Annotated in this window: 53 protein-coding genes and 3 pseudogenes (1 of these 56 running past the window's edge); 28 read left to right on the forward strand and 28 right to left on the reverse strand. The window is 55.7% G+C overall.

The window, feature by feature from the left end:
• The 3 genes from DD606_RS02705 to DD606_RS02715 all read left to right on the forward strand — a co-directional run.
• Positions 1–639 (forward strand): GlxA family transcriptional regulator (locus DD606_RS02705; protein ID WP_129258151.1); only part of this gene is annotated, 639 nt, incomplete at its 5' end.
• 78 nt (positions 640–717) lie between these two features.
• Positions 718–1,728: a type I glyceraldehyde-3-phosphate dehydrogenase gene (gene gap / locus DD606_RS02710; RefSeq protein WP_023314315.1), complete on the forward strand. Its 1,011-nt coding sequence runs from the start codon at positions 718–720 to the stop codon at positions 1,726–1,728.
• A 213-nt stretch (positions 1,729–1,941) separates the two neighbouring features.
• The gene (locus DD606_RS02715) at positions 1,942–3,624 is read left to right on the forward strand and encodes an alpha,alpha-trehalase (RefSeq protein WP_063401630.1); all 1,683 of its coding nucleotides are present in this window, start codon (positions 1,942–1,944) and stop codon (positions 3,622–3,624) included.
• Between the two features lie 85 nt (positions 3,625–3,709).
• Here the strand turns inward: DD606_RS02715 and DD606_RS02720 are convergent, their stop codons facing one another.
• Positions 3,710–5,812 carry a TonB-dependent siderophore receptor gene (locus DD606_RS02720; RefSeq protein ID WP_058675132.1) on the reverse strand — a complete coding sequence of 701 codons (2,103 nt, stop codon included), beginning with the start codon at positions 5,810–5,812 and terminating at the stop codon, positions 3,710–3,712.
• Between the two features lie 160 nt (positions 5,813–5,972).
• Here DD606_RS02720 and DD606_RS02725 point away from each other — a divergent pair, with 160 nt between their 5' ends.
• Complete coding sequence (locus tag DD606_RS02725) at positions 5,973–6,704, forward strand: flagellar brake protein (protein ID WP_022651421.1); 732 nt, start codon at positions 5,973–5,975, stop codon at positions 6,702–6,704.
• A gap of 37 nt (positions 6,705–6,741) precedes the next feature.
• On the opposite strand, the gene emtA is transcribed toward DD606_RS02725, so the two are convergent.
• A complete protein-coding gene (emtA, locus tag DD606_RS02730) occupies positions 6,742–7,353 on the reverse strand; it encodes a membrane-bound lytic murein transglycosylase EmtA (RefSeq protein WP_017384310.1) in 612 nt (203 codons plus the stop codon).
• 107 nt (positions 7,354–7,460) lie between these two features.
• Between emtA and ldcA the strand changes: the two genes are divergently transcribed.
• Positions 7,461–8,375, forward strand: coding sequence for a muramoyltetrapeptide carboxypeptidase (gene ldcA / locus DD606_RS02735; protein WP_023324854.1), 915 nt, complete (start codon positions 7,461–7,463; stop codon positions 8,373–8,375).
• A 97-nt stretch (positions 8,376–8,472) separates the two neighbouring features.
• A pseudogene (locus DD606_RS02740) lies at positions 8,473–10,140 on the forward strand (potassium/proton antiporter); the annotation flags it as partial.
• Here DD606_RS02740 and DD606_RS26340 read toward each other — a convergent pair.
• The 3 genes and pseudogenes from DD606_RS26340 to DD606_RS02750 form a co-directional block, all read right to left on the reverse strand.
• Positions 10,093–10,197 (reverse strand): annotated as a pseudogene (locus DD606_RS26340) (hypothetical protein); the annotation flags it as partial. The pseudogenes DD606_RS02740 and DD606_RS26340 overlap by 48 nt on opposite strands.
• Positions 10,198–10,302: 105 nt before the next feature.
• Entirely contained in the window at positions 10,303–11,373 is a 1,071-nt protein-coding gene (gene dadX / locus DD606_RS02745; protein ID WP_003859954.1) for a catabolic alanine racemase DadX, read from the reverse strand.
• A 9-nt stretch (positions 11,374–11,382) separates the two neighbouring features.
• Complete coding sequence (locus DD606_RS02750; RefSeq protein ID WP_015570317.1) at positions 11,383–12,681, reverse strand: D-amino acid dehydrogenase; 1,299 nt, start codon at positions 12,679–12,681, stop codon at positions 11,383–11,385.
• A gap of 321 nt (positions 12,682–13,002) precedes the next feature.
• Between DD606_RS02750 and DD606_RS02755 the strand changes: the two genes are divergently transcribed.
• Positions 13,003–14,535 (forward strand): SpoVR family protein, encoded by a 1,533-nt coding sequence (locus tag DD606_RS02755; RefSeq protein ID WP_022651425.1) that lies wholly within the window; start codon positions 13,003–13,005, stop codon positions 14,533–14,535.
• Positions 14,536–14,649: 114 nt separating this feature from the next.
• Here DD606_RS02755 and fadR read toward each other — a convergent pair whose 3' ends face one another.
• The gene (gene fadR, locus DD606_RS02765; RefSeq protein WP_003859951.1) at positions 14,650–15,369 is read right to left on the reverse strand and encodes a fatty acid metabolism transcriptional regulator FadR; all 720 of its coding nucleotides are present in this window, start codon (positions 15,367–15,369) and stop codon (positions 14,650–14,652) included.
• Positions 15,370–15,570: 201 nt separating this feature from the next.
• On the opposite strand from fadR, the gene nhaB reads away from it, so the two are divergent.
• Together nhaB and dsbB are read left to right on the forward strand one after the other, a co-directional pair.
• Positions 15,571–17,109 carry a Na(+)/H(+) antiporter NhaB gene (gene nhaB, locus DD606_RS02770; RefSeq protein ID WP_129258153.1) on the forward strand — a complete coding sequence of 513 codons (1,539 nt, stop codon included), beginning with the start codon at positions 15,571–15,573 and terminating at the stop codon, positions 17,107–17,109.
• 46 nt (positions 17,110–17,155) lie between these two features.
• Positions 17,156–17,686, forward strand: coding sequence for a disulfide bond formation protein DsbB (dsbB, locus tag DD606_RS02775; RefSeq protein ID WP_017693268.1), 531 nt, complete (start codon positions 17,156–17,158; stop codon positions 17,684–17,686).
• A 99-nt stretch (positions 17,687–17,785) separates the two neighbouring features.
• Here dsbB and DD606_RS02780 read toward each other — a convergent pair whose 3' ends face one another.
• From DD606_RS02780 to DD606_RS02790, 3 genes are all read right to left on the reverse strand, one after another.
• Positions 17,786–18,226 (reverse strand): YcgN family cysteine cluster protein, encoded by a 441-nt coding sequence (locus tag DD606_RS02780; RefSeq protein WP_015570314.1) that lies wholly within the window; start codon positions 18,224–18,226, stop codon positions 17,786–17,788.
• Positions 18,227–18,319: 93 nt separating this feature from the next.
• Positions 18,320–18,979 (reverse strand): fumarylacetoacetate hydrolase family protein, encoded by a 660-nt coding sequence (locus tag DD606_RS02785; protein WP_003859945.1) that lies wholly within the window; start codon positions 18,977–18,979, stop codon positions 18,320–18,322.
• Between the two features lie 47 nt (positions 18,980–19,026).
• Positions 19,027–19,302 carry a YcgL domain-containing protein gene (locus DD606_RS02790; RefSeq protein ID WP_006810982.1) on the reverse strand — a complete coding sequence of 92 codons (276 nt, stop codon included), beginning with the start codon at positions 19,300–19,302 and terminating at the stop codon, positions 19,027–19,029.
• Positions 19,303–19,425: 123 nt separating this feature from the next.
• Between DD606_RS02790 and minC the strand changes: the two genes are divergently transcribed.
• Genes minC through minE form a run of 3 tightly spaced genes read left to right on the forward strand, consistent with a single transcriptional unit; the run spans position 19,426 to position 21,238 of the window.
• Entirely contained in the window at positions 19,426–20,133 is a 708-nt protein-coding gene (gene minC / locus DD606_RS02795) for a septum site-determining protein MinC (protein ID WP_022651428.1), read from the forward strand.
• A 22-nt stretch (positions 20,134–20,155) separates the two neighbouring features.
• The gene (minD, locus tag DD606_RS02800; RefSeq protein ID WP_003859938.1) at positions 20,156–20,968 is read left to right on the forward strand and encodes a septum site-determining protein MinD; all 813 of its coding nucleotides are present in this window, start codon (positions 20,156–20,158) and stop codon (positions 20,966–20,968) included.
• 3 nt (positions 20,969–20,971) lie between these two features.
• On the forward strand, positions 20,972–21,238 hold the full coding sequence (gene minE, locus DD606_RS02805) for a cell division topological specificity factor MinE (protein ID WP_003859937.1): 267 nt from the start codon (positions 20,972–20,974) through the stop codon (positions 21,236–21,238).
• A gap of 86 nt (positions 21,239–21,324) precedes the next feature.
• Here minE and rnd read toward each other — a convergent pair whose 3' ends face one another.
• The 5 genes from rnd to DD606_RS02830 form a co-directional block, all read right to left on the reverse strand.
• A complete protein-coding gene (gene rnd / locus DD606_RS02810; RefSeq protein ID WP_122959317.1) occupies positions 21,325–22,440 on the reverse strand; it encodes a ribonuclease D in 1,116 nt (371 codons plus the stop codon).
• Between the two features lie 83 nt (positions 22,441–22,523).
• Entirely contained in the window at positions 22,524–24,209 is a 1,686-nt protein-coding gene (gene fadD / locus DD606_RS02815) for a long-chain-fatty-acid--CoA ligase FadD (RefSeq protein WP_003859933.1), read from the reverse strand.
• A gap of 203 nt (positions 24,210–24,412) precedes the next feature.
• Complete coding sequence (locus DD606_RS02820) at positions 24,413–24,994, reverse strand: Slp family lipoprotein (protein WP_015570309.1); 582 nt, start codon at positions 24,992–24,994, stop codon at positions 24,413–24,415.
• 37 nt (positions 24,995–25,031) lie between these two features.
• Positions 25,032–25,727: a tRNA (adenosine(37)-N6)-threonylcarbamoyltransferase complex dimerization subunit type 1 TsaB gene (tsaB, locus tag DD606_RS02825; protein WP_045332149.1), complete on the reverse strand. Its 696-nt coding sequence runs from the start codon at positions 25,725–25,727 to the stop codon at positions 25,032–25,034.
• A gap of 66 nt (positions 25,728–25,793) precedes the next feature.
• Positions 25,794–27,704 carry an ATP-dependent DNA helicase gene (locus DD606_RS02830; RefSeq protein ID WP_126296986.1) on the reverse strand — a complete coding sequence of 637 codons (1,911 nt, stop codon included), beginning with the start codon at positions 27,702–27,704 and terminating at the stop codon, positions 25,794–25,796.
• A gap of 133 nt (positions 27,705–27,837) precedes the next feature.
• Between DD606_RS02830 and DD606_RS02835 the strand changes: the two genes are divergently transcribed.
• A complete protein-coding gene (locus DD606_RS02835; RefSeq protein ID WP_003859927.1) occupies positions 27,838–28,182 on the forward strand; it encodes a RidA family protein in 345 nt (114 codons plus the stop codon).
• Between the two features lie 5 nt (positions 28,183–28,187).
• On the opposite strand, the gene DD606_RS02840 is transcribed toward DD606_RS02835, so the two are convergent.
• A complete protein-coding gene (locus DD606_RS02840; RefSeq protein ID WP_003859925.1) occupies positions 28,188–28,370 on the reverse strand; it encodes a YoaH family protein in 183 nt (60 codons plus the stop codon).
• Positions 28,371–28,431: 61 nt separating this feature from the next.
• Between DD606_RS02840 and pabB the strand changes: the two genes are divergently transcribed.
• From pabB to DD606_RS02860, 4 genes are all read left to right on the forward strand, one after another.
• Positions 28,432–29,766: an aminodeoxychorismate synthase component 1 gene (pabB, locus tag DD606_RS02845; RefSeq protein ID WP_129258155.1), complete on the forward strand. Its 1,335-nt coding sequence runs from the start codon at positions 28,432–28,434 to the stop codon at positions 29,764–29,766.
• The gene (locus tag DD606_RS02850) at positions 29,763–30,341 is read left to right on the forward strand and encodes a CoA pyrophosphatase (RefSeq protein ID WP_003859921.1); all 579 of its coding nucleotides are present in this window, start codon (positions 29,763–29,765) and stop codon (positions 30,339–30,341) included. Before pabB ends, DD606_RS02850 begins: the two co-directional genes overlap by 4 nt.
• Before the next feature lie 184 nt (positions 30,342–30,525).
• Positions 30,526–31,890: an L-serine ammonia-lyase gene (gene sdaA, locus DD606_RS02855; protein ID WP_129258157.1), complete on the forward strand. Its 1,365-nt coding sequence runs from the start codon at positions 30,526–30,528 to the stop codon at positions 31,888–31,890.
• A 129-nt stretch (positions 31,891–32,019) separates the two neighbouring features.
• Positions 32,020–33,618, forward strand: coding sequence for an EAL domain-containing protein (locus tag DD606_RS02860; protein WP_045329810.1), 1,599 nt, complete (start codon positions 32,020–32,022; stop codon positions 33,616–33,618).
• Between the two features lie 6 nt (positions 33,619–33,624).
• Here DD606_RS02860 and yoaE read toward each other — a convergent pair whose 3' ends face one another.
• The gene (gene yoaE / locus DD606_RS02865) at positions 33,625–35,184 is read right to left on the reverse strand and encodes a CNNM family cation transport protein YoaE (RefSeq protein WP_003859916.1); all 1,560 of its coding nucleotides are present in this window, start codon (positions 35,182–35,184) and stop codon (positions 33,625–33,627) included.
• A gap of 463 nt (positions 35,185–35,647) precedes the next feature.
• Here yoaE and manX point away from each other — a divergent pair, with 463 nt between their 5' ends.
• From manX to mntP, 5 genes are all read left to right on the forward strand, one after another.
• Complete coding sequence (gene manX, locus DD606_RS02870; protein WP_022651434.1) at positions 35,648–36,610, forward strand: PTS mannose transporter subunit IIAB; 963 nt, start codon at positions 35,648–35,650, stop codon at positions 36,608–36,610.
• A gap of 47 nt (positions 36,611–36,657) precedes the next feature.
• Positions 36,658–37,458: a PTS mannose transporter subunit IIC gene (gene manY, locus DD606_RS02875; protein ID WP_003859914.1), complete on the forward strand. Its 801-nt coding sequence runs from the start codon at positions 36,658–36,660 to the stop codon at positions 37,456–37,458.
• Positions 37,459–37,470: 12 nt separating this feature from the next.
• Positions 37,471–38,322 (forward strand): PTS mannose transporter subunit IID, encoded by an 852-nt coding sequence (locus tag DD606_RS02880; protein ID WP_006810994.1) that lies wholly within the window; start codon positions 37,471–37,473, stop codon positions 38,320–38,322.
• Between the two features lie 54 nt (positions 38,323–38,376).
• Positions 38,377–38,835, forward strand: a complete 459-nt coding sequence (locus tag DD606_RS02885; protein WP_003859912.1) for a DUF986 family protein — start codon at positions 38,377–38,379, stop codon at positions 38,833–38,835.
• Positions 38,836–39,236: 401 nt separating this feature from the next.
• Positions 39,237–39,803, forward strand: coding sequence for a manganese efflux pump MntP (gene mntP, locus DD606_RS02890; protein WP_003859911.1), 567 nt, complete (start codon positions 39,237–39,239; stop codon positions 39,801–39,803).
• On the opposite strand, the gene rlmA is transcribed toward mntP, so the two are convergent.
• The 6 genes and pseudogenes from rlmA to mgrB form a co-directional block, all read right to left on the reverse strand.
• Entirely contained in the window at positions 39,800–40,615 is an 816-nt protein-coding gene (rlmA, locus tag DD606_RS02895; protein WP_023314329.1) for a 23S rRNA (guanine(745)-N(1))-methyltransferase, read from the reverse strand. The genes mntP and rlmA overlap by 4 nt on opposite strands.
• 39 nt (positions 40,616–40,654) lie before the next feature.
• Complete coding sequence (ftsI, locus tag DD606_RS02900; RefSeq protein WP_003859909.1) at positions 40,655–42,400, reverse strand: peptidoglycan glycosyltransferase FtsI; 1,746 nt, start codon at positions 42,398–42,400, stop codon at positions 40,655–40,657.
• A gap of 216 nt (positions 42,401–42,616) precedes the next feature.
• The gene (cspE, locus tag DD606_RS02905; RefSeq protein WP_001062678.1) at positions 42,617–42,826 is read right to left on the reverse strand and encodes a transcription antiterminator/RNA stability regulator CspE; all 210 of its coding nucleotides are present in this window, start codon (positions 42,824–42,826) and stop codon (positions 42,617–42,619) included.
• A 12-nt stretch (positions 42,827–42,838) separates the two neighbouring features.
• Positions 42,839–42,983: pseudogene (locus tag DD606_RS02910) on the reverse strand (DUF2627 domain-containing protein).
• A gap of 668 nt (positions 42,984–43,651) precedes the next feature.
• Positions 43,652–43,939, reverse strand: a complete 288-nt coding sequence (locus tag DD606_RS02915) for a YebO family protein (RefSeq protein WP_003859907.1) — start codon at positions 43,937–43,939, stop codon at positions 43,652–43,654.
• A gap of 74 nt (positions 43,940–44,013) precedes the next feature.
• Positions 44,014–44,157, reverse strand: a complete 144-nt coding sequence (gene mgrB, locus DD606_RS02920; protein WP_003859906.1) for a PhoP/PhoQ regulator MgrB — start codon at positions 44,155–44,157, stop codon at positions 44,014–44,016.
• A 160-nt stretch (positions 44,158–44,317) separates the two neighbouring features.
• Here mgrB and DD606_RS02925 point away from each other — a divergent pair, with 160 nt between their 5' ends.
• Positions 44,318–44,557, forward strand: a complete 240-nt coding sequence (locus DD606_RS02925) for a YobH family protein (protein ID WP_003859905.1) — start codon at positions 44,318–44,320, stop codon at positions 44,555–44,557.
• A gap of 63 nt (positions 44,558–44,620) precedes the next feature.
• Here DD606_RS02925 and kdgR read toward each other — a convergent pair whose 3' ends face one another.
• Positions 44,621–45,412: a DNA-binding transcriptional regulator KdgR gene (gene kdgR / locus DD606_RS02930; protein ID WP_003859903.1), complete on the reverse strand. Its 792-nt coding sequence runs from the start codon at positions 45,410–45,412 to the stop codon at positions 44,621–44,623.
• Between the two features lie 178 nt (positions 45,413–45,590).
• Between kdgR and DD606_RS02935 the strand changes: the two genes are divergently transcribed.
• Positions 45,591–46,964, forward strand: a complete 1,374-nt coding sequence (locus DD606_RS02935) for an MFS transporter (protein WP_045896051.1) — start codon at positions 45,591–45,593, stop codon at positions 46,962–46,964.
• Between the two features lie 51 nt (positions 46,965–47,015).
• Here DD606_RS02935 and htpX read toward each other — a convergent pair whose 3' ends face one another.
• The 4 genes from htpX to DD606_RS02955 all read right to left on the reverse strand — a co-directional run bounded on the left by htpX (position 47,016) and on the right by DD606_RS02955 (position 51,439).
• Complete coding sequence (gene htpX / locus DD606_RS02940) at positions 47,016–47,897, reverse strand: protease HtpX (protein ID WP_003859899.1); 882 nt, start codon at positions 47,895–47,897, stop codon at positions 47,016–47,018.
• A 193-nt stretch (positions 47,898–48,090) separates the two neighbouring features.
• Positions 48,091–50,139 (reverse strand): carboxy terminal-processing peptidase, encoded by a 2,049-nt coding sequence (gene prc, locus DD606_RS02945; RefSeq protein ID WP_045896052.1) that lies wholly within the window; start codon positions 50,137–50,139, stop codon positions 48,091–48,093.
• Between the two features lie 19 nt (positions 50,140–50,158).
• Positions 50,159–50,845 (reverse strand): RNA chaperone ProQ, encoded by a 687-nt coding sequence (gene proQ, locus DD606_RS02950; protein WP_003859895.1) that lies wholly within the window; start codon positions 50,843–50,845, stop codon positions 50,159–50,161.
• Between the two features lie 96 nt (positions 50,846–50,941).
• On the reverse strand, positions 50,942–51,439 hold the full coding sequence (locus tag DD606_RS02955; RefSeq protein ID WP_006811006.1) for a GAF domain-containing protein: 498 nt from the start codon (positions 51,437–51,439) through the stop codon (positions 50,942–50,944).
• 132 nt (positions 51,440–51,571) lie between these two features.
• On the opposite strand from DD606_RS02955, the gene yebS reads away from it, so the two are divergent.
• The 4 genes from yebS to DD606_RS02975 all read left to right on the forward strand — a co-directional run bounded on the left by yebS (position 51,572) and on the right by DD606_RS02975 (position 57,323).
• The gene (gene yebS / locus DD606_RS02960; protein ID WP_003859890.1) at positions 51,572–52,855 is read left to right on the forward strand and encodes a membrane integrity lipid transport subunit YebS; all 1,284 of its coding nucleotides are present in this window, start codon (positions 51,572–51,574) and stop codon (positions 52,853–52,855) included.
• The gene (locus DD606_RS02965; protein WP_003859888.1) at positions 52,824–55,457 is read left to right on the forward strand and encodes a PqiB family protein; all 2,634 of its coding nucleotides are present in this window, start codon (positions 52,824–52,826) and stop codon (positions 55,455–55,457) included. The genes yebS and DD606_RS02965 overlap by 32 nt, the downstream gene beginning before the upstream one ends.
• 71 nt (positions 55,458–55,528) lie before the next feature.
• Entirely contained in the window at positions 55,529–56,977 is a 1,449-nt protein-coding gene (gene rsmF, locus DD606_RS02970; protein ID WP_202815718.1) for a 16S rRNA (cytosine(1407)-C(5))-methyltransferase RsmF, read from the forward strand.
• Positions 56,978–57,083: 106 nt separating this feature from the next.
• Complete coding sequence (locus tag DD606_RS02975; protein WP_003859885.1) at positions 57,084–57,323, forward strand: YebV family protein; 240 nt, start codon at positions 57,084–57,086, stop codon at positions 57,321–57,323.
• 34 nt (positions 57,324–57,357) lie between these two features.
• Here DD606_RS02975 and pphA read toward each other — a convergent pair whose 3' ends face one another.
• A protein-coding gene (pphA, locus tag DD606_RS02980) for a protein-serine/threonine phosphatase (protein ID WP_003859884.1) crosses the window boundary here: on the reverse strand, positions 57,358–57,671 show its 3' portion. Its footprint extends 331 nt past the window's final position; 314 of the gene's 645 nt are visible here — the last part of the coding sequence; its start codon lies beyond the right edge, outside the window; it ends in the stop codon at positions 57,358–57,360.

The raw sequence follows: 57,671 nt of genomic DNA on the forward strand, positions 1-57,671 counted from the left end.
GCCCTGCTGCTGGCACAGGCCGGACTGCTCGATGGGCGCCGGGCGACGACCCACTGGCGGCTGCTGGAAACCCTGAAAACCCGCTATCCTGCGGTCAACGTTGAGGGCGGCCCGCTCTATGTTCAGGATGGCCCCGTCTGGACGTCCGGTGGCGTCAGTTCCGGGTTTGATCTGACGCTGGCGCTGGTGGAGGATGATTACGGCTTCACCCTCGCCCGCAACGTGGCGCAGGATATGGTGATGTACCTGCGTCGGCCTGGCGGCCAGCTACAGTTCAGCCGCTATAAACTGGAGCAGTCCGGCGCGACCGGACCGGTTAGCGAACTGCAAAGCTGGATCCTGCAAAACCTCACCGCAGATTTGTGCGTCGAAAGGCTGGCCGAACGGGTCGCCATGAGTCCGCGCAATTTCACCCGCGTGTTCACGCGTGACGTCGGTGTACCTCCGGCCCGTTATGTCACCGAAGCGCGCCTGGCCGCCGCACGACAGCTTCTGGAGCAGACCTCGTATCCGCTTGAGGTCATTGCCGAAAAAAGCGGGTTTGGGACCAGCATCAACCTGCGCCGCGTTTTTGAAAAGCAGCTTCATCTCACGCCGGGCGAATATCGCCAGCGCTTCCACTGCCGCAGAATGGCGTAATCTGATCCTTTTTTGTCATTTACGCCATCCGACCTGACGCCTAAAGTCACTCCAGACAACACAGATAAGGAGTGCATCATGGTTAAGGTCGGTATTAACGGTTTCGGCCGTATCGGACGTAATGTTCTTCGCGCGGCGCTGGGCAACCCGGATCTCCAGATTGTGGCCATTAACGATCTGACGGACAGTAGAACCCTCGCCCATCTGCTGAAATATGACTCTCTGCTCGGCACGCTGCCGGTGCCCGTTGAAGCGGCGGACGGCGCGCTACAGGTTGACGGGCAACGCATCACCGTATTCAGTGAACGCGACCCGGCAAACATTGCGTGGAAAGACGCTGGCGTTGAGGTGGTAATCGAAGCCACCGGCTTCTTCACCGAACGTGAAAAAGCAGCGGTGCATATCACGAGCGGCGGCGCAAAACGCGTCATTATTTCCGCCCCGGCTAAAAATGATGATCTGACGGTGGTAATGGGCGTGAACCACACGCTGTACGATCCGGCCCAGCATTTTGTGGTCAGCAACGGGAGTTGCACCACTAATGGTCTGGCGCCAGCGGCGCAGGTGCTGCACCAGCAGTTTGGCATTGAACACGGGCTGATGAACACCACGCATGCCTACACCAACAGCCAGGCGCTGCATGACCAGCCGGAAAAAGATCTGCGCGGCGCGCGCGCGGCAGCATTATCGATTGTGCCTTATTCCAGCGGCGCGGCAAAAGCGCTCGGGAAAGTGATCCCCGAACTTGACGGTAAACTCACCGGATATTCCCTGCGCGTACCGGTTCCGGTGGTGTCGATTGTCGATCTGACGGTGACGCTGAGCCGCAACGTGACCGCCGAAGAGGTGAATGACGCGTTCCGTCAGGCCGCCGTCAGCGGGCCGCTGAAAGGCATCCTGGGCTACAGCGATGAACCGCTGGTCTCCCGTGATTATCAGGGCGACCCGCGCTCATCCATCATCGACGGGCTTTCAACGCTGGTGATTGGCGGGAATATGGTGAAGATCCTGTCGTGGTATGACAACGAATGGGGCTTCTCGAACCGTCTGGTGGATCTGGCGGTGCTTATGGATAAAAAAGGGTTGTAGGGCTTAAGCCGGGTGGCTTGAAGCTTACCCGGCCTTTCTGTGATGTGGTTAAAAATTAAGTAAACCACCCCCGGTGTTGTGAAAGCGCACCCGAATTATCTGGTTATGTGAAAAATGGGATATTCAACACGCGAAGTTAACGATATTCGTCTAAGGTTTTCAGGTAATTGACAACAGCGGTCACGCTGCTCAGTGAAGACAGGAGACGAACCGATGATAAGACCTCGCGCACGACGCCCCGCTTTTTTACCCCTTGCGTTGGCAGGCGCACTACTCGGTGTTACCGCATTTGGTTATGCTGAAGACCAGCCAACGAGCCAGCAAAGCTCACCTGATATTCTTCTTGGCCCCCTCTTTAATGACGTACAGAGCGCCAAACTGTTCCCGGATCAGAAAACCTTCGCGGATGCCGTTCCCAAAAGCGACCCGCTAATGATCCTGGCGGATTACCGGATGCAGCATACCCAGTCCGGTTTTGACCTGCGCCACTTCGTGGAGATGAACTTTATCCTGCCGAAGGAGGGTGAGAAATATGTTCCCCCTGAGGGCCAGAGCCTGCGCGAACACATAGACGATCTGTGGCCTGTTCTGACCCGCACCACCGACAAAGCGAACAAATGGGACTCCCTCCTGCCTCTGCCAAAACCCTATGTCGTGCCGGGAGGACGCTTCCGCGAAGTCTATTACTGGGACAGCTATTTCACCATGCTGGGGCTGGCCGAGAGCGGCCACTGGGATAAGATCGGCGACATGGTGGACAACTTCGCTTACGAGCTTGATACCTGGGGCCATATCCCTAACGGTAACCGCACCTACTACCTGAGCCGCTCTCAGCCGCCGTTCTTCTCGCTGATGGTGGAATTGCTGGCCACGCATGACAGCGACGCGTTAAAGAAATACCGTCCGCAGATGGAAAAAGAGTATGCCTACTGGATGGAGGGGGCTGATGGGCTCCAGCCTGGTCAGGCGAACAAACGCGTGGTGAAGCTGGATGACGGCTCGATCCTCAACCGCTACTGGGACGATCGGGACACGCCGCGCCCTGAGTCGTGGCTGGATGACGTCACCACCGCCAAAAATAACCCTAACCGTCCGGCCACCGAGATCTATCGCGATCTGCGCTCTGCCGCGGCCTCGGGCTGGGATTTCAGCTCCCGCTGGATGGACGATCCTCAGAAGCTGGATACCATCCGCACCACCAGCATCGTGCCGGTGGATCTGAATGCGCTGATGTTTAAGATGGAAAAACTGCTGGCCCGTGCCAGCCAGGAAGACGGGGATACCGCCAGCGCAAGTAAATATGACGCGCTGGCCTCCGCGCGTCAGAAAGCCATAGAGAGCCACCTGTGGAACGATAAAGAGGGCTGGTATGCGGATTACGATCTGAAAACCAGGAAGGTGCGTAATCAGCTGACTGCCGCGGCCCTCTTCCCGCTGTATGTGAAGGCCGCATCACAGGATCGCGCCGATAAAGTGGCCGCAGCCGCATCGTCGCGCCTGCTGAAACCGGGCGGTATTTCTACCACCACCATCAACAGCGGGCAGCAGTGGGATGCGCCGAACGGCTGGGCGCCGTTGCAGTGGGTAGCGGTGGAAGGGTTGCAGAACTATGGTCAGCAGAAAGTGGCGATGGACGTGACCTGGCGTTTCCTGAAAAACGTTCAGCATACCTACGATCGCGAGAAGAAACTGGTTGAGAAGTACGATGTCTCTTCGACCGGTACCGGCGGTGGCGGCGGTGAGTATCCGTTGCAGGACGGTTTCGGCTGGAGTAACGGCGTGACGCTCAGGATGCTGGACATGGTCTGCCCGAAAGAGAAGCCATGCGACACCGTACCGGAGAATCAGCCTGCGGCAAACGATGATGTTGCACCTGCGAAACAGGCGGCGCAGTAGCGCCCCTCACCCTGACCCTCTCCCCAAAGGGGCGAGGGTCAGGTTCCGTGCAATAAAGTGACCCGCTAGCGCCACCGGGCTTTTTTCAGAAGCTGTAACTCGCCCCGACCTGGAAGGTGCGGTCGCGGCCTATCCAGCAGTTGGTCGCGTCATAGCAGGTGAGCGTCTCTTTGTTGGTGACGTTCTGCGCGCTCGCTTTCAGCGTCAGCCCCTCCAGCGATGGCGCCAGTTCACCCATGCGGTAAGATGCCGCCAGATCGTACTGCGTCGTACCGCCCAGCTTGCCTGCGTCGTTGGCTGGCGAGATCTCCATCGGCCCGGTGTAGCGTGCGCCTCCCCCCAGCGTTACCCCTCTCAGCGGCGTGCTGTCGAAGGTGTAATCGCCCCACAGATTAAAGGCGTTCTCAGGGACCTGCGTCGGTCGTTTGCCCTGGTACTTGTCATCTTCGGTATTGATGGCGTGGGTGTAGGCATAGTTGGCAATCAGCGTCAGGTTATCCGTTGGACGACTCATAGCGGAAAGCTCCGCGCCTTTCGATTCCACTTCCCCGGTCTGGCGATAGTTGAGGAAGCCCGGATCGCTGGTCACCACATTTTTCTGACGAATGTTAAACACCGAGGCGGTGAAGGTGGTTGCGTATTCCGCCAGCAGGTATTTCACCCCACCCTCCACCTGCTTGCTGGTGGTGGGCTTAACGTCTTTCGCGGTCAGCGTGCCCTGCGGCGATACTGGGGCGAACCCTTCTGAATAGCTGATAAACGGCGAGAGTCCATTGTCGAAGGCATAAAGCGCGCCCAGTCGTTTGGTGAGGCGATCCTGCGATACCCAGGCTTTGTCACCGTTTTGCAGATAGTTAGTGGTGACGGAACGGTAGTCGTCATAGCGCAGGCTGGCCAGCACGTTCAGCCCGCCAAACGCAATCTGATCCTGGAGGTAATAGCCATTCTGCTGATAGCTGAGTCGGTTTTTCTGCGCGGTTTCAAGCCCCAGCGCATCGTTATCGATCTGCGAGTGATCCGGATGACGCATATCGATACCCGGGGTGGATGAGGCGTAACGATAATGGAAGTGAGAGTTCAGCTTCTGGTAGTCAAAGCCCGCCAGCAGATGATGTTTCCAGTCCCCCAGCGCGACGGTTCGGGTGACCTGGTTATCAATATTGAAGCTCTGCAAATCTTCATCCGTGGTATAGGCGAAGCGGTTAAGCTGGTAGACCTCGCTGCCCGTCCCGGTGGAATAGGCGCTGCGCTGGTGGGTGTCCACGTCAAAGTAGCGCGCTTTCTGGTTAAAGCCCCAGCCACTGTCAAACTCATGCTCAAAGCTGTATCCCAGCATCCACTGGCGCTGCTTAAAGCCGCTCCACTCATCCCCGGCATAGTCACGACGATCGGCGTATTTAGACCGCAGATAGCTTAGCGGCATCGGATCAGACGGCGTCAGGCTCGGCGTATTTTGCGCCAGCGCGTCAATGGTCAGGCGCGTTTTGTCATCAGGCTGCCAGGTCACGGAGGGGGCCACCAGATAGTTTTCATAGCGCGTGGTGTGCGCCTGTTCGTCACTTTCCGTCGCTTTGCCCAGCAGGCGATAGTTCCAGTCGCTGTTCGCGATCTGCCCCGTGGAGTCCAGGTATCCCTCTTTCAGATTGCGGTTTCCGGTATTAAAGCCCAGTTCCGTTTTCGCCTCTTTCTGCGGCTTTTTACTCTGAATATTGACCAGCCCGCCCGGTGAGCCGCCGCCATACAGCACGGATGACGGCCCCTTCAGGATATCGACGCTCTCAATCAGCAGCGGATCGATTCGCGCTTTGGTGTTCCCGGTGACGTTATAGGGAAGTTGCAGGCCGTTGTAGAACTCCTGATCGACGTTGAACCCGCGGATTTTGTACTCGCTCATGTAAGAGGTGCTCCCGCGCACCTCCGTGGAAACGCCCGGCGCATAGCGCAGGATCTCGTTTACCGAACTGGCGTGCCGCTGCTCAATCTCTTTAGCGGCGATGGTGTTGATTACCTGCGGCGTTTTACTTTCCGCGACGGCTGATTTCGTGGCGCTATTGGTCCAGGCAGGGAGCGCGCTGCCCTGCTCTGTACCGGTTACCACGATGGTGGGCTCTTCTGCGAAAGCCTGTGTCTGCAATGCCAGCGTGACGGCGCCTGCCAACGCGCATAACGCAAAACGTGAAGTGCTCATAGTGTCGTCTTGTTATTAGATGGTATTGGGAACGGCAATTATTATCATTTCCATTAGCAAATCAATATCGGCGGAGAAAAACAGATCGTTTGTATTAAGTTTCATGCCCGCGTGCCGATAACCCAGAGACAGTCTGTCATCTATCGAGGAGCCATCTGGCGTGAGTAGCTACAGTGAGCAGTTCCTGAAACAAAATCCGCTGGCTGTATTAGGGGTGTTACGCGACCTGAAAAAAGGCGAGGTGCCGCTGCGCATCAACTGGTCAACCAGCCAGTTTATCAGCAAGATCCTGGACGTGACGGCAGAGCACCTGATCGTCGATCTGGGTAGCCAGAGCGATGAAAACCGTGCCGCGCTACAGGCAGAGAATCTCTCGGTGATGGCCGAAACGCAGGGGGCGAAAGTCGAGTTTGTGCTGCCTCGTCTGACCACGATCGCGTACCAGGGTTTGCCTGCGTTTATCGCTCCCCTGCCCGCTAACCTCTGGTTCGTGCAACGCCGGGAGTTTTTTCGCATCAGCGCTCCGCTTCACCCGGCCTATTTCTGTAAGGCAAAAATGCCGGACAAAAAAGAGATCCGCTTTCGTCTCTTCGACCTGTCACTGGGCGGGATGGGCGCGTTAATGGATACGCCGAAGCCGGAAGGGCTGGTGGAAGGTATGCGTTTTAGTCAGATTGAGCTGGATATGGGCGGATGGGGACGCTTCTGGTTTGACGCCCAGCTGATTGCCATCAGCGAGCGCAAGGTGGTGGACAGCAAAAACGAAACCATTACCACGCCGCGACTGAGCTTTCGCTTTCTGAATGTCGGGCCAGGCGCCGAACGCGAACTACAGCGCATCATCTTCTCACTGGAGCGTGAAGCGCGGGAACGCGCGAATAAAGTGCGCTGATAGGCGTCGGGCAGCGTGCTGCCGCCCGACAAAGGCGTTACATGGCGTCCATCGCTTTCTGGACTTTCCAGATATAACGTGGAGCCTGTGCTGACGGATGATTCTTCACAACGTGCTCGAAGAATTCATCTTTATCCATATCGTTAATCTCTTCTATCGCCTCTTTGCGATCGGATGAGAAGGTTCGGAGCAGCGCGCCGGCTCCGTTAACGTACGACACCACCAGTGCATATTGCATCACTTCCGGATCGTCAATCCCCTTCAGAATGCCATGCTCGAGAATGCTCAGGTAAGCGGTTCCCATAGAGATATTACGCTCCGGGTTTTTCAGCTCGCTGGTGGATGGCTGTCCCTTCCAGCCCATGTAGCGATAGACCTCTCTTCCCGCCGTCGAGGCTTTTAACTGCATCAGCCCCACCGCATTCGATTTACTCACCAGCGTCGGGTTGCCGCCGGACTCCACGGCAATGATCGCCGTGATCAGACGCGGGCTCACGCCCCAGGCCTTCCCGGCTTGTTCGCTGATCGGCATCCACTGCATGGCCCGCTTTACCGGCACTTCAGGGTTCCAGGGGGGATTTTGATAATCATGTTTTGAACTACAGCCAGCGAGCAGCACAATCAAAAAAGCAAACCATCTCAATTTCACGTCATCTATCCTTATAGCCGGTCATCGCGGTACGTCGCCCCTTGAAGCAGGCGGCGTATAAGCGGCATGATATAGACAATTAGATTCTCATTCAGCAAGGAATTGCCATGCCTCAGTTTCATCTCATCGCACCGTCAGGCTACTGCATCAATCAGGAGGCGGCACAGCGGGGCGTTCAACGCCTGCTGGAAATGGGCCATCAGGTAGAAAATCAGACAATTATCCCCCGCCGCATGCAGCGTTTTGCCGGTACGGAGGCGCAGAGACTGAGCGATATCAACAGCCTGGCGACGCTGGAAGGTGAAAACACCATTGTGCTGGCCGTGCGCGGCGGCTATGGCGCAAGCCGGCTGCTGGAGAGCATCGACTGGGCCGGGCTGGCCGCGCGCCAGCAGCAGGATCCGCTGTTAATCTGCGGACACAGCGATTTCACGGCGATCCAGCTCGGCCTGCTGGCGTTGCATAACGTCATTACCTTTAGCGGCCCGATGCTGGCCGGTAACTTTGGCGCGCCGGAGCTGGATGCGTTTACGCAGGACCATTTCTGGCGCGCCCTGCAAAACCCGACGTTCACCATCGAGTGGCAAGGCAATGGACCGCACTGGGAATGTGAAGGACAGCTGTGGGGCGGCAACCTCGCGATGCTGGTGTCGCTAATTGGTACGCCGTGGCTGCCGCAGATCACGGATGGCATACTGGTGCTGGAAGATATCAATGAACACCCGTTCCGTGTCGAACGCATGCTGTTGCAGCTGTATCACGCCGGGATCCTGGATCGGCAGTCGGCCATTGTGCTGGGCAGTTTTAGCGGTTCAGCCCCCAACGATTACGATGCAGGCTATTCCCTGGAAACGATGATTGATTTCATTCGTTCCCGCCTGGATATCCCGGTGATCGCCGGCCTGGATTTCGGCCATGAGCAGCAAACCGTTACGCTGCCGCTGGGTGCCCGGGCGCACCTTGTACACGATAATTCAGGCAGTCGGTTAACAATCAGCGGTCATCCGGTCTTAAAGGCATAAAAAAGCCGTTATTCCCCCTCAATAAAACGCTGTTACCGTTGTTAATATGTTAGGGTTTTAATAACAGCGTTCACATTGAGGTGGGAGTAAGACGACATTGGGTGCCACAGCGATAATCAGTCTTTTCATTCTGGGTTCCATCCTGGTAACCTTCAGCATTTTATTAAGTTCATTTTCATCGCGCCTTGGCATACCTATTCTTGTCATTTTCCTGGCTATCGGCATGCTGGCGGGAGTCGACGGAATCGGCGGTATCCCCTTCGATAATTACCCTTTCGCCTATATGGTGAGTAACCTCGCGCTGGCGGTCATCCTGCTGGACGGCGGTATGCGCACCCAGGCAAGTTCGTTCCGCGTGGCCTTAGGCCCGGCGCTGTCTCTGGCGACCGTCGGGGTGCTGATCACCTCCGGCCTGACCGGTATGATGGCGGCCTGGCTGTTTAACCTCGATATTATGGAAGGCCTGCTGATTGGCGCGATTGTCGGCTCGACCGATGCGGCAGCGGTTTTCTCGCTGCTCGGCGGCAAGGGGCTGAACGAACGCGTTGGCTCCACGCTGGAGATTGAATCCGGCAGTAACGATCCGATGGCGGTGTTCCTGACCATCACTCTGATTGAGATGATCCAGCAGCACGAAACCGGCCTGAGCTGGATGTTCGCCTGGCACATCCTCCAGCAGTTTGGCCTGGGGATTATCATTGGTCTCGGCGGCGGTTACCTGTTACAGCAGACGATCAACCGTATTACGCTGCCTTCCGGCCTTTACCCGCTGCTGGCCCTGAGCGGCGGGATCCTGATCTTTGCCGTCACCACCGCGCTGGACGGCAGCGGTATTCTGGCGGTTTACCTTTGCGGTTTCCTGTTGGGCAACCGACCGATTCGCAACCGTCACGCCATTTTGCAGAACTTCGACGGTCTGGCCTGGCTGGCGCAGATTGCCATGTTCCTGGTGCTGGGCCTGCTGGTGACGCCGTCGGACCTGCTGCCTATCGCCGTACCGGCGCTGCTTTTGTCGGCCTGGATGATCTTCTTCGCCCGTCCGCTGTCGGTGTTTGCCGGGCTGCTACCGTTCCGCGGGTTTAACCTGCGTGAGCGGATATTTATCAGTTGGGTGGGTCTGCGCGGCGCGGTGCCGATTATTCTGGCAGTGTTCCCGATGATGGCCGGGCTGGACAACGCCCGCCTGTTCTTTAACGTCGCCTTCTTCGTGGTGCTGGTGTCGCTGCTGTTCCAGGGGACGTCGCTGGGCTGGGCGGCGAAAAAAGCCAAAGTGGTGGTACCGCCCATTGGCTGGCCGGTCTCCCGCGTGGGGCTGGATATTCACCCTGAGAATCCCTGGGAACAGTTTGTCTACCAGCTAAGCGCCGATAAGTGGTGCGTGGGCGCGTCCCTGCGCGATCTGCATATGCCCGCTGAAACGCGCATTGCCGCCCTGTTCCGGGATAACGCCCTGCTTCACCCGACCGGCAGCACGCGGCTGCGTGAGAACGATATTCTCTGCGTGATTGGCCGCGAGCGCGACCTGCCTGCCCTCGGCAAGCTGTTCAGCCAGTCGCCCCCGGTGGCGCTGGATCAGCGTTTCTTCGGCGATTTTATCCTCGAAGCCAGCGCCCGCTTTGCGGATGTGGCGCTGATTTATGGCCTGGAAGGTGGACTGGAGAATCGCGATAACCAGCAAACACTGGGTGAAATTATTCAGCAATTATTAGGGGCTGCGCCGGTCGTCGGTGACCAGGTGGAGTTTGCCGGGATGATCTGGACGGTAGCCGAGAAAGAAGATAATGCGGTGCGCAAAGTCGGCGTAAGGCCGATGGAGGAAGAGGCGGAGTAGCTGCTTTTTTGCCGGGTGGCGCTAACGCTTACCCGACCTACTTTCGGGCTTTTGTAGGCCGGGTAAGGCGAAGCCGCCACCCGGCACATACACAAGTTACACCGTCACAACAGGCACTCTGGGTGCCAGCGCGCACATCAGCTCATACCCAACGGTGCCCGCCGCAGCGGCCACATCATCAATTTTAACTTCGTTGCCCCACAGCTCAACCGGTGACCCGATCCCCGCCTGGGGACACGGCGTTAAATCAATGGCCAGCATGTCCATTGAGACGGTGCCTACCGTGCCGGTGCGCACGCCATCGACCCACACCGGCGTGCCGCTCGGGGCGATGCGCGGATAACCATCTGCATAGCCCCCCGCCACGATACCGATACGCTGTTCGCCCGCTGCCCGATAACGGCTGCCATAGCCCACCGTATCGCCCGCTTTTAACGTCTGCACGCCGATAATCTCGCTTCGTAACGTCATCACCGGCTTCAGGCCGCTGTTGGCGATATCCTGCCACTGACCTGAGGGTGACGCGCCGTACAGAACGATCCCCGGACGCACCCAGTTGTAGTGCGCTTCAGGATGCCAGAGCGTTGCCGCTGAGTTCGACAGCGAGCGCGGACAGTCCAGCCCTTCTGCCGCCTGCTCAATGCGGACCATGGCATCGGCAATTCCGTCCGGCTTTTCCGCATCGGCGAAATGCGCCATCAGCGTCATCTCACCGACGTTTTTCAGCGCACGAAGCTGCTGCCAGACCGTGTGCACCCGTTCAGGCTGAAAGCCCAGACGGTTCATCCCGCTGTTCACTTTGAGATAGATATCCAGCGGGGCATGCAGCTTCGCGTCCTGAATCGCCTTGATCTGCCAGTTACTATGAACGCTGGTCGTCAGGCGGTACTTATCCAGCAGAGGCAGATCCTGCGCATGGAAGAATCCTTCCAGCAGCAGGATCGGTCCTTTCCAGCCGCGCTCGCGCAGCAGGATGGCCTCTTCCAGATTCAGCAGGGCAAAACCATCGGTGGCGCCGAGCGCACTCCAGATACGGTCGATACCATGACCGTAGGCGTTGGCTTTCACCACCGACCAGACACGAGAACCCGGCGCAGCACGGCGAACAATTTGCAGGTTATCCTTCAGCGCCTGCAAATCCAGCTGGGCCAGAATAGGACGGGACATTGTGACTCCTTAATTATGCGCGCCGTGCAGGTGTTGTGGACGCGATGGGGTAAACCCTGATTGATAGCGTGCGGCGCTCAAATCGTCAAACGGAATTGCCGGCGTCCGCCCGGAGATCAGGTCGCTCAGCAGCTGGCCCGAACCGCAGGCCATGGTCCAGCCAAGCGTACCGTGGCCGGTGTTGGTCCACAGATTTTTGTATGGCGTACGGCCCACAATCGGCGTGCCGTCCGGGGTCATTGGGCGCAGGCCGGTCCAGAACGTTGCCTGCTCAATGAAGCCTCCGCGCGGGAAGAGATCGCCCACGACCATCTCCAGCGTTTCACGACGCGGTTTAAGCAGCTCAGTATTAAAGCCCACGATTTCCGCCATGCCGCCGACGCGGATCCGGTTATCGAAGCGGGTGATGGCGATTTTGTAGGTTTCATCAAGAATGGTCGAGACCGGCGCACCGCTGTCCTCTTTCACAGGAATGGTCAGGGAGTAGCCTTTCAGCGGATAGACCGGGATATCCAGGATCCCTTTCAGCATCGCGGTTGAGTAGGAGCCAAACGCCATCACGTAGGCATCGGCTTTGATTACCTCTTCCCCACACTTCACGCCGTAAATCTTCTCCCCTTCCGACAGCAGTTTGTCGACAGAAGTATTGAAGCGGAATTTCACCCCGGCCTGCTCACACATGCGCGCCAGACGCTGGGTGAAAAGCTGGCAGTCGCCGGTTTCATCGTTCGGTAAACGCAGACCGCCCGTCAGCTTGTGCGCGACCTCGGCAAGCGCTGGCTCCACCTGCGCCAGCTGGCTGGCTTCCAGCAGCTGATACGGTACGCCCGCATCTTCAAGCACGGCGATATCGCGGGTCGCGTTTTCGTACTGTTGCGCGGTACGGAACAGCTGAAGCGTGCCGCCCTGGCGTCCTTCATATTCAATGCCCGTTGAGGCACGCAGCGCCTTCAGGCAGTCGCGGCTGTATTCCGCCAGACGCACCATGCGCCCTTTGTTTTCCATATAGTGGCGGGTGTCGCAGTTGCGCAGCATCTGCCACATCCACTTAAGCTGGAACTGCGTGCCGTCGAGGCTGATCGCCAGCGGCGCATGTCGCTGAAACATCCATTTGATCGCCTTCAGCGGAACGCCCGGGGCCGCCCACGGCGCAGCGTAGCCCGGGGAGATTTGCCCCGCATTCGCCGCACTGGTTTCCAGCGCCGGACCGGATTCGCGATCGATAACGGTAACCTCATGTCCCGCCTGACTTAAATACCAGGCGCTGGTTACGCCAACGACACCACTTCCCAGTATGACAACACGCATAGCCACTCCATTATGAGCAAAAGAACAATCATCTAATTACAGATTGATAACCTAGTTGAAAATATTATTCAACATATGACTTTTTTATGGTGACTCAACTCACATATCCCGCTGTATCAGGGGATAGCGCTTATTTGGGATCTCCTGCTGCGCGTTATTTTTAACCAGTAGAAAATTCTGTGAGCACCGCTTTTTTTGCCGTATCGAAAACGTGAAATCGCAAAGAAAAAATTTCTGCGCCCCGCGTATTTGAATGGGGTGATCTATGCTTGAAAGGAGGCTCTCCAGTCAGAGAGAGCGACCAACAACGAGGGCGCGCTAATGGCTACACTAGATTCCATGTCCAGGGACAGCACCCGTCTGAGCGATGGACCCGACTGGACCTTCGAGTTGCTGGATGTCTACCTGGCGGAGATCGACCGGGTGGCCAAACTCTATCGTCTGGATACCTACCCCCATCAGATTGAAGTCATCACCTCGGAACAGATGATGGACGCTTACTCCAGCGTCGGGATGCCGATTAACTATCCGCACTGGTCGTTTGGTAAAAAATTCATTGAGACAGAGCGGCTGTATAAGCACGGGCAGCAGGGATTGGCGTATGAAATCGTCATTAACTCTAACCCGTGTATTGCCTATCTGATGGAGGAGAACACCATTACCATGCAGGCGCTGGTGATGGCGCACGCCTGCTATGGACATAACTCGTTCTTCAAAAATAACTATCTGTTCCGCAGCTGGACGGACGCCAGCTCCATCGTTGATTACCTCATCTTCGCCCGTAACTACATTACCGACTGCGAAGAGCGCTACGGCGTGGACGAAGTGGAGAAACTGCTGGACTCCTGCCACGCGCTGATGAACTACGGCGTTGACCGCTATAAGCGTCCGCAGAAGATCTCCTTGCAAGAGGAGAAAGCCCGGCAGAAGAGCCGCGAGGAGTATCTGCAAAGCCAGGTGAATATGCTGTGGCGTACCCTGCCAAAACGTGAGGAGGAGAAAACCGTCGCCGAGGCGCGTCGCTACCCTTCCGAGCCGCAGGAAAACCTGCTCTACTTTATGGAGAAAAACGCCCCGCTGCTGGAGCCGTGGCAGCGTGAGATCCTGCGCATCGTGCGCAAGGTGAGCCAGTATTTCTATCCGCAGAAGCAGACCCAGGTCATGAACGAAGGCTGGGCGACCTTCTGGCACTACACCATTCTGAACCACCTGTATGACGAGGGAAAAGTCTCTGAACGGTTTATGATGGAGTTCCTGCACAGCCACACCAACGTGGTGTTCCAGCCGGCATATAACAGCCCGTGGTACAGCGGTATTAACCCGTACGCGCTCGGCTTTGCCATGTTCCAGGATATCAAGCGTATTTGTCAGTCGCCCACCGAAGAGGACAAATACTGGTTCCCGGATATTGCCGGTTCCGACTGGCTGGAAACGCTGCACTTCGCGATGCGTGATTTTAAGGATGAGAGCTTTATCAGCCAGTTCATGTCGCCGAAGATCATGCGTGATTTCCGCTTCTTCACCGTACTGGATGATGACCGCAACAACTTCCTGGAGATCTCCGCGATCCACAACGAAGAGGGCTATCGCGAGATCCGCTCGCGCCTGTCGTCCCAGTACAACCTGAGTAATCTTGAGCCGAACATTCAGGTCTGGAACGTGGATCTGCGCGGCGATCGCTCTCTGACGTTGCGCTATATTCCGCACAACCGCGCGCCGCTGGATAAGGGGCGTAAGGAAGTGCTGAAGCATGTGCATCGCCTGTGGGGATTTGACGTCTTGCTGGAACAGCAGAACGAAGATGGCAGCGTGGAGCTGCTGGAGCGGTGTCCGGCGCGGTTGAATACGCTGTAGTGGGATTTTTTGCCCGGTGGCGCTACGCTTACCGGGCCTACGGGACCTGTAGGCCGGCTCAGGCGAAGCCGCCACCCGGCGAAAAAAAACCTCTCAATCGAGAGGTTTTTTCTTTTACCGGCCCTGAATCGCTAAATCACCCGGCAGCGTTTTCTGCATCCGGTGCCAGATTTCACCGGAGTCGTGGCCGTAACGACGCACGGTTTCATAGACCTGATCGTGCAGCCCTTCGGTGCAGAGTTTGCTCAGTTTATGATAGAAGCCAAGCGCCAGACTGCGGGCTTCAGGGTTAGCAAAGTAGTGACGACCAATGCGCGTATATAACCCTTTCATTCCATTCAGGATCAGACCGTAAACCGGATTGCCGGAAGCAAACGCCAGACCACGGAACACGTTGTAATCCAGGGTCGCAAAGGCATCCGCGTGGTCTTCCACCTCATTGGCGGTAGCAAGTACCTTCAGCGCATCTTCAGGGTGCTGGCGAAACGCGGTGCGGATGAAAATGGTGGCGATGTTGGTGCGCACGGAAAGCAGATTATCAATCAGCTGCGGTACGCTTTCGTGATCGAGACGCGCCAGCGTTTCCAGAATGTTCAGCCCGGACGTTTCCCAGAAGTTATTCACTTTAGTGGGTTTGCCATGCTGTATCGTCAACCAGCCATCGCGCGCCAGACGCTGGAGCACTTCTCGCAGCGTGGTACGGGTGACGCCAATCAGTTCAGAGAGTTCGCGTTCAGCAGGTAGAATTGATCCCGCAGGGAAACGATTATTCCAGATGCTTTCAATGATGTACTCTTCCGCGAAACCCGCCGGGCTCTGCGCCTTAATGACCATAGTGAGATTTCCATTACACAGCTTTAGCAAATTGCACTCATCATACCAGAGGCGTGCAGAGGCAGATAGCGCAGCAGAGACAGAAAAGAGGGATCGCCGTTTCATTTTTATGAAATTTACAAATGGCTTAATCCCCCGCTTTGCCGCCATTTTTGCGTATACTGATGTCTTGTCTTATTTGACGGGGAAAGGACGTCTGTCGTGGAAATTTCATTTGGGCGCGCGCTGTGGCGCAACTTTTTAGGTCAGTCACCTGACTGGTTCAAACTCACTTTACTGGTATTCCTGGTCGTTAATCCCGTTATCTTTTTGCTGGATCCCTTCGTTGCCGGGTGGATGTTGGTCGCCGAGTTTATCTTTACCCTGGCGATGGCGCTGAAGTGCTATCCGCTGTTGCCCGGCGGGCTGCTGGCGCTGGAAGCCGTGGTCATTGGAATGACCAGCGCGGAGCATGTTAAAAACGAGATAGCGTCGAATCTTGAAGTCCTGCTGCTGCTGATCTTCATGGTGGCGGGGATCTACTTTATGAAGCAGCTTCTGCTGTTTATCTTCACCCGTTTGCTGCTGAGCATTCCGTCGAAAACGCTGCTCTCGCTGGCGTTTTGCCTCGCCGCAGCCTTCCTCTCTGCCTTCCTGGATGCGCTGACGGTCGTGGCGGTAGTGATCAGCGTCGCCGTCGGCTTTTACGGGATTTACCACCGGGTGGCCTCGTCTCGTCCTGGCGATAACTTGCAGGACGACAGCCACGTTGAGGCGCACAGCCGCGATGTGCTGGAACAGTTCCGCGCATTTCTGCGCAGCCTGATGATGCATGCAGGCGTGGGGACGGCGCTGGGCGGCGTGATGACCATGGTCGGGGAGCCGCAAAACCTGATTATCGCCAAAGCAGCTGAGTGGCATTTTGGCGAATTTTTCCTGCGCATGGCGCCGGTCAGCGTACCCGTGCTGGTCTGCGGGTTAGCCACCTGTGTGCTGGTCGAAAAATTCAACCTCTTTGGGTATGGCGCGACGTTGCCCGATCAGGTCCGCCAGGAGCTGCATAAGTTTGACGAGCAGAGCCGCAAACAACGCACGCGCCAGGAGACGCTGCGCCTGATTGCACAGGGCTTCATCGGCGTGTGGCTTATCGCTGCGCTGGCCTTCCACCTTGCCGAGGTGGGGCTGATTGGCCTGTCGGTAATTATCCTTGCAACCAGCCTGGGCGGCGTTACGGACGAACATGCTATCGGAAAAGCCTTTACCGAAGCGCTGCCGTTTACCGCCCTGCTGGCGGTGTTTTTTGCCGTCGTGGCGGTGATTATTGACCAACATCTGTTCGCGCCGATCATCGCGTTTGTGCTTCAGGCCACGCCAGATTCGCAGCTAACGCTGTTCTATTTGTTTAACGGTCTGTTGTCCTCTATATCCGATAACGTCTTTGTCGGGACGGTATACATCAATGAGGCCAAAGCCGCGATGGAGCAAGGGATTGTCAGCAGTGAACAGTTCGAGCTGCTGGCGGTGGCGATCAACACCGGAACCAACCTCCCCTCCGTGGCAACCCCGAACGGTCAGGCGGCATTCCTCTTCCTGCTGACCTCGGCGCTGGCGCCACTCATACGACTTTCTTATGGAAGAATGGTCTGGATGGCGCTGCCGTATACGCTGGTGCTTACCCTGGTTGGTTTACTGTGCATCAAAATTACTCTCGTTCCCTGTACGCAATGGTTATTGCAAGCAGGTATACTTGCGGCGCATTAAAATTCGTTTACACTGCGCTGTCTAAGCATGTTCCAGGGAAATGATTATGTTGCGATTTTTGAACCAGTGCTCACGCGGTCGCGGAGCGTGGTTGTTGATGGCCCTGACCGCCTTTGCGCTGGAAATGGTCGCGCTGTGGTTTCAGCATGTGATGGGGCTGAAACCTTGCGTACTGTGTATTTATGAGCGTTGTGCGCTGTTCGGCATTATGGGCGCGGGTCTGGTAGGTGCGATTGCACCCAAATCACCGTTACGCTATGCGGCAATTGCCATCTGGCTGTACAGCGCCGGGAAAGGCATTGCGCTTGCCTGGGAGCACACCCAAATGCAGCTTCACCCGTCGCCGTTTATGACCTGCGATTTTGCCGCCCGCTTCCCGAGCTGGCTGCCGCTGGATAAATGGCTGCCGCAGGTGTTTGTGGCCTCCGGTGACTGCTCTGTACGCCAGTGGGAATTCCTGACGCTGGAGATGCCGCAGTGGCTGGTGGGCATTTTTGTCGCCTACTTTGTGGTGGCGCTGCTGGTGCTGATTGCCCAGCCGTTCAAACCAAAGAAACGCGATCTTTTTGGACGGTAAAAGCAAAACGGCAACGTCAGTTTTGCAGGTCGGGTAAGCGCAGCGCCACTCGACAAAATTGCGCACAATAAAAAACCCGCCTCGGCGGGTTTTTTATTGTCACCGATTAGGGTGATTCATAATGTGGTCTTCCCAGTCCCGCACCTCGGACTCTTTCACCGCAATGTGGCGCACGGAAATACGTTCACCGTGCATCGCCGCTTTCGACCCCGTCAACAACGGATGCCATGTGGGCAGATCTTTCCCTTCCGCCAGCAGGCGATACGCGCAGGTATGCGGCAGCCACTCAAAGGTCGGTAGATTTTCACGGGTTAACTTGATGCAGTCCGGCTCATATTCGAAACGGCGCTCATAGTTGCGGCACTGGCAGGTTTTGATGTTTAACTGCTTGCAGGCTACGTTGGTGAAATAGATCTCGTCCGAATCTTCATCCATCAGCTTATGCAGGCAGCACTGCCCGCAGCCGTCACACAACGATTCCCACTCCGCGTCGGTCATGTCGTCGAGAGTTTTGCTTTGCCAGAAAGGAATGTCGTTCATCGGGATGTCCACACGTCAAAATAGAGCGCACCTTATAACGAGTCTGGCACGTTGATGCAAGTTTTGCCGCCCTTTTCAGGCGGCAAGGTGCTTTTACAGCACGCGGGTTTTCAGCGACAGGCCGTTAAAACTGACATCCAGTTCGTCGCCGCTAAGCAGCGGCCCCACACCCTCCGGGGTGCCGGTGAGGATCACGTCGCCTGGTTTCAGGGTGAAGAAGCGGCTCATGTAGGCAATCAGCGGAACGATCTTATGGATCATGTCAGCGGTCGTTCCCTGCTGGCGGATCTCGCCGTTGACCTTCAGGCTGAGCGGCGTGTTCTGCGGATCGTCGGTAAATTCACTCACCGGAATGAAACCGGAAATCGGGCATGAATTATCAAAACCCTTCGCTTTTTCCCACGGCTGCCCCGCTTTCTTCATTTTGCCCTGAACATCACGCAGCGTCAGGTCAAGCGCGACACCGTAACCCGCAATCGCTTTCTCTACATGCTCTTCGGTCGCCTGGCGCAGCGTCGCGCCGATCAGCACCGCCAGCTCCACTTCATGATGCACCGAGCCCAGTCCCTGCGGCAGAACCAGCGGCTGGCGAATATCGCACAGTGCGGTTTCTGGCTTAATAAACAGAACCGGCTCTTCCGGCACGGCGCTGCCCATCTCCTGAATATGTTTTGCATAGTTGCTGCCCACGCAGACCACTTTGCTGACGGGATAATCCAGTAATGCACCTTGCCAGTTATGATGTTGATACATGGTCGACCCCTAATCGGTTGATGAGTTGTTCCCGGAAGGACCCGGGCTTATTTCTTTCCGCTCACCTCAAGATGCTGTTTTAATAAATTCTCCGGTGGCGGCGGAAGCTGTAAATAATAGCCCTGCTCGGTTAACGCCTTTTTGACTTTCTCCAGATCGGCGTTCACCAGCTTCTTACGGCCGTCCAGCGGCAGCAGCATCGCCAGCTGCGGTCGGCCAAAGCTTTTCATTAATTCTTCAGGCACGCGGGAAAAATCGTCTTTCTTTTCGACATAAAGGTAGGTCTGGTCGCGGCTGGTACTTCTGTAGATCACACAAAACATGTTTTTACTCTGAATTAACGGGTGGTTGCTTGCCTCAATATACTCCTGACTATAACATGCCTGATACTCTTCGGAATATCGCGGCGATGTGTTGCGGTTAATAGCAAATTGAGTAAGGCCAGGATGTCAAATACGCCCATCGAGCTTAAAGGCAGTAGCTTCACCTTATCAGTGGTTCATTTGCATGATGCAAAACCCGAGGTTATTCGTCAGGCGTTAGAAGACAAAATCGCGCAGGCTCCCGCTTTTCTTAAGCATGCTCCTGTCGTCGTCAATGTAAGCGACCTTGAGGGGCCGATTAACTGGAAGCGGCTCCAGCAGGCCGTCGCCTCCACGGGGTTGCGCATCGTGGGCATTAGCGGCTGCAAAGACGCAGAGTTAAAAGCCGAAATTGAACGCGCGGGTTTGCCCTTGTTAAACGAGGGCAAAGAAAAAGCCCCACGTGCAACGCCTGCAACCGTTCCCGCTCCCCCACCTCCGGCGCAAAATGTAGCCCCAGTCACAAAAACGCGATTGATTGATCTGCCGGTTCGTTCCGGTCAGCGCATTTATGCGCCAAACTGTGATCTGATTGTTACAAGCCACGTCAGTGCGGGCGCTGAACTGATTGCAGATGGCAATATTCACGTTTACGGTATGATGCGTGGACGTGCGCTTGCGGGCGCCAGCGGCGATCGAGAAGCACAAATTTTTTGTACTCACCTGACGGCAGAACTGGTGTCTATCGCAGGTGAATATTGGCTGAGCGATAAAATCCCAGCCGAATTTTATGGCAAAGCGGCCCGTCTGCAACTGGCAGATAACGCTTTGACCGTTCAACCGTTAAATTGATCCCTTTTAACAAGGAATTTCTATGGCACGCATTATTGTTGTGACTTCGGGTAAAGGAGGCGTTGGCAAGACCACCTCCAGCGCGGCCATCGCTACTGGTTTGGCCCAGAAGGGAAAGAAAACCGTCGTAATCGACTTCGATATCGGTCTGCGTAACCTGGACCTGATCATGGGTTGCGAGCGTCGCGTGGTGTATGACTTCGTGAACGTCATTCAGGGCGATGCCACCCTTAACCAGGCGCTGATTAAAGATAAGCGTACCGAGAACCTCTACATTCTTCCGGCGTCCCAGACCCGTGATAAAGACGCCCTGACCCGCGAAGGCGTGGAAAAGGTGCTCGACGATCTGAAAAAGATGGAGTTCGACTTTGTGGTATGCGACTCCCCGGCCGGTATCGAAACCGGCGCGCTGATGGCGCTCTACTTCGCGGATGAAGCCATCATCACCACCAACCCGGAGGTCTCGTCAGTACGTGATTCCGACCGTATTCTCGGCATTCTGGCCTCGAAATCCCGTCGCGCGGAAAATGGCCAGGAGCCAATCAAAGAGCACCTGCTGCTGACCCGCTACAACCCGGGCCGGGTGAACAAAGGTGACATGCTGAGCATGGAAGACGTGCTGGAGATCCTGCGCATCAAACTGGTTGGCGTGATCCCGGAAGATCAGTCCGTGTTGCGCGCCTCTAACCAGGGCGAGCCCGTGATCCTGGATACACAGGCAGACGCGGGTAAAGCGTATGCGGATACCGTTGACCGTCTGCTGGGAGAAGAACGTCCTTTCCGCTTCATTGAAGAAGAGAAGAAAGGTTTCCTCAAACGCCTGTTCGGAGGATAAGTTATGGCATTACTGGACTTTTTTCTCTCGCGGAAAAAAAGCACCGCCAACATCGCAAAAGAACGTCTGCAAATCATTGTGGCGGAACGTCGTCGTAGCGACGCCGAACCGCACTACCTGCCGCAGCTGCGCAAAGACATTCTGGAAGTGATCTGCAAATACGTGCAGATTGACCCGGAAATGGTCACCGTTCAGCTGGAGCAAAAAGACGGGGATATTTCGATTCTGGAGCTGAACGTCACGCTTCCGGAAGCGGAAGAGTCGCGTTAATCCGGTTGTGGTTTTGTAGGCCGGGCAAGCAACGCGCCACCCGGCAATTTCCCCGGTGGCGCTGCGCTTACCGGGGCTACAATTCTTTAGCGCGGATACCCTTCCAGCAGGGTATTCAGGCGTTCGGCCATCAGTTCCCCCCGCCATCCGGCGACCAGCTCCGGTAAACCATTTTGCGGTTTCAACTTCCAGTGCCAGTTCAGCAGCTGGTTAATCTGACGACGTGAAGCCAGCAGTTCGGCACTCAGTTTGCTTTCCCCCGCCACCGTCTGCACCAGCGCTTTGATATCTTTGAATGCCTTGCGGTAGCCCGGCATATCCATCAGGTTAAGCAGTGGTTCTGGCAGTGCGTCCTCCGGCAGCTGCTGAGCTTTCTCTACCAGCGCGAGCAGCGTTTTACCGTGGAAACGGATCTCACTCCCGGAAAGGCCAATGCTGTCCAGTTCGCCAAGGCTACCCGGCATATAGCGCGCCACCGCCCACAGGTGTTCTTCACGCACCACGAAGTTAACCGCCAGATCGCGCTCACGTGCTTTACGCAGACGCCAGTCAGCCAGCAGTTGCAGACAGGCCAGCTGGCGGGTGCGCAGCTGCCAGGCGTTGGTGATGTCACGCCAGGCCTCTTTCGGATCAACCACTTCCTGACGACGCTGCTGCGTCATGCGGCACTCGTCCAGTGCGGCAGACAGCCAGCCGGACGCCTCAGCCTCTTTCATAAGCTGGCCGGCAATTGGAAGAAGGTAAAAGACGTCTGCCGCGGCGTATTCAAGCTGACGCGCCGTTAGGGGACGCGCGAGCCAGTCGGTACGCGATTCGCTCTTATCCAGCGTCAGACCGGTGTACTCTTCCACCATCGCGGCGAAGCCCCAGGAGAGCGGACGACCGCTGAACGCCGCGAGGATCTGGGTATCAATCAGCGGCTGCGGCATGATGCCAAAAGTGTTGAGAAAGACTTCCAGATCTTCACTGCCCGCGTGCAGATATTTGGTCACGGCGGTATCCAGCAACAGCTCGCGCATTGGCGCCCAGTCGGTAATGCCGAGGGGGTCAATCAATGACACGTGTTTGCCGTCATACATCTGAATCAGACCCAGCTGCGGATAGTACGTTCGGGTGCGGACAAATTCCGTATCCAGGGCGATAGCGGGAAATTCACGCGTCACCTCGCACAGCGAAGCCAGCTCGTCGTTGGTAGTGATCATCTGGTAATTCAAATCGGACTCTCTTTTGTTTGCGCCCATAAAAAACGCCGGCTTAACCGGCGTCTGGGCGATTAACGTGAAGCTCAGGCCTTATTGTCCACTTTGGCACGGGCTTCGTCACGTAATTCTCGTCGTAATATCTTCCCGACGTTGGATTTCGGCAGCTCATCCCGGAATTCCACCAGCTTCGGCACTTTATAGCCCGTCAGCTGACGGCGACAGAACGTTATCAGCGCATCCTCGGTCAGAGAAGGATCTTTCTTGACCACAAATATCTTCACCGCTTCACCGCTGCTGCCGGAAGGAACGCCCACCGCCGCCACTTCCAGCACGCCGCTGTGCTGCATCACCACGTCTTCGATTTCGTTCGGATAGACGTTGAACCCTGACACCAGGATCATGTCTTTCTTGCGATCGACGATGCGCAGGAAGCCTTCGTCATCCATCACCGCGATGTCGCCCGTGTGCAGCCAGCCGTCTTTGATGATCTCATCCGTGGCATCCGGACGTTGCCAGTAGCCCAGCATCACCTGCGGCCCTCTGACGCATAGCTCCCCTGGCTCACCATGAGGCACTTCGTTATCCTCATCATCCACCAGTTTTGCTTCCGTCGACGGGACCGGCAGACCGATACTGCCGCTGTGGTAGTCGATGTCATGCGGGTTAACGCTGACCAGCGGGGCGCACTCCGTCAGGCCATAGCCTTCCAGCAGATACTGCCCGGTGAGTTTCACCCAGCGCTCGGCAACCGCCTGCTGAACCGGCATCCCGCCGCCCGCGGAGAGGTGCAGCGTGGAGAAATCGAGCTGCTGGAACTCTTTATTGTTAAGCAGCGCGTTAAACAGGGTGTTCACGCCGGTCATGGCGGTGAACGGGTATTTCGCCAGCTCTTTGACCAGCCCCGGGATATCGCGCGGGTTGGTGATCAATACGTTTTGACCGCCAAGCTCGATAAACAGCAGGCAGTTCATGGTCAGCGCAAAAATGTGATACAGCGGAAGCGCGGTGATCACCAGCTCCTTGCCCGGGTGCAGCAGCGGCCCGTAGGTGGCGTTAACCTGCTCAAGGTTCGCCAGCATGTTACGGTGGGTCAGCATCGCCCCTTTTGCCACGCCGGTGGTGCCGCCCGTGTATTGCAGGAAGGCCAGATCCTCGGACACGATCTCCGGCTTTACGTATTGCATCCGGTAGCCCGCATGCAGGGCGCGGCGGAAGGAGATGGCATCCGGCAGGTGGTATTTCGGCACCAGCCGCTTAACGTATTTAACGACAAAGTTGACCAGCGTACCTTTCGCGGTAGAGAGCTGGTCACCCATGCGCGTCAGGATGACGTGCTTAACCTGAGTTTTTTCAACGACTTTTTCCAGCGTGTGGGCAAAGTTGGAGACAATCACAATCGCCGCCGCGCCGCTGTCATTCAACTGATGTTCCAGCTCGCGCGGGGTATAGAGCGGGTTAACGTTAACCACGATCATCCCTGCCCTGAGGATGCCGAACAGCGCCACCGGGTATTGCAGCAGGTTTGGCATCATCAGCGCGACGCGATCCCCTTTCTGCAAGCCCAGCCCTTCCTGTAAATAGGCCGCAAACGCCCGGCTGCGTTCTTCCAGCTTACGGAAGGTCATCACTTCGCCCATATTCACAAACGCGGGCTGGTCAGCGTAGCGCCGTACCGAGTGTTCAAATAATTCAATCAGGGATTGATAACGGTCAGGATTGATCTCCGCAGGGACATCCGCGGGATAACGGTTAAGCCAAACCTTTTTCAATGCATCACCTCTGAAATGAGTGTTCGTCGTCATCACAGCCCCGATAATAAACAGTTTGTTAACATTATATTAACTCAGCGTACCAGTTTATTAATTGTTCAGATTGCAGGTTGCGAAGCGCGTCACTCTTTTTTTTCGTTTTATCCGTAAAAAAACAGAGACAGCGGCTGAGCCGCTGTCTCTTTCCTAGCAATAACAGTAACTTACTCAGTTACTATTGTTTGAACCTGTGCAGGGCCTGGATTGTACCACCCCCAGCCACCGTAGCCGTAACGATACGGATGCGGTCCCCACATCCACGGATCGATTGGCTGTGGCGGCATCACCACCTGCTGGGCGATACGCCAGCGTTTGTAGCCGTTCACCTGCATGGTCATAAATTTGTATGGCGTATTGCCGATTTTCCCCGCCACCGAACCGGTAATCGGCCCGACGACGGTCACCAGCTGCCCGCGGAAATCTACCGGATCGAGGAAGCCGCTGACGTCAGCGTAGATCCGCCCGCGCGAGGCTTCACCCAGAACAGGCCGCGCGCCGTCGTCCAGCGGGACAGTGGCAATCTCCAGCCGGGTTTTCCCCTGCTGGTTTAGCACTTCAACCACCTTGCCGCCAAACCGCGCTTCCTGCCCGACATACAGCTCCGGGGCATTCATCACGCGTACCAGATCCTGCTGTGGCGTCGGGCTGGTGCCCTTGATCGCATCAGGAACGGTGACGCACCCGCTCAGTGCTATGGCAACCGCGCCTGCCATAAGAAAGCGTACAACTTTAGTCTGAACCGCCATGATGCGACTCCTTTTTCTCAGTTCCTGTTACTGAGATTCACTCGCGGCCAGGAAGTTTCTTCCACGCGACGGTGTTTCGTAAATAAACCGGTTCAGCATGTTCAACCGCCACGGTTTTTCCTGCGGCAAGTAGCTGACAGGCAATCGGCAGCATATCTTCTGCGGCGGGCAGGAGCATGTTACCGTCCACCAGCGTAAGGCCGGTGTCCTTCGCCATCTCAGGCCATGCCGCCCAGCCGGTTCCGACCGTCGCCCACTCACCGGAGAGCTGTTTCAGGCGCCCGGTGACGGCTTCAGGTTTAAGCACCGCTTCCGTCTCTTCGCCGTGCCAGACGCCGTTTTCGTCACGGGTGTACTCCGCCCAGTAGACTTCCCCCATGCGGGCATCAATCGCAGCCAGCACGCGGGTGGCGCCGGTCATGCGCCATGCTCCCTGGGCCATGGTCGCAAGCGTGGAGACGCCGATCATCGGCAGGTCAGCGCCCAGCGCCAGCCCCTGCGCAATGCCAATCCCGATACGTACGCCCGTAAAGCTGCCCGGACCACGGCCGTAGGCCAGCGCGTCGAGGTCAGTCAGGGCGGTGTTGCCCTCGGTTAAAATGGTTTTTACCAGGGGCAGAATACGTTGGGTGTGTTCCCGTGGGCACTCTTCGAAATGAGCAAAAATCGTACCGTCGTTCCACAGGGCAACGGAACAGGCCTCTGTCGCGGTATCAATAGCCAGAATTCGCATCAGTCGTCGCGCTCTCGCAATGGTCAGTCACAAAATGGCGCGCATCTTAACACACTCCGGGAAGAATTACTCCGCCGTCGGGTTCGCCAGGAAGCGGACCGCGCGTTTAATATCCCGCGTGCGCGGCGCGGGCGGCAGGCTGGCGAGGAAGGTCGCGCCGTAGGGACGCATCACCAGGCGGTTGTCGCAGATCACCAGCACCCCGCGATCGGTGACGTCGCGGATCAGTCGCCCTACCCCCTGTTTAAGCGTGATGACCGCGTCCGGCAGCTGGACGTCGTCGAACGGATCGCCCCCGCGCAGACGGCAGTCCTCCATGCGCGCTTTCAGAAGCGGATCGTCCGGCGATGTGAACGGCAGCTTATCGATAATCACCAGCGAGAGCGTGTCGCCGCGCACGTCTACCCCTTCCCAGAAACTACTGGTCGCCACCAGCAGGGCATTACCGGCGCTGACAAACTGCTGGAGCAGCTGGCCTTTACTGGTTTCCCCCTGCAACAGCACCGGTAGCGTCATGGTGGCGCGGAACTGCTCGGCCAGATCGCGCATCATGGCGTGTGAGGTGCAGAGCATAAAGCAGCGCCCGTTGTTGGCCTCGATCATCGGCTTCAGCATGGCCGCCAGATGTCGCGCCGCGCCCGGCTGGTTAGGCAGCGGCAGATTGCGCGGCACGCACAGCAGCGCCTGTCTCTCATAGTCGAACGGGCTCGGCAGAAGCAGGGATTCCGCCTGCTCAATGCCGAGGCGCTCGGTAAAGTGGTGCAGATCGTCATTGACCGACAGCGTGGCCGAGGTAAAGACCCAGGTGCCGGGCTTTTGCGCCATCACCTCTTTAAATTTATCAGCAACGGTCAGCGGCGTGAGCGCCAGGGTGAAGTGGCGCGAGGTACATTCGTACCAGTAGCTGTAGCCCGGCTGGTTGATCTCTTTCAGCCGCTTCAGCCGCCCACGGTAAAGCGTGGCGCGCTCGAAGGCGGCGTCCAGCAGCGCTGAACGTCCGAGGGACAGCTTCGCCACGTCGTAACAGAGTTCAAGGGCATCATCGAGCAGCAGCAGCGCGCGCTGGATATTTTTGTCTGCGAGCAGTTCGCGCAGGTTGCCGCGATAGCCCGGCTCGCCAAGCTGTAAGCGGAAGTCCTGTGCGCATTGCGCCAGGCGGTCCGCGCACTTCTGCAACTGCTGGGTATCTTTGAGTTCGGTGCGATAGGCAATGGTAATATCTTTCGCCAGATCCTGAAGCTGACGACTGGAAAGCGACTGCCCAAAATACTGGCTGGCGATGTCCGGTAGCTGATGGGCTTCATCGAAGATCATCACCTCCGCCTCCGGGATCAGCTCGCCGAAACCACTGTCCTTGACCACCATATCCGCAAGAAACAGGTGATGGTTCACCACCACCACGTCGGCGTCCATCGCGGTTTTACGCGCTTTCACCACAAAACAGTCTTTATACAGCGGGCAGTCGCTGCCGAGGCAGTTGTCATTGGTGCTGGTCACCAGCGGCCAGGCCGGGGAGTCTTCCGGCACGCTCGCGCAGGTGCTGATGTCCCCCTCCTCCGTCTGGTTGGCCCAGGCGCGCAGGACGATCACATCGCTCAGGGTTTGTACCGGCAGGTCGCCGCCCGCCAGCGCCTGCTGTTCAAGACGCTCCAGACACAGGTAGTTAGAACGCCCTTTCAGCAAGGCCAGACGCCCTTTGTATTTCAGCGCTTTCGCCACCGTGGGTAAATCGCGGCTGTAGAGCTGATCCTGGAGCGCTTTTGATCCCGTAGAGATGATCACCTTCTTTTTCGCCCGCAGCGCAGGAGCGAGGTAAGCATACGTTTTCCCCGTACCGGTACCGGCCTCCACGACCAGCGGCTGCGCCTTGTCGATAGCGTGCGCAACGGCATGCGCCATCTGACGTTGGGGTTCGCGCGGTTTAAAGCCGGGGATAGCCTGTGCTAACTGACCCTCTGGGAAAAAATCGTCTGCCACGGTGTTCTCTCACTGTATTTTTGCACAGGGATTATGTCAGCCCCTTCTCTCCGGTGCCACCCCAAATAGTGACGACGGCGGAACATTATGGCAGTCTTGCCGCCTGACGACGAAAGATAACGAGGATACGTTTATGACAATTACGCGCATTGATGCCGAAGCCCGCTGGTCTGATGTGGTGATCCACAACCAGACGCTGTACTACACCGGCGTCCCTGCCAATCTGGACGCCGACGCTTTCGAGCAGACCGCCAACACCCTGGCGCAGATCGACGCCGTACTGGAAAAACAGGGCAGCGACAAATCCCGCATTCTGGATGCGACGATTTTTCTGGCGAATAAAGACGATTTCGCGGCGATGAATAAAGCATGGGATGCGTGGGTGGTGGCGGGTCACGCGCCTGTACGCTGCACCGTACAGGCCACGCTGATGAAACCGGAATATAAGGTTGAGATCAAGATTATCGCGGCAGTGTAAGCCGGTTATTCTTCATCTTCATCCTCAAAGCGCGCCACGATCCGCTCGCCGGTATGGGTGGCGCGAAGTTCTTCCGCGACCTGGGAAATTGCCTGTCCGCTGCTCATCCCCTGGGACATCAGCTCCTGAATACGTTCAACGGCTTTCTGCTGTTGGTCATGGCTGAGAGAAGGTAAACCTGCAAACATCGTTAACTCCTGCTAAATTATTCGCGCTAATTATTTCACGCTGCCCGGTAGTATGCCATACATGAACATGCGCTTCCCCACTGTTATGACCTTGCCCTGGCGTGCTGACGCCGCGGAGTTCTGGTTTGCCCGTCTGAGCCACCTTCCTTTTGCCATGCTGCTGCACTCCGGCCATGCGGATCACCCCTACAGCCGCTTTGATATTCTGGTGGCCGACCCGGTTAAAACGCTGACGACCGATGCGCTGTCGCCAACGGACGATCCGCTGATGCGGCTTCAGAACGAGATCGATGCTCTGGGCTTAACTGCCACACCTGATCCGGATCTGCCTTTCCAGGGGGGCGCGCTGGGCCTGTTTGGTTACGATCTGGGTCGCCGTTTCGAAACGCTGCCTGAGCATGCGCAGGCGGATATTTCCCTGCCGGATATGGCGGTGGGGCTGTATGACTGGGCGCTGATCGTGGATCACCGTAAGCAGACGGTTTCTCTACTGAGCCACCGGGACGTACAGGCGCGTCTGGCCTGGCTTGAGGCGCAACGGCCCGCCGCCCCGGAACACTTTATGCTGACCTCCGGCTGGCGCTCGAACATGAGCGCGGAGGAATACGCGGAAAAATTCTCCCGTGTGCAGGCGTATCTTCACAGTGGCGACTGTTATCAGGTCAACCTTGCCCAGCGTTTCCAGGCGGCGTACAAGGGAGACGAATGGCAGGCGTTTACCCACCTCAATGCCAGCAATAAGGCCCCGTTCAGTGCATTTTTACGCTTTGAACACGGCGCCATACTCAGCCTTTCGCCTGAGCGTTTTATCCACCTGGCTGACGGTATGATTCAGACCCGCCCAATAAAGGGCACACTGCCGCGCCTTGCCAACGCCGACGCCGACCGCCAGCAGGCGGAGACGCTGGCGGCCTCTCCCAAAGATCGTGCCGAAAACCTGATGATTGTCGATCTGATGCGCAATGATATTGGTCGCGTCGCCGAGCCGGGCAGCGTGCGCGTGCCGGAGCTGTTCGTCGTGGAGCCTTTCCCGGCGGTGCATCATCTGGTCAGCACCATCACCGCACGCCTGCCGGCCTCGCGAACCGCCTGCGATCTGCTCCGCGCCGCGTTTCCGGGCGGCTCCATCACCGGCGCGCCGAAGGTCCGGGCGATGGAGATCATCGACGAACTGGAACCACATCGCCGCAACGCCTGGTGCGGCAGCATCGGCTATGTGAGTCTGTGCGGCACCATGGATACCAGCATCACTATTCGCACCCTGACGGCGTGCGACGGTAACCTGTACTGTTCCGCAGGCGGTGGCATTGTGGCCGATAGCCAGGTCGAGGCGGAATATCAGGAAACCTTTGATAAAGTGAATCGTATCCTGAAACAACTGGAGAATTTACGGTGAAGAAAGACAACCTGACGCTGGATGATTTTCTGTCGCGCTTTCAGCTTCTGCGGCCCCAGGTTAGCCGCGCCACGCTGAATCAACGTCAGGCGGCGGTGCTGATCCCAGTCGTGCGCCGTGAGCAGCCGGGTCTGTTGCTTACCCAGCGCTCACCGCATATGCGAAAACACGCCGGTCAGGTTGCGTTTCCGGGCGGCGCGGTGGACAGCACCGATGCATCCCTGATTGCCGCTGCACTGCGTGAAGCGCATGAGGAAGTGGCGATCCCCCCGGAGACAGTCGAGGTGATCGGCGTGCTGCCGCCAGTGGACAGCGTAACCGGTTTTCAGGTCACGCCGGTCGTTGGCATTATTCCGCCCGATCTTCAGTATCACGCCAGCGTCGATGAAGTTTCAGCGGTGTTCGAAATGCCGCTGGAAGAGGCCCTTCGTCTGGGCCGCTATCACCCACTGGATATTCACCGCCGCGGACACGATCATCGGGTCTGGCTGTCGTGGTATCAGCATTATTTTGTCTGGGGCATGACGGCAGGCATCATTCGTGAGCTGGCCCTGCAAATCGGCCTGAAGCCTTGACTATACTTTACATTCCACCCTTTTCTGGCAGGTTTGCGATCGGCGTCGCGCTATTAGCAAAACCATCGTTAACCATTAGTTTAATTCATGTGAATAGTTAAGCCGAGGTTGGTGTTCCCTCTTACACTATGCGCAGTTATAACATCGTTACTGGAACCCCAGTAACCCTGTCAGGAGTGTGAAAGTGATTAGTATATTCGACATGTTCAAAGTGGGGATTGGTCCTTCCTCTTCCCACACTGTAGGGCCGATGAAGGCCGGTAAACAGTTCGTCGATGATCTGGTCGAAAAAGGATTACTGGAAAGCGTTACCCGTGTCGCCGTAGACGTTTACGGTTCACTGTCATTAACGGGTAAAGGCCACCACACCGATATCGCCATTATTATGGGTCTGGCAGGCAATATGCCGGACACTGTTGATATTGATGCCATTCCGGCATTTATCCGCGACGTGGAAACGCGCGGACGCTTACTGCTGGCTAACGGTCAGCACGAAGTGGACTTCCCGCAGGATGAGGGGATGCGTTTTCGTAGCGACAACCTGCCGCTGCATGAAAACGGCATGACCATCCACGCCTGGAGCGGCGAAAAAGAGATCTACAGTAAAACCTACTACTCCATCGGCGGCGGCTTTATCGTTGACGAAGAACACTTTGGTAAAGAGAGCGCGGGCGACGTCAATGTGCCCTATCCGTTTAAATCGGCCACCGAGATGCTGGGCTACTGCAAAGAGACCGGTCTGTCCCTGTCCGGCATGGTGATGCAGAACGAACTGGCGCTGCACAGCAAGAAAGAGATCGAAGACTATTTTGCTAACGTGTGGCAAACCATGCGCGCCTGTATTGACCGCGGGATGAACACCGAGGGTGTTCTGCCTGGGCCTCTGCGCGTACCGCGTCGTGCCTCTGCGCTGCGCCGCATGCTGGTCACCACCGACAAGTTCTCCAATGACCCAATGAACGTGGTCGACTGGGTGAACATGTTTGCCCTCGCGGTTAACGAAGAGAACGCAGCGGGTGGTCGCGTGGTGACGGCGCCGACCAACGGCGCGTGCGGTATCGTTCCGGCGGTGCTGGCCTATTACGATCACTTTATTGAGCCCGTGACACCGGATATCTATATCCGTTATTTCCTCGCGGCAGGCGCTATCGGCGCGCTGTACAAAATGAATGCGTCCATCTCTGGTGCCGAAGTAGGCTGTCAGGGTGAAGTGGGCGTGGCCTGCTCTATGGCGGCAGCGGGTCTGGCGGAACTGTTGGGCGCCAGCCCTGAGCAGGTGTGCGTGGCGGCGGAAATCGGTATGGAGCACAACCTCGGTCTGACCTGTGACCCGGTTGCCGGTCAGGTGCAGGTGCCGTGCATTGAGCGTAACGCCATCGCCTCCGTCAAAGCGATCAACGCCTCGCGTATGGCGATGCGCCGTACCAGCGAGCCACGCGTGTCGCTGGATAAGGTTATTGAAACCATGTACGAAACCGGCAAGGACATGAACGCGAAGTACCGTGAGACCTCACGCGGCGGTCTGGCCATTAAGGTGCAGTGCGACTAAGCCTTCCTTTCGCCCATCTGCAACGGATGGGCGAATTTTCCCCTCTCGTCTCGTCGCTTCACGTATTCCCCACTACACTGTCACTGTTGCGTCTGGCTTTTCTGGCCGGTGCTTAACAGGCGACCGTTCATGCAAACTGCACAAACGATCATTAAAGACTATCGCCGAAAACGCGTTATCGTCTGTGTCACGGTTGCGCTCGTTACGCTCGTCCTGACGCTGGGCATTCGCTTTATTTCACAGCGCAACATAAATCAGGATCGGATCCACGACTTTACCCACCACACCGTGCGTGCGCTTGATAAGGTGCTTCTCTCGTTAGAGGTCCAGCGTGAAACGCTACTTTCACTGGTTGGCATACCCTGTTCCGAAGCAAATCTAATCCTGCGAAAACAGGCGGCGATCCTCCAGACCGTACGCTCCATCGCCCTCATTCAAGACGGAATACTGTATTGCTCAAGCGTCTTTGGCAGCCGTAATGTGCCCGTCAGTGAGTTTGTGCCGGAGCTTCCAGTCAGTGAATCCAGGCTGCTGCTGTCGACTGACCGGTGGCTGGTAAAAGGCAGCCCGGTACTGATTCAGTGGTCTCCCGTTGCGGGCGACGGCAACGACGGGGTGATGGAGGTGGTGAATATCGATCTCATCACTAAAATGATTCTCGAGCCGCAGCGGCCGCAGATCACCGACGTTGTCCTGAGAGTAGGAGATAACTTCCTCCGCGACGGGCAACAGGTGACGACTACGCCGACCTTCGATGAAAACGCCTCCCTGCTGGAACAGTCGTCACAACATTACCCTTTCAGCGTCACGGTGAGCGGCCCCGGGCCTGGCGAAATGGCGTTAAAAAATCTGCCCACCCAGCTGCCGCTGGCGTTGATGCTCAGCTTACTGATGGGCTATATCGCCTGGCTCGCCACGGCGCGGCGCATAAGTTTCACCTGGGAAATCAATATGGGAATTGCGGCCAGGGAGTTTGAACTTTTCTGCCAGCCGCTGGTGAATGCCCGCACCCGGGAATGCGCCGGCGTCGAGATCCTCCTGCGCTGGAACAACCCGCGTCAGGGATGGATTTCGCCCGATGTCTTTATCCCTCTGGCCGAAGAACATAACCTGATTGTTCCGCTTACCCGCTACGTCATCAGCGAAACGGTGCGGCAGATAGGCTATTTCCCTGCCTCGCGCGATTTCCATATCGGCATTAACGTGGCCGCCAGCCATTTTCGCCGCGCTGCGCTTATCCAGGATCTCAACCGCATCTGGTTTAACGCCAGCCCTGTTCAACAGTTGATCGTGGAGTTAACCGAACGCGATGCGTTGCTGGATGTGGATTACCGCATCGTGCGGGAGCTGCACCGCAAAGGGGTGAAACTTGCGATTGATGATTTTGGTACCGGCAACAGCTCACTTTCATGGCTAGAAAAACTGCATCCGGATGTGCTGAAAATTGATAAATCCTTCACCACCGCGATCGGCACCGACGCCGTGAACTCAACGGTAACAGATATTATTATTGCGCTTGGCCAGCGGCTGAATATTGAACTGGTTGCGGAAGGGGTGGAAACCGAGGAGCAGTCACGCTACCTGCGCCGTCACAGCGTACATATTTTGCAGGGGTACTTGTATGCGCGGCCAATGCCGCTGCGCGAGTTTCCGAAATGGCTGGCGGAAAGTCACTCTCCGCCAGCCCGTCACAACGGACACATCGTGCCCTTACTGCCGTTACGCTAGATAACGTTACTCTTCTTCGTCGTGCGCAGAGTGCTCTTTAACAATACGCACCATATCAACGCGATAGTCGTTGGCTTCGACGATGGTAATTTGCAGCGGCGGCAGCTCCAGCACATCACCGATACGCGGGATCTGCCCGTTAACGGAGATCACCAGCCCCGCCACGGTGGCAATGTCTTCATCATCATTGACCACGTTTTCGACGCCCAGCGTGTGCGAGAGCGCGTGCAGGTCGGTGGTGCCTTTCACCAGCCAGCCGTCACCGTCGGCAACGATTTCCGGGGTTTCATCCGCATCAGGGAATTCACCGGCAATGGCTTCCAGCACATCCAGCGGCGTCACCAGGCCCTGTACCACACCAAATTCGTTGGTGACGATAACAAAGCTCCCGCGAGCACGACGCAATACGCCCAGCAGGTTGATCGGATCCAGCGTTTCAGGCACCACGATAGCGGGCGACGCGGCCGCTACGGCCTCGACGTTAACGCCCTCTTCCAGCGCCACCAGCATCTCTTTCGCGCGTACCACACCGATGATCTCATCCAGCTCACCCCGGCAGACCGGGAACAGGCTGTGCGGCGAGGAGAGCAGCTGCTGACGAATTTCGTCGACGCTCAGGTTGGCGTCCACCCAGCTGATTTCGCCGCGCGGCGTCATAATACCGCGCAGGGAGCGGGAAGCCAGCGAAAGCACGCCATTGATCATGTAGCGTTCTTCTTCCACAAACGCGCCTTCCGGCACCGGAACCGGGTTGCGGTTCTCGTTATCAGCCTGCACGTTCACCTGACGACGCCCGCCCATCAGTCGCAGAATCGCATCTGCGGTACGGGCTCGCAGCGGCTGATTCGACTGCTGCTTAATAAAGTTACGGCGCGCAATCTGGTTAAACAGCTCGATCAGAATCGAGAAGCCAATCGCGGCGTACAGGTAGCCTTTCGGAATATGGAAGCCAAACCCTTCTGCCACCAGGCTCAGACCAATCATCAGCAGGAAGCTCAGACACAGCACAACGACCGTCGGATGCTGGTTGACGAAACGCGTCAGCGGTTTCGACGCCAGCAGCATTACCGCCATCGCAATCACCACCGCCGCCATCATCACCGGCAGATGGTTCACCATGCCGACCGCCGTAATCACCGCATCCAGTGAGAAGACCGCATCAAGCACCACAATCTGTAGAACAACCACCCAGAAGCTGGCATAACCCTTACCGTGGCCATCATCGTGCTGCCGGTTCTCCAGCCGTTCATGCAGCTCTGTTGTGGCTTTGAACAGCAGGAACAGTCCCCCTACCAGCATAATTAAATCGCGGCCGGAGAAGGTGAAATCCATGACGGTGAACAGGGGCTTCGTCAGGGTGACCATCCACGAGATAACAGACAGTAAGCCCAGACGCATGATCAGCGCCAGCGAGAGGCCGATCAGACGGGCTTTATCACGCTGTTTCGGCGGCAGTTTATCTGCGAGGATGGCGATAAACACCAGGTTATCAATACCGAGAACGATCTCCAGCACGACCAGCGTAAGCAAGCCTACCCAGATTGACGGGTCCATTAAGAATTCCATGACACGCTCCTGCTAAAGGAATGACAAAACGGTGCCCCGCTAATGTCGGGCATTTCAAAGGGAATGAGAGTCGATGCGTGGCGAAGATCGCCGGTGATTAAGGCGCGGAATGGCCTGGAAGATGACTGACGTCGGTGACGGTCCATATAGTGGGCTGTAGCCCTATACTCCTGAATAATTAAACGGACGCTAAACATATCAGAGACAATTGGTTTTTAGCAAAGATTTACGTTCCTTTGCAAACTTCTGTAACACACGCGGATTATCTTAGAGAAAAATCTGTAAGGCGTAGCTAAATTACGGATCTTCATCACATAAATTATTTTTTCACTATCTAAAATAATTCGCGGAAGTCTTAGTTTTTTTGAACTCTAACCCTTATCTGAATCGATTCGGTTCGCCAATACGATTCTCAGTACGCCTGCCTGGCAGACGTATAAATGATAATAAAAGGAGGTAGCAAGTGACCATTGCTATTGTCATAGGCACACATGGTTGGGCTGCGGAGCAGTTACTCAAAACGGCAGAAATGCTGTTGGGCGAGCAGGAAAACGTCGGCTGGATCGATTTCGTTCCCGGTGAAAATGCCGAGACGCTGATTGAAAAATACACTGCTCAGCTTGAGAAGCTGGATACCAGCAAAGGCGTGCTGTTTCTCGTGGATACATGGGGCGGCAGCCCGTTCAACGCTGCCAGCCGCATTGTCGTCGATAAAGAGCATTATGAAGTCGTCGCCGGGGTGAATATCCCGATGTTGGTGGAAACCTTCATGGCGCGTGACGACAACCCAGGCTTTGACGAGCTGGTGGCGCTGGCGGTGGAAACCGGTCGCGAAGGCGTGAAGGCGCTGAAAGCGCAGCCGGTTGAAAAACCTGCCCCTGCCCCTGCTGCACCAAAAGCCGCTGCACCGGCGAAGCCAATGGGTCCGAACGATTACATGGTTATCGGCCTTGCGCGTATTGATGACCGTCTGATCCACGGCCAGGTGGCGACGCGCTGGACCAAAGAGACCAACGTACAACGCATCATCGTGGTCAGTGACGAAGTGGCCGCCGACACTGTCCGTAAAACCCTTCTTACCCAGGTTGCACCGCCGGGCGTCACCGCGCACGTCGTGGATGTCGCCAAAATGATCCGCGTTTACAACAACCCGAAATACGCGGGCGAACGCGTGATGCTTCTGTTCACCAACCCGACAGACGTTGAACGCATTGTTGAAGGCGGCGTGAAAATCACCTCCGTTAACATTGGCGGTATGGCTTTCCGTCAGGGCAAAACGCAGGTCAACAACGCGATTTCAGTGGATGCGAAAGATATCGAGGCCTTCAACAAGCTGAACGCACGCGGTATCGAGCTGGAAGCCCGTAAGGTTTCCACGGATCAGAAACTGAAAATGATGGATTTGATCGGCAAAGTGGGGAAATAAGCCCGGGCCGGTTTTTCATATAGAGCTTATGTAATAGGAGAAGTGCAATGGAGATTACTACTCTTCAGATTGTGCTGGTGTTCATCGTCGCGTGTATTGCGGGTATGGAGTCCGTACTTGATGAATTTCAGTTCCACCGCCCTCTGGTGGCCTGTACGTTGATTGGCGCCGTTCTCGGTGACATGAAAACCGGTATCATCATCGGTGGTACCCTGGAAATGATCGCCCTCGGCTGGATGAACATCGGTGCGGCAGTTGCGCCAGATGCCGCGCTGGCGTCCATTATTTCGACCGTTCTGGTTATCGCCGGTCATCAGAGTATTGGTGCCGGTATCGCGCTGGCCATCCCGCTGGCCGCAGCGGGTCAGGTGCTGACCATTATTGTCCGTACTATTACCGTGGCCTTCCAGCACGCGGCGGATAAGGCGGCCGAAAACGGCAACCTCACCGCGCTCTCCTGGATCCACGTTTCTTCCCTGTTCCTGCAAGCGATGCGTATCGCGATCCCTGCGGTTATCGTGGCGATTTCTGTCGGTACCAGCGAAGTTCAGGGCATGCTGAATGCGATCCCTGAAGTGGTCACCAGCGGTCTGAATATCGCCGGGGGTATGATCGTGGTGGTCGGTTATGCGATGGTCATCAACATGATGCGCGCGGGCTACCTGATGCCATTCTTCTACCTCGGCTTCGTTACCGCTGCGTTCACCAACTTCAACCTGGTTGCGCTGGGTGTGATTGGTGCGGTGATGGCGATTCTTTATATCCAGCTCAGCCCGAAATACAACCGTGTCGCGGGTGCCCCTGCGCAGGCTGCTGGTAACAACGATCTCGATAACGAACTGGACTAACAGGTGAGCGAAATGGTTGATATGACAAAAACTACCACTGAGAAAAAACTCACTCCGGGTGATATTCGTGGCGTGTTCATCCGTTCTAACCTGTTTCAGGGTTCATGGAACTTCGAACGTATGCAGGCGCTCGGCTTCTGCTTCTCCATGGTGCCGGCCATCAAACGCCTGTATCCGGAAAACAACGAAGCACGCCGTCAGGCAATTAAGCGTCATCTGGAATTCTTCAACACCCATCCTTATGTTGCGGCGCCGGTTCTGGGCGTGACGCTGGCGATGGAAGAGCAGCGTGCGAACGGGGCTGAAATCGACGATGGTGCCATCAACGGTATCAAAGTTGGTCTGATGGGGCCGCTGGCAGGCGTGGGCGACCCGATTTTCTGGGGTACCGTGCGTCCGGTCTTTGCGGCGCTGGGCGCCGGGATCGCCATGAGCGGCAGCCTGCTCGGTCCTCTGCTGTTCTTCATCCTGTTCAACGCGGTGCGTCTGCTGACCCGTTACTACGGCGTGGCGTACGGTTACCGTAAAGGGGTGGATATCGTTAAGGATATGGGCGGCGGCTTCCTGCAAAAACTGACTGAGGGGGCGTCAATCCTCGGCCTGTTTGTAATGGGGGCGCTGGTTAACAAGTGGACGCACGTAAACATCCCGCTGGTGGTATCAACGATCACCGGTCAGGATGGTCAGACGCGCGTTACCACCGTGCAGACCATTCTGGACCAGCTGATGCCGGGCCTGGTACCGCTGCTGTTAACCTTCGCCTGTATGTGGCTGCTGCGTAAGAAAGTGAACCCGCTTTGGATCATCGTTGGCTTCTTCGTCATCGGTATCGCGGGCTACGCTGTCGGCCTGCTGGGTCTGTAATAAAATGCGTTACTGACCGGGGGCTTGCCCCCGGTCTTTTTATCTGGAGGATGAATGACTGTCACGGACACCGTACTGGTTTTATTTATTGTTGCCCTTCTGGCTTACGCGATCTATGACGAGTTTATTATGCCTCGCCGCCACGGCGAGACGCTGCTGACCCTTCCCCTCTTACGCCGTGGACGCATTGATGCGTTTATCTTCGCCGGTCTGGTAGTCATCCTCATTTACAATAATGTGACCAGCCACGGCGCAATATTAACCACATGGTTATTATGTGCGCTGGCATTAATGGCGATTTACCTGTTCTGGATCCGCTCGCCAAAACTCATTTTTAAAAAACACGGATTCTTTTTCGCCAATGTCTGGATAGAATATAACCGTATTAAAGAGATGAATTTATCCGAAGACGGGGTTCTGGTGATGCAATTAGAACAACGCCGCCTGCTCATCCGGGTAAGAAATATTGATGACCTGGAAAAGATATACAAATTACTTGTTAAAACTCAATGATTTATCATTATAGCATCGGCTATATATTGCATTATTCTTGAACCAGCAATATAGCCGGTGCTATATCTCCACTGTTAATTGACTTATATTTATTAACGATATTTTCACGCATAAATCTAAATGAAAATCGTTATCAACATAGTGGCTATATAAAGCCATCTTCGTTGTTGTTTTATATTCTCAAAATATGTTAAGGTTGCGCCCGTCGTTGGGGAGTAGCCGATTTCCTGCCTGCGGGAAATGTACGTGTCAACATACTCGTTGAAAAACGTGGCGCGTACGGATCGTTTTTAAGCACAATTACTGTGCCAGAAGCGATCAGGCGAGACCATAGATACATCAACTGCTGTTTACTGGGGGCAGTGATGTGTCATATGGATATCCCCGGTCTGGACGCTCTTATGAATATCTCCGCTACGATCCTTCTGGCTTTTGGCATGTCCATGGACGCATTTGCCGCCTCTATCGGCAAAGGTGCCACTCTCCATAAACCTAAATTTTCCGAAGCCCTGCGTACCGGTCTCATCTTTGGCGCTATCGAAACGCTGACGCCGCTTATCGGCTGGGGACTGGGGATGCTCGCCAGCCAGTTTGTGCTGGAGTGGAATCACTGGATTGCTTTCGTGCTGCTGGTGTTCCTCGGCGGACGTATGGTGATTGAAGGTTTTCGTGGCAACGGCGATGAAGATGATGCGCCGCTGCAACGCCACGGCTTCTGGCTTCTGGTGACAACCGCCATCGCAACCAGCCTGGATGCAATGGCCGTGGGTGTCGGTCTGGCGTTTTTGCAGGTCAATATTATCGCCACCGCGCTGGCGATTGGCTGCGCCACGCTGATCATGTCAACGCTGGGGATGATGGTGGGTCGGTTCATTGGCCCGCTGTTAGGCAAACGCGCCGAAATTCTGGGCGGTATCGTGTTGATCGGGATTGGTGCCCAAATCCTTTGGGCACACTTCGCGGGTTAACCTTCGCGCTGCCAGCAATGGATGCTGAAATCCGTCTGGCAGCGAAATTCTGTCTGCGCTGCCAGCGTTTCCCACACCTCTGGTTTTGCCCGCCACGCAAACGGCGTCATTTGCAGTAACGCCACCGCTTCACTTCCCTGCAACGTCATTTCATACGCTACCGACTGCGCCTGCTTTAACGCAAAGCCTGCCAGCTGTTCAGAGTGCGGCGCATGCAGGTGAACTTCATCATAGATCAGCCCTTTTAGCTCCAGCAGATGACGCGGCCCTGGCGTGACGGTGATAACCCAGCCACCGGGCTTAACGACGCGCGCCAGCTCCTCTGCCTTGCACGGCGCATAGATACGCACCACGGCGTCCATACTCGCTTTTTCAAACGGCAGGCGGTGGCTGGAGGCCACGCAGAACGTTACCGCTGAGTAGCGTTTGGCTGCCGCACGGATTGCCACTTTCGACACGTCCAGCCCGTAAGTTTCGGCGCCCTTCTCAGCCGCTACGTCAGCAAACGTGGCGGTGTAGTAGCCTTCGCCGCAGCCGATATCCAGCATGGCGGATGCGCCTTCTGTCAGATATTCACGGAGTATGGCGACAACGGCATCCCTGAGCGGTTGATAATGCCCGGCATCGAGAAACGCCCGGCGCGCCTGCATCATCTCCGCGCTGTCACCCGGGTCCCGGGAGCGCTTGTGCTGTACCGGCAGAAGATTTACATAGCCCTCTTTCGCCCGGTCAAACTGATGTCCCTGTGGACAGATAAACGTTTTCTCCGCGCGCGTCAGCGGCGCGTGGCAAAGGGGACAACTGAAAGACATGACAGCTCCAGGGCGTAAACCAAAAGGCGAAGTGTACCGCTATTCGCCAGGGTTATAAACGGCTGGGTGATGCATCACGATCAGATGGTCAGAATCTGCCGGCAGCCCGTCAGGCTTTACGTTTTCCAGACGCAGAACGTTCCCCATAATTTCGCTGAAAACGGGCGCGGAAACGGCCCCGCCGTAATAGGCACCGTTTTGCGGATCGTTAATCACCACCACCAGCGCAAAACGGGGATCGCTGGCAGGCGCAACGCCTGCGGTATAGGCGACGTATTTATCCACATACTTACCGTGTTCATCGATTTTTTTGGCCGTCCCGGTTTTTATCGCCACGCGATAGTTACGCACCGCCGCTTTGATTCCACCACCGCCGGGTAATGCGACGCTCTCCATCATGTGCTCCACCTCGTGAACAATTTCCTCGGGCATCACCCGCTTGCCAATCACCGGCGGATCGATTCGGGTGATGGACAGAGGCCGTTCAATGCCATAGCTGCCGATGGTGGCATACACATGCGCCAGCTGGAGGGGGGTTACCATCAGGCCATATCCAAAGGCAAAGGTCGCCCGGTCTAACTGGCTCCAGAATTTCCGCTGCGGCAGTAAACCTGCGCTTTCTCCCGTTAAGCCAAGCCCGGTACTCTCGCCAAAGCCAAAGTGTTTATAGGTATCCAGTAACCGTTGCACAGGCATCGCCAGCGAAAGACGGGACACGCCCGTGTCACTGGATTTTTGCAGGATGCCGGTCATCGTCAGCTCGGGGTAGTAGCCCACATCGCGGATACGATGGCCATCAATGGTGTAGGGATGCGTGTCTATGACGCTGTCAGGCTGTACCAGCCCCTGCTGTAGCGCCGTCATCAGCACCAGAGGCTTAACGGTAGAGCCAGGTTCAAAGGTGTCGCTGATCGCGCGATTGCGAAAATCATCCAGCGTTGCCCCTTCCCGGTTGTTGGGGTTGAAGTCGGGGAAGCTCGCCATTGCCAGAATTTCGCCCGTCTGGATATTAATTAGCACCGACGCGCCTGACTCAGCTTTGTTCCACGCCACGGCATTATCCAGCGCGTCTTCGGTGATAGTTTGCAGGCGTTCATCGATACTAAGCTGGATATTATGTGCAGGTACGGGAGCCACCTCCGTGAGGTTCTCCACCACATGTCCGTAGCGATCTTTCCTGACCAGCCGCACGCCTGCCTTCCCGGTAAGCTGCGTGTTGAAGCTTTTCTCGACACCCTCAATGCCCTGACCATCAATATTGGTGAAGCCAATCAGGTTCGCCGCCACGTGCCCGGCAGGATAAAAGCGGCGGGACTCATCGCGAAGGTTGATACCCGGAAGACGCAGCTTATCGATCCACTTTGCCTGGGAGGGATCAACCTGACGGGCAAGGTAAATAAATCGCCCGTGCGGGTTACTGTTGATTCGCGATGCGAGCGTGCTCAGAGAAAGGTGTAAGGCATTTGCCAGGGCCTGCCAGCGCGAATCATAACCGATCCCCCCTTTTTCCAGCACTGTTTTGGGATCGGCCCAGACGGCCTGGACAGGTACGCTCACCGCAAGGGGTCGTCCTTCACGGTCCACAATCATCCCCCGCGGGGCGTCTATCGCCACTTCGCGCAGGGAGCGCATATCCTCCTGCTTAACCAGATTATCCGGTTTGATAATTTGCAGCCACGCCACGCGGCCCAGCAGAAACGCAAGACTACAAAAGATAGCGAGACACAGAAGTGCAAAACGTGCCGGAGTAAAGTTTCCGGTGGTCGTTATTGTCTTTTTTTTCACCTTAACCCCAGGGCTGTTGATCAACGCCCTGATTTAACGGGAAAAGCGGATAAGAAGGCGGGAAAACAATGCTAATAATCTCGAGGGTTTGCAACAAGATAATAACAGCGGAGGATTACGTAATATTTTGAAAAATAAGCGAATAAAAAAGCCCCGCATCGGCGAGGCTTATGTCTGAGATCGAAGCGCTGAGCGCTTCAGTCAGCAGTGATTCGATCAGATAGCAGTTACGTTAACCGCAGCTGGGCCTTTCTGGCCATCCTGAATTTCGAACTCAACGTTCTGGCCTTCAGCCAGAGTTTTGAAGCCGTTACCCTGGATTGCAGAGAAGTGTACGAACACGTCTTTGCTGCCGTCAGCAGGAGTAATGAAACCAAAACCTTTAGACTCGTTGAACCACTTAACTTGACCTTTAATCTTTGCCATTTGCAAAATTCCTTAGAGTGTTTTCTTAGCCCGCGGGCTTTGACATAGATAAAACTGAGACATTACTGCTTGAGGCACTAATATAAGGTTCGGCAGAGAAGCGGTATTCAACGACAACGTGTTTACTCAGGACTTCTTTACTGAAAATGCCACACATAAACAGAACTGTACCTCGTTTGACCCAAAACGTGTTATCACACACAACGTTTAATATGGCAAGCCATTTTTAAACATGTCTCGATCCGCCGCACAAATTCAGGTGTTACTCCATAACAATCTGCACAGTTATGCGAATTGTCAAATGAAGCGCTACCTGACCTCACTGCCCGCAGGGTGCGTTGACGCGCCCTGTAATCAAAGACTTTTTAAACATAGCTCAATCATTTCAAAGCGTCCATCCCAATCCCTGATTTTCTTTAAAAGAATGACTGAGTTAGAACATTTTGTGAAAAGTTATGCTGAAAACATTGCAACGCACCGACATGTGTCAGGGAATATACGATGTTAATTACATTTTGCTAATTGTATTAAAATCCACCATTTAATTAGCGTTATTCTGCACCAAAATAATGAAATTTTTATGACTCTGCCTCAAAACAAGGCAAGCAAAACGTTTCGATAAAAATAAAACACTTCGGGAAAGATAAAACACACAATTTATTCAACGAAACGGTAATTATCGAATAAGGATAAATATTCACCAGTTTTCAGTATGCTGAAACAATAGTTAACTGCTGCTTAATTATATGTTGGGATGTTGTGGATCACATTTGATAAGGGAGGGGATTTACGCCGTACGTCAGGCCACCTCCCTTTCCGGGCAAACTATCGTTCGGCTACCAGGCGAATGAAGTCTTCCTCGTCCTGTTGTTGAGCAACAGCGTCCTTAGGTACCGCTTTCTCCTCCGGCTCGTTGGCTTCGCACAGACGACGCAGCAACGCATTCTGCCGTTTCTGCTGATCGAGCAATGCTTCCAGCAGTTCAATCTGCTCGTTTGTGCGGGAGCTGGCGCGGTTAACGAAGAACCACAGTACCAGCCCAACGACCAGCACCACCAAAGACATTACCAGGGATGCAATGCTCAGCAGCCCCGAATTCAGTAACTCACCCATTTCACCACCTCAGTAAAAACAGTCATTTTACCACTGCCGCCACGTAAGGACATCACTCAGCGTAAAAATGGCCTCTACCAGGGGATAAACTTATTGATTGAACAAATGCCGCTAAAGAATTGTACATCCTGATCGCACATCACATTGATAGTCTGCGTCCACAGCACCACACAAGCTATCAACACTATAATCAGAATTACCCAGCGTATTTTTTTCACTCCACACTCCGTCTTATGACCTGATGCAGCCAGGTTATCACGGTTATCTTAAACAGGGGCTAACTGTACCTTCAACAGACGCTTTTCGGAATCGTGCACTTGTTTCACTGCGTAAACCCGTTACGCTTACTCCATGACAACAAAGAAAAAAGAGGCAACGATGCGTTTACTTATTCGTACAGTAATTGTACTGGCCATTGTGTGGATCGGCCTGTTATTAAGTGGGTACGGCGTATTAATGGGAAGCAAAGAAAATGCCGCGGGTCTGGGTATCCAGTGTAAATATCTTACCGCCCGGGGGGTAAGCACGGCGCAGTACATCCATTCCGACAGCGGGATCATCGGGTTAACCAACTGTCCTGTGCTGCGTAAATCATCTGATGTGATTGATAACGGTTAATCAGCGTTGAATTTCGCTTACAAGAACGCCGCACTGTTGCGGCGTTTTTATTGAAAGCGTCGATCAGAACGGATAATCGTTATAGCCCATCTGCTCTGAAATTTTGCGCGCTGCGGTATGCAGGATCGCCACATATTCATGAAGACGCTCTTCAGAGAAACGCAGCGTTGGGAACGAAATGCTCAGGCCCGCAATGACAACGCCGAAGCGGTCAAATACCGGCACACCGATGCAACGCAGCCCCTCTTCCTGCTCTTCGTTATCTTCCCCGTAACCCTGCTCACGCACATTATCCAGCACGCTCAGCAGTTCATCCGTACTGGTAATGGTGCGGTCGGTGCTGCGTTTGTACTCCACCCCGTCAAGGATCTGCTTCACCTCTTCGCGATCGCGCCAGGCCAGCAGTACTTTACCAATTGCGGTGCTGTAGAGCGGGTTACGACGACCGATGCGTGAATACATGCGCAGGTTGTACATGGAGTCAATTTTGTGGATGTAAACAATGCTGTCTTCATCCAGCGCACCGAGGTGAATTGTCTCTTTCGTCAGTCGTGAAAGTTCACGCATCTGAATGTCAGCGCTGCGGATCAGATCCACGTTTTGCAAAGCGCGGGCGCCCAGTTCAAACAGTTTCAGCGTCAGAGAATATTTTTCTGATTCTCCTTCCTGCGCGACATAACCCAATGATTTCATCGTCTGCAAAAAGCGATAAACGGTGCTTTTCGACATCATCACACGCTGCGACAACTCTGTAATACCAATTTCACGCTCTTCTCCGAGCGCCTGCAAGATGCCAAACACCTTCAGCACGGAAGAAACAGAATCTGGCTGCTTATCCAAATCTGCGATTGCCATTTATCACCTCATGGAGAGTGTTTTATAAAAATCAGAACCGGTTTTTATTATAAATTCGTGTGATGCGTGCTGCAATCTATCTGGGTTTACTTCGTTACAAATCTGCGACATAAAACCGAAATAACGATGCTAAAATAGTTACTCTGAAAATAATTTCACGCTGAGTCATTCTTTTCCCATGCAAAAAAACGTTTCTGATGGCCTGCCCTTACCGCAGAGGTACGGGGCAATTGCCACTATTGTCATCGGTATTTCGATGGCTGTCCTTGACGGTGCGATTGCCAACGTTGCTCTTCCTACCATTGCAAAAGACCTTAATGCTTCTCCCGCAAGCTCCATCTGGATTGTGAACGCGTACCAGATAGCAATTGTGATTTCCCTCCTGTCACTCTCTTTCCTGGGCGATATGTTTGGCTATCGCCGGGTTTACCAGTGCGGGCTGGTGGTCTTTACCCTCACCTCGCTCTTCTGTGCCCTTTCCGATTCACTGCACACCCTCACCCTGGCGCGTATCGCGCAGGGCTTTGGCGGCGCGGCGCTAATGAGCGTGAACACGGCCCTCATACGGCTTATCTATCCTCACCGCCACCTGGGGCGCGGCATGGGCATTAATTCCTTTATTGTGGCCGTGTCGTCCGCTGCCGGGCCGACGATTGCCGCCGCCATTCTGTCCGTTGCCTCGTGGCAGTGGCTGTTTGCCATTAATGTGCCGCTGGGTATTGTGGCGATCTTCTTCGCCCTGCGCTATCTTCCGGAAAATGGTCCGAAAAACACCATGCCGCGTTTTGACCTGCTCAGCGCCGTGATGAACGCGCTGACCTTTGGCCTGCTGATTACCGCGCTGAGCGGATTTGCTCAGGGGCAGTCTCTGTCGCTCATTGCCGCAGAAATCGTTGCCATGCTTATCATCGGATTTTTCTTCGTACGACGTCAGCTGGCGCTGCCAGTGCCGTTACTGCCGGTGGATTTGCTGCGTATTCCGCTGTTTTCGCTATCCATTTGTACCTCCATTTGCTCGTTCTGCGCCCAGATGCTGGCGCTGGTTGCGCTGCCGTTCTTTTTGCAGAGCGTGATTGGCCGTTCGGAAGTGGAAACAGGCTTGCTGCTCACGCCCTGGCCTCTGGCAACCATGGTGATGGCCCCGCTGGCCGGTTACCTTATTGAGCGCGTTCATGCCGGGCTTCTGGGGGCGATTGGGCTGGTTGTCATGGCGGTGGGACTGTTTGCACTGGCGCTCCTGCCCGCCTCGCCAGGGGATCTGGATATTATCTGGCGCATGATCCTGTGCGGGGCCGGTTTTGGTCTGTTCCAGTCCCCTAATAACCACACGATTATCACCTCTGCCCCACGTCATCGCAGCGGTGGCGCCAGCGGGATGCTGGGCACGGCAAGACTGTTAGGGCAAAGCACCGGGGCCGCACTGGTAGCCTTGATGTTTAACCTGGCCGGGCAGAATGCGACACACGTTGCGCTGATTACCGCAGGGACACTGGCGACCCTCGCGGCTGTCATTAGCGGTCTTCGTGTCACCCAGCCAAAGGCGCAGGCATAAAAAAACCGGGCGGAGAAGGACTCCTGCCCGGTTGTTTTCAACCCGATTACGTTACTTCAGATATTCGCCGCTACGCAGCGCTTCAATACGTTTATCCAGCGGCGGGTGAGACATAAACAGCTCGCTCAGCGACTTTGACTTGCCGTTGATGCAGAAGGCCATCATGCTGTTTGCTTCCTGCGGCTCGTAGCTGGTTTTAAGACGTTGCAGCGCAGCAATCATCTTTTCACGACCCACCAGTTTCGCGGAACCGGCATCCGCATGGAACTCACGATGACGGGAGAACCACATGGTAATAATGCTTGCCAGGATACCGAACACCAGCTCCAGCACCATTGAAACAGCAAAATAGATCAGCGGGTTGCCGTTGCTCTCTTCACCCTCATCACGGTTGCCACCCATAAACCCGGCAGCAATCTGCGCCAGAATACGGGAAATAAAGATAACGAAGGTGTTCACCACGCCCTGGATCAGGGTCATGGTGACCATATCGCCGTTAGCGATGTGGCTGATCTCGTGAGCAATAACCGCTTCCGCTTCGTCACGGCTCATGTTTTGCAGCAGACCGGTGCTGACGGCCACCAGGGACGCGTCACGACGCGCACCGGTAGCAAACGCGTTGATATCCGGCGCGTGGTAGATGGCTACCTGCGGCATGGCAATGCCCGCCTGCTTTGACTGCTGAGCAACCGTGCTCATCAGCCACTGCTCCATATCGTTACGCGGTTGCTCAATAACTTCACCGCCCACGGATTTCAGTGCCATCCACTTCGACATTAGCAGTGAAATGAAAGAGCCACCGAAACCAAACAGCAGCGCCATAATCAACAGACCCTGAACGCTGCTCGACTGAATTCCCGTCAGGCTTAGCACCAGCCCGAATACCACCATCACCGCCAGGTTGGTGAGCAGGAAGAGCGCGATTCGCATCATAATATTCTTTTAACCTCAGTTTAACAAAACGCACTATGCGATTACCCACATCGTATGGGTATTACGGCTATTTTCAAGCATCCAGACGGCGTAAGTCACCAGAAAGACACAACTTTACACAATTGGAAATCTGCCTGACGGAAGGATGAGGAACAAAAAGAAACAGGCACAATTTCTTGTGCCTGTTGGGGGATTATTTTGTCGGAGCAGGTTGCACAGCAGGTTTCCCTTTTTCCAGCTTCGCGAGATCAAGCGCGATATGCACCGTCTCGTCCAGATACGGATCGGGCTCCTGGTAATCCTTAGGTAGATCGTCCAGTTTTTTGAGCAGAGGCTTGCCTTCACGTTTGAAGCGATCGTTGATACGCGCCAGACGTGTCGCGTCATCTTCATTGTTCTCTTTCTCACGCTGAGCGTAGTTCAGAGACACAATGTTCCGTTTTGCTTTCAGGGCGTTGAAACGCGCGATGTCCTTCATGATGTACTGGAATTCCGGATCCTTCCCGATGCGATCGTTGTGATTTTTCAGCAGTTCCGGTCCGAACTGTTTCATATCACCCGATTTCACGAATGTCGCGGCATCAATGCTATCCCACGGCAGCGCGTTATCTTCAAACTTCTCGCCCGTTTCCGTCTCTTCGGTACCTGTCGGCATCATAATATCCGGCGTCACGCCTTTGCGCTGCGTGCTGCCGCCGTTGACGCGGTAGAACTTCTGAATGGTGTACTGTACTGAGCCCAGCGCCGGCCATTCAGGGCGCAGCATCTGGTCGTAAATACGGTTCAGAGAGCGGTACTGCTGAACGGTGCCCTTGCCAAACGTCGGTTCGCCGACGATTAACGCCCGGCCGTAATCCTGCATGGCAGCAGCGAAGATTTCCGATGCAGAGGCGCTGAAGCGATCGACAAGCACCACCAGCGGCCCCTTATAGTAGACCACACCATCGGTATCCGCATCTTCACGCACTTTACCGTTGTTATCGCGCACCTGTACCACCGGGCCAGACGGGATAAACAGCCCGGAAAGCGAGACGGCCTCGGTCAATGCCCCGCCGCCGTTGCTGCGCAGGTCAATGATCACGCTGCTGACATTCTGCTTTTCAAGCTTCTGAAGCTGCACTTTCACATCATCGGTCAGGCCGACGTAGAAACCAGGGATATCCAGAACGCCAACCTTCTCTTTACCCACGGTTTTCACCGACATTTTCACCGCGCGATCTTCCAGACGGATACGCTCACGGGTCAGAGTAACGATACGGGTTTTGGTCCCCTTACCGGCTGGCAGGATCTCCAGGCGAACTTTGCTGCCCTTCGGCCCTTTGATCAGCGCAACTACGTCATCAAGACGCCAGCCAATCACGTCCACCATGCTCTTTCCGGTTTGGCCCACACCGACAATACGGTCGCCTACGCTGATCGCTTTGCTTTTCGATGCAGGGCCACCGGCCACCATGGAGTTGATTACGGTGTAGTCATCGTCCATCTGAAGCACAGCACCGATACCTTCCAGAGACAGGCTCATTTCGGTATTGAACTGTTCGGTGTTACGTGGAGAGAGATAATTAGTGTGCGGATCAATTTCGTGCGCAAACGCGGTCATCGCCAGCGAGAAAACATCTTCACTGTTGGTCTGCGCCAGACGGCGAATAGCGAACTTGTAGCGACGGTTTAACGTCTCACGGATCTCTTTCTCGTCTTTGCCTGTGAGCTTGAGGCTCAGTTCGTCATATTTGACTTTTCCATCCCACAGCGCATTCAGTTCAGCCTCGTCTTTCGGCCATGGCGCTTTGCTGCGGTCCAGATTAAAGGTGTCGTTGCCGGTGAAGTCCATAGGACGTTCCAGCACTTTCAGCGCGTATTGATAACGCTCAAAACGGCGCTTTTGCGATAAGTTGTACAGATCGTAGAACAGATCGAGTTTTCCGGAGCGCAGCTCATCACCCACTTCGGATTTGCGTTTAGCGAACTGTTCGACATCGCTGGCCAGCAGTACGTTATGGCTGTAATCCAGCAAGTTCAGATAACGGTCAAAGATTTTGGCCGAAAAGGCCTGATCGAGATCGAACTGACGATAGTGCGAACGAGTAAAGCGCGACGTCACGCGCTCACTCACCGTCGCGTGCTGAGTCTCTTCCTTGAGAACCGGAATTTGATCAACACGCGTAATATCGTCCACAGCGAAAGCGTGGCCTGTTATAGCAAACAGGCCAGCCAGCGCGGTGAGCTTAAAAAAAGTGTTCATGCCAGGCTCGGCCTCCGTTTCAGAACAACAAGTGTTCTGCGCGTACAATCATTGACATACCAGAAGTCAGCTGTACACGAACGCCATCTTTGGTGATTTCCAGTACGGTGGCGTCCATCGCGTTGTTACCCGCTTTCACCTTCAGAGACTGACCTACGCTCAGCGCATTGATGTCAGAAACCGGGGTGTGGCGCGGCTCTTCGCGCGGCGCACGTGGGGCTTTAGCTGCTGGTTTGTCAGCACGCGGTTTGCGATCGTTATTTTCAGTACGACGCGGTGCCGGGCGCGGTTTACGCTCGCGACGAGGGGCGTCTTCCTGACCGTTTGCCGCTGCGGCTTCGCGTTTTTTCGCCTGCTGTTCCGCACGCTGTGCCTGCACGCGAGCTTTGGCTTCTTCAAGCTGCTTACGCGCATGTTCTACGTGCTGCTCGTCCAGCTCACCGCACGGGTTGCCGTCAAGGTCGACACGGGTCGCACCCGGCTTGATACCGTACAGGTAACGCCAGCTCGAGGTATAAAGGCGCAAGGCAGAACGAAGCTGCGTTTTGCTGAGGTTCATCTCCCCCTCAACGCGCGCGACCAAATCCTGAAAGATACCGACTTTCAGAGGACGCGCTTCACCTTCAGCGCTGAAGCACTGCGGGAAACGCTCGGCCAGAAATGCGATAACTTCTTTACTGCTATTCAACTTAGGTTGATTTTCCATGAAATTTCCTGATTACAACGGACGTTGCCAACAAGCGCAGGCATGAACAGGCGACATTATAATGACGCTATCAGTAAATGCTACGTTATCCGTTGATTATCCTGCGACGCTCGCAAAGAATTTATGATAATCGGTCTCTGCCAGAACATTTTCCAGGTTTGCGGCCAGCGCGCGCAGCCCCTGCTCATCCTCGGCAGTAAAGCGACTGAAGACCGTGCTGTCGATATCCAGAACGCCAATAATCTGATTTTTAACCACCAGCGGCAGTACGATTTCAGAATTGCTGCTGGCATCGCAGGCGATGTGGCCGTCAAACGCATGAACATCTTCGACACGCTGAACCTGACGGGTCGCCACTGCGGTACCGCACACGCCGCGACCTACCGGGATACGCACGCAGGCGAGTTTCCCCTGGAAAGGCCCCAGTACCAGCGTGTCGCCTTCCAGCAGATAAAAGCCCGCCCAGTTCACGTCAGAAAGGCGTTCGAACAGTAACGCACTGGTATTTGCCAGAGTGGCTAAGAAACTGGTTTCCCCTGCCATTAATGCCTTAAAATCGCGATTCAGATCCGCGTAGAATTCTGTTTTGTTCATTATTCAATCACTTAGTTATCTTACATAGTTACCGCATAGCCTATTAAAATAAGCATTAAATGCGCTCATGCTCAAGATGAATCCGTTCATGAGTTATTATAACTTTCAACAATACTAATCTGTGTGCGACTGATGGCCCTAAAAACACCCCAAATTACGCCGACACGAAAGATCGTTGTCCGTACGGTAAGCCAGGCTCTGCCCCGTGCACATTATCAGCGTTGTCCCCAGTGCGATACGCTTTTTATGTTGCCGAAGATGAAATCGCACCAAAGTGCTTTTTGTCCATGCTGCGATGCCAAAATTCGCGATGGCCGGGACTGGTCATTGACGCGTCTGGCGGCAATGGCGGTCACCATGCTACTGCTGATGCCCTTCGCCTGGACCGAGCCGCTGTTAAAGCTCTACCTGCTTGGCGTGCGTATTGACGCTAACGTGTTGCAGGGGATCTGGCAGATGACGCGCCAGGGCGATCCGCTTACGGCCGCCATGGTGCTGTTCTGCGTCGTCGGCGCGCCGTTGGTGCTGGTCGCGGCAATTGCCTACCTGTGGTTTGGCAACATACTGGGGATGAACCTGCGCCCCGTCCTGCTCATGCTGGAAAAGCTCAAGGAGTGGGTGATGCTGGACATCTATCTGGTGGGCGTCGGCGTGGCGTCTATCAAGGTGCAGGATTATGCATTTTTACAACCTGGCATTGGCCTTTTTGCGTTTATTTCACTGGTCCTGCTGAGTATTCTGACCCTGATTCATCTCAATGTTGAACAGCTTTGGGAGCGATTTTACCCGCAGCGTCCCGCGACCCGGCCTGATGACAACCTGCGCGTCTGCCTGGGGTGCCATTACACCGGTTTTCCGGATAAACGCGGGAGATGTCCGCGCTGCCACATTCCGTTAAGATTGCGACGCAACAACAGCCTGCAAAAATGCTGGGCGGCGCTTATCGCCTCCCTGGTATTTTTGTTCCCGGCCAACATGCTGCCGATCTCCGTAATTTATGTGAACGGCGCCCGTCAGGAAGATACTATCCTTTCAGGGATTATCTCTCTGGCGCACAGTAACGTGGGGGTCGCCGCCATTGTTTTCATCGCCAGTATTCTGGTGCCCTTTACCAAAGTGGTGGTGATGTTTACGCTGCTTATCAGCATTCACTTTAAATGCGAACAAGGCCTACGCACCCGCATCCTGCTTCTGCGATTCGTGACCTGGATTGGTCGCTGGTCGATGTTGGATCTGTTCGTGATTTCGCTGATGATGTCGCTCATCAATCGCGATCAGTTACTTGCTTTTACCATGGGACCCGCAGCTTTTTATTTCGGCTCTGCGGTGATATTGACTATTCTTGCAGTGGAATGGCTGGACAGCCGCTTACTTTGGGACGCACATGAGTCAGGAAACGCCCGCTTCGCCGACTGAAGCGAGAATTAAAACAAAACGCCGCATTTCGCCATTCTGGTTGCTACCTGTCATCGCGCTGATGATCGCAGGCTGGCTTATCTGGACGAGCTATGAAGATCGCGGAAGTACCATCACGATTGATTTCCAGTCTGCGGACGGCATTGTCGCCGGACGTACCCCCGTTCGCTTCCAGGGGGTGGAAGTGGGTACCGTGCAGGATATTTCCCTCGGCAAAGGGCTGAACAAAATTCAGGTCCGGGCGAGCATTAAGTCTGATATGCAGGATGCCCTGCGCGCCGAAACGCAGTTCTGGCTGGTCACGCCTAAAGCCTCCCTGGCCGGCGTTTCCGGGCTGGATGCGCTTGTGGGCGGTAACTATATCGGCATGATGCCCGGCAAAGGCGAGCCACAGGATCACTTTGTTGCGCTGGATACCCAGCCGAAATATCGGCTGAATAACGGCGATTTGATGATCCACCTCCGCGCGCCGGATTTGGGCTCGCTGAACAGTGGTTCTCTGGTCTATTTCCGCAAAATTCCGGTTGGTCGCGTTTACGACTACGCCATTAACCCGAACAAAGATGGCGTGACCATTGATGTACTCATCGAGCGCCGTTTTACCAACCTGGTGAAAAAAGGCAGCCGCTTCTGGAACGTCTCCGGCGTCGATGCCGACCTGAGCTTAAGCGGTGCGAAAGTGAAGCTTGAGAGCCTGGCGGCGCTGGTGAATGGCGCTATCGCCTTCGACTCACCTGCTGACTCCAGCCCTGCCGCCGCAGAAGATACCTTTGGCCTGTACGCCGACCTGGCGCACAGCCAGCGCGGCGTCATCGTCAAGCTGACCCTGCCGGATGCCAAAGGCCTGAAAGCCGGTTCGACCCCGTTGATGTACCAGGGTTTAGAGGTCGGGCAACTGACAAAATTAACCCTCAATGCGGGCGGCTCCGTTACCGGCGAAATGACGGTGGATCCGAGCGTGGTGGATCTCCTGCGGGAAAAAACGCGCATTGAACTGCGTAATCCGAAGCTCTCCCTCAGCGACGCCAGCATCAGTTCCCTGCTGACGGGAAGCACCTTTGAGCTGATCCCCGGTGAAGGCGCGCCGAACAAAAACTTTGTTATCGCCCCGGCGGATAAAGCCCTGCTGCAAAAACCGGGCGTGTTGACGGTTACGCTGAATGCGCCGGAAAGCTACGGTATCGAAGCCGGGCAACCGCTGATCCTGCACGGTGTGCAGGTGGGCCAGGTCCTCGAACGTAAGCTGACAGAAAAAGGGGTCTCCTTCTCCGCCGCCATCGATCCGCAGTACAGCAATCTGGTTCACGGCGACAGTAAATTTGTGGTTAACAGCCGGGTCGACGTGAAGGTGGGTCTGGACGGCGTTGAGTTCCTCGGCGCCAGCGCCAGCGAGTGGGTTAACGGCGGGATCCGCATTCTGCCGGGCAGCAAAGGTGCGCTGCGCGAGAGTTATCCGCTGTTCGCCAATCTGGACAAAGCCATTGAAAACAGCCTTGGCGACCTGCCGACCACCACGCTGACCTTAAGCGCTGAAACGCTGCCGGACGTCCAGGCAGGCTCCGTCGTGCTTTATCGTAAGTTTGAAGTCGGGGAAGTGATCACCGTTCGTCCTCGTGCGGACGCGTTTGATATCGAACTGCATATCAAGCCGGAGTACCGCAAGCTGCTCACGCCAAACAGCGTGTTCTGGGCTGAAGGCGGCGCGAAAGTGCAGCTCAACGGCAGCGGGCTGACCGTACAGGCGTCTCCCCTCTCCCGTGCCCTGCGCGGTGCGATCAGCTTCGATAACCTGAGCGGCGCGGGCGGCAACATGCGTAAAGGTGACAAGCGGATCCTCTTCCCGTCCGAAACCGCGGCGCGTGCGGTCGGGGGGCAGATTACCCTGCACACCTTTGATGCCGGTAAACTGGCTGAAGGCATGCCCATCCGCTATCTCGGCATTGATATCGGGCAGGTCCAGAAGCTGACGCTGATCACCGCGCGCAACGAAGTTCAGGCGACCGCCGTGCTTTATCCGGAATATGTGCAGACGTTCGCCCGGGCAGGCTCGCGCTTCTCGGTGGTTACGCCGCAAATTTCTGCCGCAGGGGTTGAGCATCTCGACACCATACTTCAACCGTACATAAACGTTGAACCGGGTCGCGGCAACGCGCGTCGTGAATTTGAGTTGCAGGAGGCAACCATCACCGACTCCCGTTATCTGGACGGTCTGAGCATTGTGGTTGAAGTGCCGGAAGCCGGTTCGCTGGGCATCGGTACGCCGGTCCTGTTCCGCGGCATTGAAGTGGGGACAGTAACAAGCCTGACGCTGGGTAATCTGTCCGATCGCGTGATGGTCGGCCTGCGCATCAGCCAGCGTTATCAGCATCTGGTTCGCAACAACTCGGTGTTCTGGCTCGCTTCAGGCTACTCGCTGGACTTCGGCCTGACCGGTGGCGTGGTCAAAACGGGGACCTTTAACCAGTTCATTCGCGGCGGCATTGCCTTCGCGACGCCGCCTGGCACGCCTCTGGCGCCTAAGGCGCAGGCAGGTAAACACTTCCTGCTGCTGGAAAGTGAACCGAAAGAGTGGCGCGAATGGGGAACGGCGCTGCCGCGTTAATCTCGCAGGCTCCGGTGTCAACGCGCCGGAGCCTTTATGTTACACTGCGCACCTGAATGTTTCCCTGTGGTGTGCCCGTGGCTCAAAACTCCGTATTTCTTCCCGAACAATTCCTCGCACAGATGCGCGAGGCGCTTCCAGCTCATCTCTCTTTCGACGATTTCGTCGCCGCATGCCAGCGCCCTTTGCGCCGGAGTATTCGCGTCAATACGCTGAAAATCAGCGTCGGGGCGTTTCTGGATCTCGTCTCCCCCTACGGCTGGCAATTAACGCCAGTGCCGTGGTGTGAAGAGGGTTTCTGGATCGAACGGGATGAAGAGGAGAGCCTGCCGCTCGGCAGCACCGCCGAGCACCTGAGCGGGCTGTTTTATATTCAGGAAGCCAGCTCCATGCTGCCGGTTGCTGCGCTGTTTGCCGACGGGAACCAGCCTGAGCGGGTTATGGATGTCGCGGCGGCGCCGGGCTCTAAAACCACGCAGATTGCCGCCCGGATGAACAACCGCGGCGCGATCCTCGCCAACGAATTTTCCGCCAGCCGCGTTAAAGTCCTGCACGCCAATATCAGCCGCTGCGGGATCCACAACGTCGCGTTAACGCACTTCGACGGTCGCGTGTTTGGCGCTGCCCTGCCGGAAGCCTTTGATGCCATCCTGCTCGACGCGCCCTGCTCCGGCGAAGGCGTGGTGCGTAAAGATCCTGATGCGTTAAAAAACTGGTCCGTTGAAAGCAACCTGGAGATCGCCGCCACGCAGCGCGAACTGATCGACAGCGCGTTTCATGCCCTGCGCCCAGGCGGGACGCTGGTTTACTCTACCTGCACGCTGAATCGCGATGAAAACGAGGACGTCTGCCTGTGGCTCAAGCAACGCTATGTGGATGCCGTCGAGTTTCTGCCGCTGGACACCCTCTTCGACTCGGCCAGCCATGCGGCCACGCCTGAAGGCTTCCTGCATGTCTTCCCGCAGATTTACGATTGCGAAGGCTTCTTTGTTGCCCGTCTGCGTAAAACCCGCGCCGTCGATCCCTTGCCTGCCCCTAAGTTTAAGGTCGGCAACTTCCCGTTCGCGCCGGTCAAAGGCCGTGAGGCGGCACAGGCGCAAGCGGCTGCGAGCAAAGTCGGCCTGCACTGGGATGAGAGCCTGCGCCTCTGGATGCGTGACAAAGAGCTGTGGCTGTTCCCGGTCAACATCGAACCGCTGATTGGTAAGGTGCGTTTCTCCCGCCTCGGTATTCGCCTGGCAGAGATCCACAACAAAGGCTATCGCTGGCAGCACGAAGCGGTCATTGCGCTGGCCGGCAGTGAGAACACCTTTGCCCTGACGCATCAGGAAGCGGAAGAGTGGTATCGCGGTCGTGACGTTTACCCGGAAGACGGCCCGTCACAGGATGAAGTCATCGTGACGTATCAGGGCTATCCGCTGGGGCTGGCGAAAAAAGTCGGCTCGCGGCTGAAAAACAGCTATCCGCGCGAACTGGTACGCGATGGCCGCCTGTTTACCGGTAACAACCGCAGCGCCTGAAAAAAAGCGCATTTTTTTACTGGCGATTTCGCTCTCCTTGTCTAGGATCAAAAATGGGTGACTGCACTGGTCATACCAGATTTTGGGCAACAAACCGGAGAGCATTATGACGAAAACCAGCGTACGCATTGGCGCTTTTGAAATCGACGACGCTGAATTGCGCGGCGAATCACAAGGCGAACGAACGTTAAGTATTCCCTGCAAATCCGATCCGGATTTGTGCATGCAGCTGGACGCCTGGGATGCAGATACCAGCGTCCCGGCAATCCTTGATGGGGAACATTCCGTTCTGTACCGTGAGCATTACGACAGTAAAACCGATGCCTGGGTCTTGCGTCTTGCCTGACCCAAAGAGAACCCGCCCGAAGGCGGGTTATTTATTACTGAAGCTGCGCCAGCGTCAGAAAGCCCCCGAATACTGCCCCCGTATCAATGTAGTGCAGATTGTTAAAATCGTAGCGTTTGTCCACAGGCGTATGTCCAAACCAGAAGTGATCCGCGCCGCTAATGCCCTGCCCTTTGCCCACCATAAAGCCCATTAACCGGTCGCGATCCCACAGCACGCGCTGGGCATCCACCGGCTTATGCCAGCCATATTCGGCGGAGGGATAATCCGCATGAGCAATCACGTTGAGACCGTTTTTGCAGGTTATTTCAATAATGTGCGGTAAGTCCCGACACGCGTCGAGTAAAC

The sequence above is a fragment of the Enterobacter cloacae complex sp. GF14B genome, assembly GCF_004136805.1.
Classification (GTDB): domain Bacteria; phylum Pseudomonadota; class Gammaproteobacteria; order Enterobacterales; family Enterobacteriaceae; genus Enterobacter; species Enterobacter hormaechei_C.

Bases quoted from the DNA above. Each gene is read 5' to 3' on its own strand.
- gap (WP_023314315.1), top strand. From the start codon at position 718: ATGGTTAAGGTCGGTATTAACGGTTTCGGCCGTATCGGACGTAATGTT.
- DD606_RS02715 (WP_063401630.1), top strand. From the start codon at position 1,942: ATGATAAGACCTCGCGCACGACGCCCCGCTTTTTTACCCCTTGCGTTG.
- DD606_RS02720 (WP_058675132.1), bottom strand. From the start codon at position 5,812: ATGAGCACTTCACGTTTTGCGTTATGCGCGTTGGCAGGCGCCGTCACG.
- ldcA (WP_023324854.1), top strand. From the start codon at position 7,461: ATGCCTCAGTTTCATCTCATCGCACCGTCAGGCTACTGCATCAATCAG.
- dadX (WP_003859954.1), bottom strand. From the start codon at position 11,373: ATGTCCCGTCCTATTCTGGCCCAGCTGGATTTGCAGGCGCTGAAGGAT.
- DD606_RS02750 (WP_015570317.1), bottom strand. From the start codon at position 12,681: ATGCGTGTTGTCATACTGGGAAGTGGTGTCGTTGGCGTAACCAGCGCC.
- DD606_RS02755 (WP_022651425.1), top strand. From the start codon at position 13,003: ATGGCTACACTAGATTCCATGTCCAGGGACAGCACCCGTCTGAGCGAT.
- fadR (WP_003859951.1), bottom strand. From the start codon at position 15,369: ATGGTCATTAAGGCGCAGAGCCCGGCGGGTTTCGCGGAAGAGTACATC.
- dsbB (WP_017693268.1), top strand. From the start codon at position 17,156: ATGTTGCGATTTTTGAACCAGTGCTCACGCGGTCGCGGAGCGTGGTTG.
- DD606_RS02780 (WP_015570314.1), bottom strand. From the start codon at position 18,226: ATGAACGACATTCCTTTCTGGCAAAGCAAAACTCTCGACGACATGACC.
- DD606_RS02785 (WP_003859945.1), bottom strand. From the start codon at position 18,979: ATGTATCAACATCATAACTGGCAAGGTGCATTACTGGATTATCCCGTC.
- DD606_RS02790 (WP_006810982.1), bottom strand. From the start codon at position 19,302: ATGTTTTGTGTGATCTACAGAAGTACCAGCCGCGACCAGACCTACCTT.
- minC (WP_022651428.1), top strand. From the start codon at position 19,426: ATGTCAAATACGCCCATCGAGCTTAAAGGCAGTAGCTTCACCTTATCA.
- minD (WP_003859938.1), top strand. From the start codon at position 20,156: ATGGCACGCATTATTGTTGTGACTTCGGGTAAAGGAGGCGTTGGCAAG.
- minE (WP_003859937.1), top strand. From the start codon at position 20,972: ATGGCATTACTGGACTTTTTTCTCTCGCGGAAAAAAAGCACCGCCAAC.
- rnd (WP_122959317.1), bottom strand. From the start codon at position 22,440: ATGATCACTACCAACGACGAGCTGGCTTCGCTGTGCGAGGTGACGCGT.
- DD606_RS02820 (WP_015570309.1), bottom strand. From the start codon at position 24,994: ATGGCGGTTCAGACTAAAGTTGTACGCTTTCTTATGGCAGGCGCGGTT.
- tsaB (WP_045332149.1), bottom strand. From the start codon at position 25,727: ATGCGAATTCTGGCTATTGATACCGCGACAGAGGCCTGTTCCGTTGCC.
- DD606_RS02835 (WP_003859927.1), top strand. From the start codon at position 27,838: ATGACAATTACGCGCATTGATGCCGAAGCCCGCTGGTCTGATGTGGTG.
- DD606_RS02840 (WP_003859925.1), bottom strand. From the start codon at position 28,370: ATGTTTGCAGGTTTACCTTCTCTCAGCCATGACCAACAGCAGAAAGCC.
- pabB (WP_129258155.1), top strand. From the start codon at position 28,432: ATGAACATGCGCTTCCCCACTGTTATGACCTTGCCCTGGCGTGCTGAC.
- DD606_RS02860 (WP_045329810.1), top strand. From the start codon at position 32,020: ATGCAAACTGCACAAACGATCATTAAAGACTATCGCCGAAAACGCGTT.
- yoaE (WP_003859916.1), bottom strand. From the start codon at position 35,184: ATGGAATTCTTAATGGACCCGTCAATCTGGGTAGGCTTGCTTACGCTG.
- manY (WP_003859914.1), top strand. From the start codon at position 36,658: ATGGAGATTACTACTCTTCAGATTGTGCTGGTGTTCATCGTCGCGTGT.
- DD606_RS02880 (WP_006810994.1), top strand. From the start codon at position 37,471: ATGGTTGATATGACAAAAACTACCACTGAGAAAAAACTCACTCCGGGT.
- DD606_RS02885 (WP_003859912.1), top strand. From the start codon at position 38,377: ATGACTGTCACGGACACCGTACTGGTTTTATTTATTGTTGCCCTTCTG.
- mntP (WP_003859911.1), top strand. From the start codon at position 39,237: ATGAATATCTCCGCTACGATCCTTCTGGCTTTTGGCATGTCCATGGAC.
- rlmA (WP_023314329.1), bottom strand. From the start codon at position 40,615: ATGTCTTTCAGTTGTCCCCTTTGCCACGCGCCGCTGACGCGCGCGGAG.
- cspE (WP_001062678.1), bottom strand. From the start codon at position 42,826: ATGGCAAAGATTAAAGGTCAAGTTAAGTGGTTCAACGAGTCTAAAGGT.
- DD606_RS02915 (WP_003859907.1), bottom strand. From the start codon at position 43,939: ATGGGTGAGTTACTGAATTCGGGGCTGCTGAGCATTGCATCCCTGGTA.
- DD606_RS02925 (WP_003859905.1), top strand. From the start codon at position 44,318: ATGCGTTTACTTATTCGTACAGTAATTGTACTGGCCATTGTGTGGATC.
- kdgR (WP_003859903.1), bottom strand. From the start codon at position 45,412: ATGGCAATCGCAGATTTGGATAAGCAGCCAGATTCTGTTTCTTCCGTG.
- DD606_RS02935 (WP_045896051.1), top strand. From the start codon at position 45,591: ATGCAAAAAAACGTTTCTGATGGCCTGCCCTTACCGCAGAGGTACGGG.
- htpX (WP_003859899.1), bottom strand. From the start codon at position 47,897: ATGATGCGAATCGCGCTCTTCCTGCTCACCAACCTGGCGGTGATGGTG.
- prc (WP_045896052.1), bottom strand. From the start codon at position 50,139: ATGAACACTTTTTTTAAGCTCACCGCGCTGGCTGGCCTGTTTGCTATA.
- proQ (WP_003859895.1), bottom strand. From the start codon at position 50,845: ATGGAAAATCAACCTAAGTTGAATAGCAGTAAAGAAGTTATCGCATTT.
- DD606_RS02955 (WP_006811006.1), bottom strand. From the start codon at position 51,439: ATGAACAAAACAGAATTCTACGCGGATCTGAATCGCGATTTTAAGGCA.
- yebS (WP_003859890.1), top strand. From the start codon at position 51,572: ATGGCCCTAAAAACACCCCAAATTACGCCGACACGAAAGATCGTTGTC.
- DD606_RS02965 (WP_003859888.1), top strand. From the start codon at position 52,824: ATGAGTCAGGAAACGCCCGCTTCGCCGACTGAAGCGAGAATTAAAACA.
- DD606_RS02975 (WP_003859885.1), top strand. From the start codon at position 57,084: ATGACGAAAACCAGCGTACGCATTGGCGCTTTTGAAATCGACGACGCT.